Source organism: Streptomyces sp. NPDC047706 (assembly GCF_043204795.1).
Classification (GTDB): Bacteria; Actinomycetota; Actinomycetes; order Streptomycetales; family Streptomycetaceae; genus Streptomyces.
The window spans coordinates 109,650-163,802 of record NZ_JBIDCW010000011.1 but is presented as its reverse complement, the minus strand read 5'-3'; the positions used below and the strand labels follow the sequence as shown (position 1 = coordinate 163,802).

The 54,153-nt window shown below is 73.2% G+C and carries 51 protein-coding genes and 4 pseudogenes (1 of these 55 cut by a window edge); 29 read left to right on the top strand and 26 right to left on the bottom strand.

The features are described 5' to 3' along the window. Positions 1-136: 136 nt before the first annotated feature. Positions 137-443, top strand: a pseudogene (locus ACGF8A_RS15880) (gfo/Idh/MocA family oxidoreductase); the annotation flags it as partial. 35 nt (positions 444-478) lie between these two features. Here the strand turns inward: ACGF8A_RS15880 and ACGF8A_RS15875 are convergent. The 5 genes from ACGF8A_RS15875 to ACGF8A_RS15855 form a co-directional block, all read right to left on the bottom strand. Further along, positions 479-1,174: a L,D-transpeptidase family protein gene (locus tag ACGF8A_RS15875; protein ID WP_393108390.1), complete on the bottom strand. Its 696-nt coding sequence runs from the start codon at positions 1,172-1,174 to the stop codon at positions 479-481. 145 nt (positions 1,175-1,319) lie between these two features. Then, the gene (locus ACGF8A_RS15870; RefSeq protein WP_393108388.1) at positions 1,320-2,120 is read right to left on the bottom strand and encodes an SDR family NAD(P)-dependent oxidoreductase; all 801 of its coding nucleotides are present in this window, start codon (positions 2,118-2,120) and stop codon (positions 1,320-1,322) included. A 78-nt stretch (positions 2,121-2,198) separates the two neighbouring features. Next, the gene (locus tag ACGF8A_RS15865; RefSeq protein WP_393108386.1) at positions 2,199-3,113 is read right to left on the bottom strand and encodes an SDR family oxidoreductase; all 915 of its coding nucleotides are present in this window, start codon (positions 3,111-3,113) and stop codon (positions 2,199-2,201) included. A gap of 118 nt (positions 3,114-3,231) precedes the next feature. Next, positions 3,232-3,861 (bottom strand): MBL fold metallo-hydrolase, encoded by a 630-nt coding sequence (locus ACGF8A_RS15860; protein WP_393108384.1) that lies wholly within the window; start codon positions 3,859-3,861, stop codon positions 3,232-3,234. After that, the gene (locus tag ACGF8A_RS15855; protein ID WP_393108382.1) at positions 3,858-4,949 is read right to left on the bottom strand and encodes an S-(hydroxymethyl)mycothiol dehydrogenase; all 1,092 of its coding nucleotides are present in this window, start codon (positions 4,947-4,949) and stop codon (positions 3,858-3,860) included. The genes ACGF8A_RS15860 and ACGF8A_RS15855 overlap by 4 nt, the downstream gene beginning before the upstream one ends. Before the next feature lie 127 nt (positions 4,950-5,076). Here ACGF8A_RS15855 and ACGF8A_RS15850 point away from each other — a divergent pair. Then, positions 5,077-5,376: pseudogene (locus ACGF8A_RS15850) on the top strand (rhodanese-like domain-containing protein); the annotation flags it as partial. 28 nt (positions 5,377-5,404) lie between these two features. Beyond that, positions 5,405-7,159: an ABC transporter ATP-binding protein gene (locus ACGF8A_RS15845; protein ID WP_393108380.1), complete on the top strand. Its 1,755-nt coding sequence runs from the start codon at positions 5,405-5,407 to the stop codon at positions 7,157-7,159. Positions 7,160-7,177: 18 nt separating this feature from the next. Here the strand turns inward: ACGF8A_RS15845 and ACGF8A_RS15840 are convergent, their stop codons facing one another. Beyond that, positions 7,178-7,471 carry a hypothetical protein gene (locus ACGF8A_RS15840; protein WP_393108378.1) on the bottom strand — a complete coding sequence of 98 codons (294 nt, stop codon included), beginning with the start codon at positions 7,469-7,471 and terminating at the stop codon, positions 7,178-7,180. Between the two features lie 168 nt (positions 7,472-7,639). Between ACGF8A_RS15840 and ACGF8A_RS15835 the strand changes: the two genes are divergently transcribed. Both ACGF8A_RS15835 and ACGF8A_RS15830 read left to right on the top strand, forming a co-directional pair. After that, positions 7,640-8,005, top strand: a complete 366-nt coding sequence (locus ACGF8A_RS15835; protein ID WP_393108376.1) for a nuclear transport factor 2 family protein — start codon at positions 7,640-7,642, stop codon at positions 8,003-8,005. 495 nt (positions 8,006-8,500) lie between these two features. Next, on the top strand, positions 8,501-9,601 hold the full coding sequence (locus ACGF8A_RS15830; RefSeq protein ID WP_393108374.1) for an XdhC family protein: 1,101 nt from the start codon (positions 8,501-8,503) through the stop codon (positions 9,599-9,601). A 22-nt stretch (positions 9,602-9,623) separates the two neighbouring features. Here ACGF8A_RS15830 and ACGF8A_RS15825 read toward each other — a convergent pair whose 3' ends face one another. The 3 genes from ACGF8A_RS15825 to ACGF8A_RS15815 all read right to left on the bottom strand — a co-directional run bounded on the left by ACGF8A_RS15825 (position 9,624) and on the right by ACGF8A_RS15815 (position 10,827). Next, positions 9,624-10,124 (bottom strand): metallophosphoesterase family protein, encoded by a 501-nt coding sequence (locus ACGF8A_RS15825; RefSeq protein ID WP_393108372.1) that lies wholly within the window; start codon positions 10,122-10,124, stop codon positions 9,624-9,626. 78 nt (positions 10,125-10,202) lie between these two features. Then, positions 10,203-10,382 carry a hypothetical protein gene (locus ACGF8A_RS15820; RefSeq protein ID WP_365447675.1) on the bottom strand — a complete coding sequence of 60 codons (180 nt, stop codon included), beginning with the start codon at positions 10,380-10,382 and terminating at the stop codon, positions 10,203-10,205. A 91-nt stretch (positions 10,383-10,473) separates the two neighbouring features. Beyond that, positions 10,474-10,827 carry a DUF6479 family protein gene (locus tag ACGF8A_RS15815; RefSeq protein ID WP_393108370.1) on the bottom strand — a complete coding sequence of 118 codons (354 nt, stop codon included), beginning with the start codon at positions 10,825-10,827 and terminating at the stop codon, positions 10,474-10,476. A 128-nt stretch (positions 10,828-10,955) separates the two neighbouring features. Here ACGF8A_RS15815 and ctaD point away from each other — a divergent pair, with 128 nt between their 5' ends. Further along, on the top strand, positions 10,956-12,635 hold the full coding sequence (gene ctaD, locus ACGF8A_RS15810; protein WP_393108368.1) for a cytochrome c oxidase subunit I: 1,680 nt from the start codon (positions 10,956-10,958) through the stop codon (positions 12,633-12,635). Beyond that, positions 12,632-13,033 (top strand): cytochrome c oxidase subunit 4, encoded by a 402-nt coding sequence (locus ACGF8A_RS15805; RefSeq protein ID WP_393108366.1) that lies wholly within the window; start codon positions 12,632-12,634, stop codon positions 13,031-13,033. Before ctaD ends, ACGF8A_RS15805 begins: the two co-directional genes overlap by 4 nt. Here the strand turns inward: ACGF8A_RS15805 and ACGF8A_RS15800 are convergent. The 3 genes from ACGF8A_RS15800 to ACGF8A_RS15790 all read right to left on the bottom strand — a co-directional run bounded on the left by ACGF8A_RS15800 (position 12,951) and on the right by ACGF8A_RS15790 (position 17,544). Then, a complete protein-coding gene (locus ACGF8A_RS15800) occupies positions 12,951-14,489 on the bottom strand; it encodes a cytochrome bc complex cytochrome b subunit (RefSeq protein ID WP_393108364.1) in 1,539 nt (512 codons plus the stop codon). The two genes, ACGF8A_RS15805 and ACGF8A_RS15800, sit on opposite strands and share 83 nt — an antisense overlap. Before the next feature lie 112 nt (positions 14,490-14,601). After that, positions 14,602-15,021 carry a CBS domain-containing protein gene (locus ACGF8A_RS15795; protein ID WP_393108362.1) on the bottom strand — a complete coding sequence of 140 codons (420 nt, stop codon included), beginning with the start codon at positions 15,019-15,021 and terminating at the stop codon, positions 14,602-14,604. A gap of 78 nt (positions 15,022-15,099) precedes the next feature. Further along, on the bottom strand, positions 15,100-17,544 hold the full coding sequence (locus tag ACGF8A_RS15790) for a SpoIIE family protein phosphatase (protein ID WP_393108360.1): 2,445 nt from the start codon (positions 17,542-17,544) through the stop codon (positions 15,100-15,102). Positions 17,545-17,750: 206 nt separating this feature from the next. Here ACGF8A_RS15790 and lanKC point away from each other — a divergent pair, with 206 nt between their 5' ends. The 4 genes from lanKC (at position 17,751) to ACGF8A_RS15770 (ending at position 24,178) form a co-directional block, all read left to right on the top strand. Further along, positions 17,751-20,327, top strand: a complete 2,577-nt coding sequence (gene lanKC / locus ACGF8A_RS15785) for a class III lanthionine synthetase LanKC (RefSeq protein ID WP_393108358.1) — start codon at positions 17,751-17,753, stop codon at positions 20,325-20,327. A 65-nt stretch (positions 20,328-20,392) separates the two neighbouring features. Beyond that, positions 20,393-20,503: a SapB/AmfS family lanthipeptide gene (locus ACGF8A_RS15780; protein WP_393108356.1), complete on the top strand. Its 111-nt coding sequence runs from the start codon at positions 20,393-20,395 to the stop codon at positions 20,501-20,503. Between the two features lie 82 nt (positions 20,504-20,585). Continuing rightward, positions 20,586-22,295 carry an ABC transporter ATP-binding protein gene (locus ACGF8A_RS15775; protein ID WP_393108353.1) on the top strand — a complete coding sequence of 570 codons (1,710 nt, stop codon included), beginning with the start codon at positions 20,586-20,588 and terminating at the stop codon, positions 22,293-22,295. Further along, positions 22,292-24,178 carry an ATP-binding cassette domain-containing protein gene (locus ACGF8A_RS15770; RefSeq protein ID WP_393108351.1) on the top strand — a complete coding sequence of 629 codons (1,887 nt, stop codon included), beginning with the start codon at positions 22,292-22,294 and terminating at the stop codon, positions 24,176-24,178. The genes ACGF8A_RS15775 and ACGF8A_RS15770 overlap by 4 nt, the downstream gene beginning before the upstream one ends. Here the strand turns inward: ACGF8A_RS15770 and ACGF8A_RS15765 are convergent. After that, positions 24,101-25,009, bottom strand: a pseudogene (locus ACGF8A_RS15765) (LuxR C-terminal-related transcriptional regulator); the annotation flags it as partial. The gene ACGF8A_RS15770 and the pseudogene ACGF8A_RS15765 sit on opposite strands and share 78 nt — an antisense overlap. Between ACGF8A_RS15765 and ACGF8A_RS15760 the strand changes: the two are divergent. Further along, positions 24,924-27,080 (top strand): SpoIIE family protein phosphatase, encoded by a 2,157-nt coding sequence (locus tag ACGF8A_RS15760; protein WP_393108349.1) that lies wholly within the window; start codon positions 24,924-24,926, stop codon positions 27,078-27,080. The pseudogene ACGF8A_RS15765 and the gene ACGF8A_RS15760 sit on opposite strands and share 86 nt — an antisense overlap. Positions 27,081-27,192: 112 nt before the next feature. Here ACGF8A_RS15760 and ACGF8A_RS15755 read toward each other — a convergent pair whose 3' ends face one another. Further along, the gene (locus tag ACGF8A_RS15755) at positions 27,193-28,527 is read right to left on the bottom strand and encodes a S1 family peptidase (RefSeq protein ID WP_393108347.1); all 1,335 of its coding nucleotides are present in this window, start codon (positions 28,525-28,527) and stop codon (positions 27,193-27,195) included. Positions 28,528-28,713: 186 nt separating this feature from the next. On the opposite strand from ACGF8A_RS15755, the gene ACGF8A_RS15750 reads away from it, so the two are divergent. The 5 genes from ACGF8A_RS15750 to ACGF8A_RS15730 all read left to right on the top strand — a co-directional run bounded on the left by ACGF8A_RS15750 (position 28,714) and on the right by ACGF8A_RS15730 (position 35,733). Then, on the top strand, positions 28,714-29,127 hold the full coding sequence (locus ACGF8A_RS15750; protein ID WP_393108345.1) for a PaaI family thioesterase: 414 nt from the start codon (positions 28,714-28,716) through the stop codon (positions 29,125-29,127). Positions 29,128-29,581: 454 nt separating this feature from the next. After that, positions 29,582-29,797 (top strand): type A2 lantipeptide, encoded by a 216-nt coding sequence (locus ACGF8A_RS15745; RefSeq protein ID WP_393108343.1) that lies wholly within the window; start codon positions 29,582-29,584, stop codon positions 29,795-29,797. A gap of 92 nt (positions 29,798-29,889) precedes the next feature. Further along, positions 29,890-30,696, top strand: coding sequence for an HlyD family efflux transporter periplasmic adaptor subunit (locus ACGF8A_RS15740; RefSeq protein ID WP_393108341.1), 807 nt, complete (start codon positions 29,890-29,892; stop codon positions 30,694-30,696). Next, positions 30,693-32,915 (top strand): NHLP family bacteriocin export ABC transporter peptidase/permease/ATPase subunit, encoded by a 2,223-nt coding sequence (locus tag ACGF8A_RS15735; RefSeq protein ID WP_393108339.1) that lies wholly within the window; start codon positions 30,693-30,695, stop codon positions 32,913-32,915. Before ACGF8A_RS15740 ends, ACGF8A_RS15735 begins: the two co-directional genes overlap by 4 nt. Position 32,916: 1 nt before the next feature. Continuing rightward, the gene (locus ACGF8A_RS15730; protein WP_393108337.1) at positions 32,917-35,733 is read left to right on the top strand and encodes an NHLP bacteriocin export ABC transporter permease/ATPase subunit; all 2,817 of its coding nucleotides are present in this window, start codon (positions 32,917-32,919) and stop codon (positions 35,731-35,733) included. A 1-nt stretch (position 35,734) separates the two neighbouring features. Here ACGF8A_RS15730 and ACGF8A_RS15725 read toward each other — a convergent pair whose 3' ends face one another. Beyond that, a complete protein-coding gene (locus ACGF8A_RS15725; protein WP_393108335.1) occupies positions 35,735-36,262 on the bottom strand; it encodes an SRPBCC family protein in 528 nt (175 codons plus the stop codon). A gap of 6 nt (positions 36,263-36,268) precedes the next feature. After that, the gene (locus tag ACGF8A_RS15720; protein ID WP_393108333.1) at positions 36,269-36,610 is read right to left on the bottom strand and encodes an ArsR/SmtB family transcription factor; all 342 of its coding nucleotides are present in this window, start codon (positions 36,608-36,610) and stop codon (positions 36,269-36,271) included. Between the two features lie 177 nt (positions 36,611-36,787). Here ACGF8A_RS15720 and ACGF8A_RS15715 point away from each other — a divergent pair, with 177 nt between their 5' ends. The 4 genes from ACGF8A_RS15715 (at position 36,788) to ACGF8A_RS15700 (ending at position 40,281) form a co-directional block, all read left to right on the top strand. Continuing rightward, entirely contained in the window at positions 36,788-37,795 is a 1,008-nt protein-coding gene (locus ACGF8A_RS15715; protein WP_393108331.1) for a Ppx/GppA family phosphatase, read from the top strand. 586 nt (positions 37,796-38,381) lie between these two features. Further along, on the top strand, positions 38,382-39,413 hold the full coding sequence (locus ACGF8A_RS15710) for an iron-containing redox enzyme family protein (protein ID WP_393108329.1): 1,032 nt from the start codon (positions 38,382-38,384) through the stop codon (positions 39,411-39,413). Between the two features lie 21 nt (positions 39,414-39,434). After that, a complete protein-coding gene (locus ACGF8A_RS15705; RefSeq protein ID WP_393108327.1) occupies positions 39,435-40,088 on the top strand; it encodes a HemK2/MTQ2 family protein methyltransferase in 654 nt (217 codons plus the stop codon). Beyond that, positions 40,069-40,281: a CDGSH iron-sulfur domain-containing protein gene (locus ACGF8A_RS15700; RefSeq protein WP_393108325.1), complete on the top strand. Its 213-nt coding sequence runs from the start codon at positions 40,069-40,071 to the stop codon at positions 40,279-40,281. Before ACGF8A_RS15705 ends, ACGF8A_RS15700 begins: the two co-directional genes overlap by 20 nt. A gap of 137 nt (positions 40,282-40,418) precedes the next feature. Here ACGF8A_RS15700 and ACGF8A_RS15695 read toward each other — a convergent pair whose 3' ends face one another. Further along, a complete protein-coding gene (locus tag ACGF8A_RS15695; RefSeq protein WP_393108323.1) occupies positions 40,419-40,853 on the bottom strand; it encodes a protease inhibitor in 435 nt (144 codons plus the stop codon). A 326-nt stretch (positions 40,854-41,179) separates the two neighbouring features. Between ACGF8A_RS15695 and ACGF8A_RS15690 the strand changes: the two genes are divergently transcribed. The 3 genes from ACGF8A_RS15690 to ACGF8A_RS15680 all read left to right on the top strand — a co-directional run bounded on the left by ACGF8A_RS15690 (position 41,180) and on the right by ACGF8A_RS15680 (position 43,872). Continuing rightward, complete coding sequence (locus ACGF8A_RS15690; protein ID WP_393108322.1) at positions 41,180-41,734, top strand: hypothetical protein; 555 nt, start codon at positions 41,180-41,182, stop codon at positions 41,732-41,734. Between the two features lie 188 nt (positions 41,735-41,922). Continuing rightward, complete coding sequence (locus ACGF8A_RS15685) at positions 41,923-42,618, top strand: alpha/beta fold hydrolase (protein WP_393108320.1); 696 nt, start codon at positions 41,923-41,925, stop codon at positions 42,616-42,618. An 84-nt stretch (positions 42,619-42,702) separates the two neighbouring features. Beyond that, on the top strand, positions 42,703-43,872 hold the full coding sequence (locus ACGF8A_RS15680) for a lactate 2-monooxygenase (protein ID WP_393108318.1): 1,170 nt from the start codon (positions 42,703-42,705) through the stop codon (positions 43,870-43,872). Between the two features lie 87 nt (positions 43,873-43,959). Here ACGF8A_RS15680 and ACGF8A_RS15675 read toward each other — a convergent pair whose 3' ends face one another. The 3 genes from ACGF8A_RS15675 to ACGF8A_RS15665 form a co-directional block, all read right to left on the bottom strand. Next, positions 43,960-45,570, bottom strand: a complete 1,611-nt coding sequence (locus ACGF8A_RS15675) for an RICIN domain-containing protein (protein WP_393108316.1) — start codon at positions 45,568-45,570, stop codon at positions 43,960-43,962. A gap of 498 nt (positions 45,571-46,068) precedes the next feature. Beyond that, the gene (locus ACGF8A_RS15670) at positions 46,069-46,446 is read right to left on the bottom strand and encodes a toxin Doc (RefSeq protein ID WP_393108314.1); all 378 of its coding nucleotides are present in this window, start codon (positions 46,444-46,446) and stop codon (positions 46,069-46,071) included. 3 nt (positions 46,447-46,449) lie between these two features. Beyond that, positions 46,450-46,695, bottom strand: coding sequence for a hypothetical protein (locus ACGF8A_RS15665; protein WP_393108312.1), 246 nt, complete (start codon positions 46,693-46,695; stop codon positions 46,450-46,452). Between the two features lie 239 nt (positions 46,696-46,934). On the opposite strand from ACGF8A_RS15665, the pseudogene ACGF8A_RS15660 reads away from it, so the two are divergent. Together ACGF8A_RS15660 and ACGF8A_RS15655 are read left to right on the top strand one after the other, a co-directional pair. Continuing rightward, positions 46,935-47,214, top strand: a pseudogene (locus ACGF8A_RS15660) (arsenic transporter); the annotation flags it as partial. A 448-nt stretch (positions 47,215-47,662) separates the two neighbouring features. After that, positions 47,663-48,481: a phytanoyl-CoA dioxygenase family protein gene (locus tag ACGF8A_RS15655; protein WP_393108310.1), complete on the top strand. Its 819-nt coding sequence runs from the start codon at positions 47,663-47,665 to the stop codon at positions 48,479-48,481. A gap of 150 nt (positions 48,482-48,631) precedes the next feature. Here the strand turns inward: ACGF8A_RS15655 and ACGF8A_RS15650 are convergent, their stop codons facing one another. Together ACGF8A_RS15650 and ACGF8A_RS15645 are read right to left on the bottom strand one after the other, a co-directional pair. Continuing rightward, positions 48,632-49,105 carry a MarR family winged helix-turn-helix transcriptional regulator gene (locus ACGF8A_RS15650; RefSeq protein WP_393108308.1) on the bottom strand — a complete coding sequence of 158 codons (474 nt, stop codon included), beginning with the start codon at positions 49,103-49,105 and terminating at the stop codon, positions 48,632-48,634. Between the two features lie 179 nt (positions 49,106-49,284). Continuing rightward, a complete protein-coding gene (locus ACGF8A_RS15645) occupies positions 49,285-49,509 on the bottom strand; it encodes a hypothetical protein (protein WP_393108306.1) in 225 nt (74 codons plus the stop codon). A 146-nt stretch (positions 49,510-49,655) separates the two neighbouring features. Between ACGF8A_RS15645 and ACGF8A_RS15640 the strand changes: the two genes are divergently transcribed. Beyond that, a complete protein-coding gene (locus ACGF8A_RS15640) occupies positions 49,656-50,132 on the top strand; it encodes a MarR family winged helix-turn-helix transcriptional regulator (RefSeq protein ID WP_393108304.1) in 477 nt (158 codons plus the stop codon). A 42-nt stretch (positions 50,133-50,174) separates the two neighbouring features. Here the strand turns inward: ACGF8A_RS15640 and ACGF8A_RS15635 are convergent, their stop codons facing one another. From ACGF8A_RS15635 to ACGF8A_RS15625, 3 genes are read right to left on the bottom strand one after another with little or no spacing between them, the layout of a single operon-like run. Continuing rightward, on the bottom strand, positions 50,175-50,693 hold the full coding sequence (locus tag ACGF8A_RS15635) for a flavoprotein (protein WP_393108302.1): 519 nt from the start codon (positions 50,691-50,693) through the stop codon (positions 50,175-50,177). Beyond that, entirely contained in the window at positions 50,690-50,977 is a 288-nt protein-coding gene (locus ACGF8A_RS15630) for a DUF1348 family protein (RefSeq protein WP_393108520.1), read from the bottom strand. Before ACGF8A_RS15630 ends, ACGF8A_RS15635 begins: the two co-directional genes overlap by 4 nt. Then, entirely contained in the window at positions 50,974-51,417 is a 444-nt protein-coding gene (locus ACGF8A_RS15625) for a nuclear transport factor 2 family protein (RefSeq protein WP_393108300.1), read from the bottom strand. The genes ACGF8A_RS15630 and ACGF8A_RS15625 overlap by 4 nt, the downstream gene beginning before the upstream one ends. A gap of 195 nt (positions 51,418-51,612) precedes the next feature. Here ACGF8A_RS15625 and ACGF8A_RS15620 point away from each other — a divergent pair, with 195 nt between their 5' ends. Beyond that, positions 51,613-52,062: a nitroreductase family deazaflavin-dependent oxidoreductase gene (locus tag ACGF8A_RS15620; protein ID WP_393108299.1), complete on the top strand. Its 450-nt coding sequence runs from the start codon at positions 51,613-51,615 to the stop codon at positions 52,060-52,062. Between the two features lie 185 nt (positions 52,063-52,247). Here ACGF8A_RS15620 and ACGF8A_RS15615 read toward each other — a convergent pair whose 3' ends face one another. Further along, positions 52,248-53,171 (bottom strand): cation diffusion facilitator family transporter, encoded by a 924-nt coding sequence (locus ACGF8A_RS15615; protein WP_393108518.1) that lies wholly within the window; start codon positions 53,169-53,171, stop codon positions 52,248-52,250. Between the two features lie 235 nt (positions 53,172-53,406). Here ACGF8A_RS15615 and ACGF8A_RS15610 point away from each other — a divergent pair, with 235 nt between their 5' ends. Then, positions 53,407-54,153 carry the 5' portion of a glutathione S-transferase family protein gene (locus tag ACGF8A_RS15610; RefSeq protein WP_393108297.1) on the top strand. 285 nt of this gene lie beyond the right edge of the window, so the window shows 747 of its 1,032 coding nt (coding positions 1-747); the start codon lies at positions 53,407-53,409; the stop codon falls past the right edge of the window.

Sequence of the window (54,153 nt, the reverse complement as noted above, 5' to 3'; positions counted from 1 at the left end):
TCGGACATATCGGGCAGTGTCCCTGATCACGTCCATGTCCCAGAACCGGCCGGGCAGTTCAGGCGTCCGCCGCGCCCGGCACCAGGACCTGGACGGCCGGCACGGCGGCACCGCGTTCCTCGCCACGTCCCTCAGCCCGACCCCATCCCCGGCGAGCAGGATCTTCTGCGGCATCGCGAAGGTGCGGGCGGCCTTCACCTCGGGCTCGGCGCCGGTGCACGGCCGCACGCGGCTGCCGCGCACCTTCGACCACCTCCACAACGGGCACGGGGACAGCCACCACTTCCTGGCGGACGACTTCGTGACGGCGGTGAACACCCGCTCGCTGCCGTCCGTGAACGCCTGGGTGGCGGCCCGCTGCACCCTGCCGGGCGTCATCGCGCACGAGTCAGCGCGACAGGGTGGCGTACGGCCGGAGAACCCGGGACTTCGGCGACGCGCCGCAGGACCGACGCGACGGGGCGGGCCGGGTGCCCCGTCAGGTGCCCGGCTTGCGCCCGTACACGTACACGTCGTCACCGTTCTTCAGCAGCGACCAGTACTTCTTCGCGGTGGCCCTGGTCATGTTGACGCAGCCCCGCGAGCCGGGCGGGTTCCACATGCTGACGCCGGCGGAATGGAAGGCCTGGCCGCCGTCGAAGAACTGGGCGTAGGGCATCGGCACGTCGTAGATGGTGGACACGTGGTCGATGTTGCGCCAGTAGATCTTCTTCAGGCCGGTGCGCGTCTCGTAGCCGTTGCGACCGGTGCGGACCGGGACGGGGCCGTGGACGAGTTTCTTGCCGTCCTGGATCCAGCTCAGCTGGAGCGTGAGGTTCACACAGGCGATGCGACCCTTGTCGACCGGGCACTTCCCGGCCTTGTTCGGGTTCTTCCCGACGGCCTTCTGCTTGTTCATGAGGTCCATCACGCCCCAGGTGACGGGCCCCGCGTAGCCGATGTTCGGTGTGATGCCGTGCTTCGTCTGGAACGCCCGGGTCGCCTTGCAGTCGGCGGTGGACTGCCGGCCGTCCACCGGGCGGCCCAGGAATTTCTCCACCTGCTTCTGGTACGGCCCGGTCTGCGTGGTGCAGCTCGCCGCCTGCGCCGGGGCGGCGCCCAGCGCGAGTGTGAGCGGCGCCACCAGAGCGGTGGCCCCCAGGACGACGGTCGCCCGTCTGCGAATCTCCCCCATGGGCTGGCCTTGTCTCTCGCGTCGAATGCGCGTCTGCCGCGCGGTCTCTGCCTGCTAGACCGGTAAGGGGCGGATGCGGTTGTATGCGAGGGCCAACCGCGACGAAACGGTGACATTCGGCGCGGCCGAGGTGGTGCCCCCACGCTCAGGTGCGCCGTTCGCCGCGCCCCGGGCGCCGGGTGAAGCCGGTGCTCACCGCGGTGATCCCGCCGTCCACGACCACGGTCGTGCCGGTGATCCAGGACGCGTCGCGGGAGGCGAGGAAGGCCACGGCGGCGGCGACGTCCTCCGGCTCGCCGACCCGGCCCAGGGGGTAGAGGCGGCGGATCTCCTCGAGGTCGTCGTCCCGGCCCCGCCATGCCGGGGTGCGTACGGTGCCGGGGGCGACGAGGTTGACGCGGACACCCCGGCCCGCGGCATGGCCGGCCAGGGTGCGGGTCAGGGAGCCGAGGCCGGCCTTGGCGGCGCTGTAGGCGTGGTTGCCGAAGTCCTGAAGCCCGTTCACGGAGCCGACGCAGACGACGGCGCCGCGCCCGGAGGCGGCCAGGTGCGGCAGCGCGGCACGGCAGCAGCGGTACGCCCCGGTCAGGGTGACGTCCAGGTCACGTGCCCACACCTCGTCCGTCCCCTCCTCGAAGAGCGGCGTGTCGGGATGACAGCTGTAGGCGTTGCTGACCAGGACGTCAAGGGTGCCGAACGCGTCGACGGCCCGCGCGACGGCGGCCTCGACGGACTCCCGGTCGGCCACGTCGCACCGGCACGCCCGCGCCAGGAGACCGTCGTCGCGCAGCGCCCCCGCGGTCCTCTCGGCCGCTCCCGCGTCGATGTCGGTCACCAGGACGGCCGCGCCCTCCGCGGCCAGTCGCCGGGCCGTCGCGGCGCCGATGCCGCGGGCCGCTCCGGTGATCAGGACTCCGTACCCGTCGAAGCGCTTGATGGCGGTCATGCGCAGACCGTACCGCCGGAGTGATCAACGGGGCAGGGGCCGTGCGCGGTCCGGACCGTGCCGGGCAGCCGGCCGAGGTCACCGGTAGCCGGTCGTGTCCGCCGGCCTGCCCGGGTCCTGGACCTCCACGAGGTAGCGCCAGGCGTCGGGGCGGCTGCCGTCGAGGTCGGTGAAGCCGTACTCCTGCGCGAGTGCCCCGCTGGAGAGGGACCGGCCGTTGAAGCGGGACACCCCGGGATCGGCGGCCAGGGCCGTGACGGCGCGGCCGACGTATCGCGGGGTCTCCGAGATCGCGAAGTGCGGGGTCCGGTCGAGGGCGTCCCGCCAGTTGTCCTCGCGGACGCCGTAGTTGTCGAGCATCATCTCCGAGCGCAGCCAGCCCGGCGTGAGGGCCACGGCGGTGGCGCCGCGGGGGCCCACTTCGTGCCCCAGGGAGAAGGCCATGCGCAGGACGGCCGCCTTGGCGAGGTCGTAGAAGAAGTTGACCCGGTAGGTGTCGCGGTTGTACTCGGCCGTGCCGTCGGTCATCTCCACCACGAGGCCGCCGGGGCGGCGCAGGAGGAGGGGCAGGGCGTGGTGGCTGGTGATCGCGTGGGTCTCGACCGCGAGGCGGAGCAGGCGCAGGCCGTTGTCGAGGTCGTGCTCCCAGACGGTGGTGTCCCACTCGAAGAGCTTCTCGCCGCCCCAGATGTCGTTGACGAGCACGTCGAGGCGGTCCTGTTCGCCGGCGACGCGGTCCACGAGGGCGCGGACCTGCACCGGGTCGAGGTGGTCGGTGGGTACGGCGATGCCCCGGCCGCCGGCCTCGGTGACCAGGTCGGCGGTGTCCTCGACGGTCTCGGGGCGGTCGTACTCGGAGCGGCGGGCGCGGGTGCTGCGCCCGGTGACGTAGACGGTGGCGCCCGCCGCGCCGAGTTCCACGGCGATACCGCGGCCCGCTCCCCGCGTCGCTCCGGCGACCAGCGCGACCTTGCCCCGCAACGGTTGTGACATGTCCGACCTCCTGGATGGCTGTTCCCGGTGAGGAGCCTCCCGCGGAAGCCGGACATCTTCTGTCTCCTTTTGCGGCCGGTCACGCGGCCGCGCCGCCGCCCCGGCGGGGGACCGCCCGTCAGTGGCCCCGGGCGATCCACTCCTGCAGGTGCGGCGCCTCCGCGCCGATGGTCGTCGGGTCGCCGTGGCCGGTGAGGACCTTGGTCTGAGGAGGGAGGGTGAGGAGCCGGTCGCGGATCGAGGCGATGATCGTCGGGAAGTGGGAGTACGAGCGGCCGGTGGCGCCGGGGCCGCCCTGGAAGAGGGTGTCGCCGGTGAAGACGACACCGAGACCCGGGTCGTACAGGCAGACCGCGCCGGGCGCGTGCCCCGGCGTGTGCAGGACCCGCAGGTCCGCGCCCGCCGCCTCGATGACCTGGCCGTCGAGCAGCCCGGCGCCCGGCTCGCGCCCGGGGTGGGTCTGGTTCCACAGCGGCAGGTCGTCGTGGTGCAGCCAGATGACCGCTCCGGTGCGGTCGGCGAGCGCGGGCGCCGCGTTCACGTGGTCGTTGTGGGCGTGGGTGCACACGATGGCCTTCAGGTCGCGGTTCCCGACCGCGTCCACGATGGCGTCGACGTCGTGGGCGGCGTCGATGACGACGACCTCGTCGTCGTCGCCGACGAGCCACACGTTGTTGTCGACGTCCCAGGTGCCGCCGTCGAGCGTGAACTGCCCGGAGGTGACGAGACGTTCGACGCGGGCGGTCATCGCAGCACCACCACCGAGCGCAGCACGTCGCCGCGGTGCATCCGGTCGAAGGCATTCTCGACCTCGTCGAGCTGGATGGTCTCGGTCACGAAGGCCTCCAGGTCCAGGCGCCCCTGCAGATGCAGGTCGATCAGCATCGGGAAGTCACGGGACGGCAGGCAGTCCCCGTACCAGGACGACTTCAGCGCGCCGCCACGCCCGAACACGTCGAGGAACGGCAGTTCCAGCCTCATCTCCGGAGTGGGGACGCCCACCAGGACCACCGTGCCGGCCAGGTCCCGGGCGTAGAAGGCCTGCTTGTACGTCTCCGGGCGGCCGACCGCCTCGATGACGACATCGGCGCCGAACCCGCCGGTCAGCTCACGGATCGCCTCGACCGGGTCGGTGCCGGTCGAGTTGACGGTGTGGGTCGCGCCCATCGCGCGGGCGGTCTCCAGCTTGCGGTCGTCGATGTCGACGGCGATGATCCGCGCCGCTCCGGCCAACCGCGACCCGGCGATGGCCGCGTCGCCCACGCCGCCGCAGCCGATGACGGCGACGGTGTCGCCGCGCCCGACGTCGCCGGTGTTGATCGCGGCACCGAGGCCCGCCATCACCCCGCAGCCCAGCAGTCCGGCGACCGCCGGGGAGACGGCCGGGTCGACCTTGGTGCACTGACCGGCCGCGACCAGTGTCTTCTCGGCGAACGCGCCGATCCCGAGGGCCGGGGAGAGTTCCTGTCCGGTCGCGGCGAGGGTCATCTTCTGCCCGGCGTTGTGGGTGTCGAAGCAGTACCAGGGCCGGCCGCGCAGACAGGCCCGGCAACGTCCGCAGACCGCCCGCCAGTTGAGGATCACGAAGTCCCCGGGTGCCACGTCGGTGACGCCGTCGCCGACCGTCTCGACGATCCCGGCGGCCTCGTGGCCGAGCAGGAAGGGGAACTCGTCGGTGATGCCGCCCTGCTTGTAGTGCAGGTCGGTGTGGCAGACCCCGCAGGCCTGCACCCGCACCACGGCCTCCCCCGGCCCCGGGTCCGGCACGACGACCGTCTCGACCCGCACCGGCTCGTCCCGCCCCGGTGCGATCACGCCGCGTACTTCCTGCGCCATGTGCTGGCCCCTTCCGTCTCCGGGCGTCCGTCCCGCTTCCGACCCTACGCGTGACTGATCGGTAGGGGGACGGTTCACGAGGGCCGGACGGGGGGCTGGGCCGCTGCCTGCGGCGACCGGGCCGGTGGTCGCGGGCCCGGTGCACATCCCGCTGCACCGGCTGCGCGGCCGGCTCGCCGAGGTGCCGGACGGCACGGCGGGGGTGCACTGCGCCGGCGGGATGCGCGAGGCCGTCGCGGCCTCGCTGCTGGACGCGGCCGGCCGGCGCGCCGTGGCCGTCGACGACGGGGTCGGCGCCGCGCGGGAGGCGGGACTGCGCGCGCCAAGGCCCGCACCTGAGCTTGCTGTTCCCGGGGCGGCGCACGCCGGCCGCGCCGAACGCGACGCCCGCCGGGGCGGGTTGTCAGTGCTCCCACGTAGTCTCTGAGCACCCCTCGGACTCGTGAAGGAGCAGCGTGAGCATCGCAGAGACGCAGACCGCCCCGCCGCCGTGGCGCATGCTCCTGGGCTATGTCCGACCCCACTGGCGGTCCCTGGCCGCCGGCGCGCTGCTCTCCCTGGTCACCGGGGCCACGGGGCTGGCGCTGCCGCTGGTGGCGCGGGGACTGATCGAGGACCTCTCCCACGACCGGGCCGTCACCGGAGCGCTGCTGGCCATGTCGGCCCTCGTCGTGACCAACGCCGCGGTGGGCGCGCTCGGCGGGTACGTGCTGCAGCGCACCGCGGAGTCGGTGGTGCTCGGCGCCCGGCGGACGTTGTCGTCGTACCTGCTGCGGCTGCGGATATCCGCCGTGGACCGCAGCGAGCCCGGTGACCTCATGGCCCGCATGACCTCGGACACCACCCTGCTGCGCGAGGTCACCACCGACTCCCTGGTCGGCCTCGGCACCGGAGGGCTCACCCTCGTGGCGACCGTGGTGATGATGGGATTCGTCGACCCGGTGCTGCTCGGCGTCACACTCGCCGTGGTCCTCGCCGCGGGCACGGTCCTCGGCGTGATCGTGCCGCGCATCAACAAGGCCAGCCGGCGGGCGCAGGACGCCGTCGGTGTGATGGGCGCCTCGCTGGAGCGTGTCCTCGGCGCGCTGCGCACGGTGAAGGCGTCCGGCGCCGAGCACCGCGAGGAACAGACGCTGCACGCGGCGGCCGAGGAGTCGTGGCGGCAGAGCGTGCGGGCCGCCAAGTGGTCGGCGGCGGCGGGGAACACGGCGGGCCTCGCGATGCAGATCGCCTTCATCACGGTGCTCGCGGTCGGCGGCGCGCGGGTCGCGACCGGGGCCGTGGACATCGGCACACTGGTCGCCTTCCTCCTGTACGTCTTCTACCTCATGTCGCCGATCCAGCAGGTCGTCGGCGCGGTCACCCAGTACCAGACGGGTGCCGCCGCCCTGTCCCGCATCCAGGAGGCGCTGCGGCTGCCCGCCGAACCCCGGGCGTCCGCGGCCCCGTTGCCGTCGTCCGGCGCGCCCCCGGCGTCGCTCGCCTTCGAGGACGTCCGCTTCCGCTACGCGCAGGACCTGCCGTACGTGCACCACGGCGTGAGCTTCGAGGTGCCGGCGCAGGGGATGACGGCGTTCGTCGGCCCGTCGGGCGCGGGCAAGACGACCGTCTTCTCCCTCATCGAGCGGTTCTACGACCCGGAGTCGGGGGTGATCACCCTGGACGGCCGGGACCTCACGGAGTGGGAGCTGCCCCAGTTGCGCTCGGCGATCGGCTACGTCGAGCAGGACGCGCCGGTACTGTCAGGGTCGCTGCGCGAGAACCTGCTGCTGGGCAGCCCGGAGGCGGACGACGACGCCCTCGCTCGGGTGCTGAAGACGACGCGGCTGGACGGGCTGGTCCGGCGACTGCCGGACGGCGTCGAGACGCTGGTCGGACATCGCGGGACCAAGCTGTCCGGCGGGGAGCGTCAGCGGGTGGCGATCGCCCGCGCGCTGCTGCGCCGTCCGAGACTTCTGCTGCTCGACGAGGCCACCTCGCAGCTGGACGCGGTCAACGAGGCGGCGCTGCGCGACACCGTCGCCGACGTGGCTCGGACGACTACCGTGCTGGTCGTCGCGCACCGGCTGTCCACGGTGACGATGGCCGACCGGATAGTGGTGATGGACTCGGGCAAGGTCCGTGCGGTGGGCACGCACCGCGAACTCGTGACCGCCGACCCGCTGTACGCGGAGCTGGCGGCCACGCAGTTCCTCGCCACGGCCGGCTGACGGGCCGCGGCGGCGGGGTCAGCGGACGTCGGGGAGCAGTCCGGTGACGGGGGCGGCCATGTCGGTGATCTGGCGGAGCTGGTTGAGCTCGTTCAGCCGCTTCATCTGGGTCAGCTGCGCGGACGGCCGCGGGAAGTCCTCCTGGTACTCGGCGGGGATGTCGCCGACGGCCACGGAGTCGAGCAGGGCGATCGGGCTGAGCGGGGCCGCGGCCCGGGCGGGGGCCTCGGCGGCGTCGGCCGACGAGGCTGCGAGACCGGTGACCCCTGCGGCGAGACCAACGGCGGCGACGAGACGGCGTGTTGAGATCATGCCTTCAGCAACGCGGACCGTCCCCGGCCGGACACGGTCGGCCCAGTCCCCTCACCCGTCAGGCCCAGCCGCTGTTGCGCTTGCCGGGGCCGACGGGGCGGAGGAATCTCGTAGGAGAGGCCCCGGCGGCCCGCCGCCCGCGGGCCGCGGCTCTCGAAGGAGGTCACGATGGGTACTGCGGCCAGTCCCGCCTTCGACACCGAGACCCTGCGCCGGGCCGTGGAAGGCAATCCGAACACCCTGCTGTCCCTTTACGCCGACGACGCCGAAGTGCGGGTCGTCGACCACAACACCCAGCCCAGCCACCCACGGGTGCTGCACGGCCGCGACGAGATCAGCGCGATGCTCGACGACGTCTACAGCCGCGACATGACGCACCGGCTGGAGGAGTGCGTCGTCCAGGGTGACCGCGCGGCCTTCACCGAGTCCTGCGAGTACGCGGACGGGGTCCGGGTCTTCGCCGAGTCGATGATCAGACTCCGCGACGGCAAGATCACCGAGCAGACCATGATCCAGGCCTGGGACGAGCAGTAGCGGGACGACAGTTGCCGGCGGCGGTTGCCGGACGCGGGAGCCGGCGGCGGTTGCCGGACGCGGAGGCCGGCACGGGCCCGGTCGCCCTGCTCCGGCGCCGGCCCGGCGCGCCGTCGAGCGCACCGCGAAGCGCGCCGCCGCTGTCACTCCACTCCCGCCCCGGGACCTGTCGTCGGTCGTCCGGGAGGTGGACATCGTGCTCGCCGCCGTCGGCCCGCCCGCGGCCGCTGAACCCGGCACGCCGTGCCGGCTGACCGATTGCGGTCGGTGCGCGGCCGCTCGGGCACCGTGACACGGGACCCGGCGGGCGCGTAGTGGTCGAAGGCGCTGTCCCGCTCTCCCTGGCCCCGGGTCCGCCCCGGCAGCCGCTGCTCCAGGGCGTGCATCCGGGCCGAGGGCACCGTGCCCCGCTCGGTGACGACTGGTCGGGTGCAGTGCGGCAGAAGAGCTGCGGCGCGACAATGGATCAACGCTCAACCATGCGAGGGTCGAGGTATGCGTGACATTCTTCCGGCGCTGCACCAGTGGTACGGGGACTCGGCCCCGTTCGGCCTGGCCACGGTCGTGGGGGTGAGCCGCAGCGCACCGCGTGATCCAGGGGCGGCGATGGCCGTGGGACCGGGCGACGAAGTGGTCGGCAGTGTGTCGGGCGGCTGCGTCGAGGGCGCGGTCTTCGAGCTCGCCCAGGAGGTCGTGGCGAGCGGCGAGGCGCGCCTGGAGACGTTCGGGTACAGCGACGACGACGCGTTCGCGGTGGGGCTGACCTGCGGCGGCGAGATCACCCTGCTGGTCCGTCCGGTCACCCCGGAGCGGGACCCGGCGTTCGGGGCGGTCGCCGAGTCCGTCCTGGACGGCCGCCCCGTGACCGTGGCCACGGTGACCGACGGTCCGGCGCCGCGCGGGGCCACGCTCGCCGTGTGGCCGGACCGGGTGTCGGGCACGCTGGGCGCGCGCGGCCTGGACGCGGCGGTCACCGCCGACGCGCGCGGCGAACTCGCCCTCGGCGCCACCGGCGTACGGCACTACGGCCCGCACGGTGAGCGGCGCGAGGACGACGTCTCGGTGTTCCTGCACTCCTTCGCGCCGCCGCCGCGCATGCTGGTGTTCGGCGCGATCGACTACGCGGCGGCGGTGGCCCGCGTCGGCGACTTCCTCGGATACCGGGTCACCGTCTGCGACGCCCGCCCGGTCTTCGCCACGCCCAGGCGGTTCCCGCCCGGCGTGGAGGTCGTCGTCGACTGGCCGCACCGCTATCTGCGCGGCACCGTCACCGACGAGCGCACGGTGATCTGCGTGCTCACGCACGACCCGAAGTTCGACGTACCGCTGCTGGAGGTGGCCCTGCGCCGGCCTGCCGCGTTCATCGGGGCGATGGGCAGCCGCCGTACCCACGACGAACGCGCGAAGCGCCTGGCCGAGGCCGGGCTCACCGACGCCGACCTGGCCCGGCTGCGCTCCCCGATCGGGCTGGACCTGGGGGCCCGAACGCCGGAGGAGGTGGCCGTGTCGGTCGCCGCGGAGATCGTCGCGCTGCGGTGGGGCGGCAGCGGGACTCCGCTGACGGCGACCGCGGGGGCGATCCACCCGTCGCCATGACCCGTGGGCCGCGCGCCGGCCGTCAGCGCGGCGGCAGCCGGTGCAGGGTGACGTCCGTGAGCCGGCCGCCGGTGACGGTGGCGGTCATGTAGGTGCAGTGGGGCAGGCGGCGGCGGTCGGTCGGCGAGCCCGGATTGAGCAGACGCAGGCCGGTGGCGGCCGTCGTGTCCCAGGGGATGTGGCTGTGCCCGAAGACCAGCACGTCCAGCTCGGGGAAGCGGGCGGCGCAGCGGGCCTCGCGGCCCTGGGCGGCGCCGGTCTCGTGGACCGCGCCGAAGCGCAGACCGCCGAGTTCGGCGTAGGCCACCTCGGGGAGGCGGGCGCGCAGCTCGGGGCCGTCGTTGTTGCCGTACACGCCGATCAGCCTGCGGGAGCGGCTCTCCAGCAGGTCGAGGGTGGCCGTGTCGACCCAGTCGCCGGCGTGGAAGACGACATCGGCGTGCGCGACGCCGGCGAGCAGCGCTTCCGGCAGTGCCCTGGCGCGCTTCGGCAGATGGGTGTCGGACGTCAGAAGCAGGCGCACGGCCTCAGCCCCAGGGACGCGGCCGGTGCGGCCCTGAGCGCCGAGGGGGTCCGGGAACGACCCGGCGGCGCGCGTGCTTCAGTCCTCACCCCGCACGATGTTCCATTCCGGTGCCGTGTGCGAGGTCCGCGGACCGTCCGGACTCTCCACGGCGGGGAGCCAGGTGCGCAATTCGCTCTTCGCGCGCAGTCGGCGGGCCTTCGACCAGCCGGTTTCCAGCCGGCGGACGACGGGTTTGTCACTGGTGGACGTGGTCACGACGCAACCTCTTCCCTCTGCGTCCCCTCGTACGAGTGTACGGAACAGATGACCGGGTCTCCATGGTCGCCGCCGGTAAACGCCGCGCCGCTCAGGCGCCGGGCCCGCCGCTGCCGAAGGACCCGCTGGAACCGCGGTTCCAGCGCGGCCGGCGCTGGTCGCCGCTGGGCATACCGCCGGAGGGCCTGAGGTCGTGGGGGGTGAGGCGTTCGTCCTGGCCCACCTCGTGGGGTGCGCGCTGTTCGCGAATCTCGTGGACCGCGCCGTCCGCCGGGAGCCTGGGCTGCTCGTGGGGCCTGGGCGTCCTCGGCTCGCGCTTGCGCACCTTGATGCCCAGCAGAACGGCCCAGATCAGTGCACCGGTGACGATCACGCCACCGACGAGGACCGCGACGAACCCGGCGACGGAACCAGCTGCGGCTACTTCGTAAGCGGTGAGGTTCATGCGCCCCGAGTACCCGGGCACGCGCGGTGAATGACTCCAGCCGGTCCCCAGGTGGCCGAGCACAGGGCGTGGCGTGACCGGTACCCCCGGCCACGGCGATAGCGTCGCCGCGGCCGGAGAGGAGGACGATGACGGAGCTGTCGCAGGACGCCCGGCCGGCCCGGCGGCGCACGGCGCACGGACGTCCGGGTGCCACGATGCTGCGCTGGGCCACCACGACCGATCACAAGGTGATCGGGCGGCTGTACATGGTCACCGCCTTCTGCTTCTTCCTCTTCGCCGGGCTGCTCGCCATGGCGATGCGCGCCGAACTCGCCGCGCCGGGCATGCAGTTCATGACCGAGCTCGGCTACAACCAGCTCTTCACGATCCACGGCACGATCATGATGCTGCTGTTCGCGACGCCGATGTTCGCCGGGTTCGCCAACGCCGTGATGCCGTTGCAGATCGGCGCCCCGGACGTGGCCTTTCCCCGGCTGAACGCGCTGTCGTACTGGATGTTCCTCTTCGGCGGGCTGATGGTGGTCGCCGGATTCTTCGTGCCGGAGGGCGCGGCGGCCTTCGGCTGGTTCGCCTACGCACCGCTGAACACCGCGGTCTTCTCACCCGGCGCCGGCTACGACCTGTGGGTGATGGGCCTGGTGGTGACGGGCGTGTCGACGACTCTGGGCGCGGTGAACTTCATCGCCACGATCCTGTGCCTGCGCGCGCCGGGCATGACCATGTTCCGGATGCCGATGTTCACCTGGAACATCCTGTTCACCTCGATCCTCGTCCTGCCCGCCTTCCCGGTCCTGACGGCGGCGCTCCTCGCGCTGGAGTCGGACCGCAAGTTCGGCTCGCACATCTACGACGCGGCGAACGGCGGTGCGCTGCTGTGGCAGCACCTGTTCTGGTTCTTCGGTCATCCCGAGGTGTACATCGTCGCGCTGCCGTTCTTCGGGATCATCACGGAGATCATCCCGGTCTTCTCCCGCAAGCCGCTGTTCGGCTACCTGCCCATGATCGGCGCGACCATCGCCATCACCATGCTGTCCGCCGTCGTATGGGCCCACCACATGTTCGCCACCGGCGGGGTACTGCTGCCGTTCTTCTCGCTGATGTCGTTCCTGATCGCCGTGCCCACCGGGATCAAGTTCTTCGCCTGGATCGGCACCATGCACCGCGGCTCGCTGTCCTTCGAGACGCCGATGCTGTGGGCGTTCGGCTTCCTGGTGTCGTTCCTGCTGGGCGGGTTGAGCGGGGTGCTGATCGCCTCGCCGCCGCTCGACTTCCACCTCACCGACTCGTACTTCATCGTGGCGCATCTGCACTACGTGCTGTTCGGCACCGTCGTGTTCGCGATGTTCGCCGGGTTCTACTTCTGGTGGCCCAAGTTCACCGGCAGGATGCTCGACGAACGGCTGGGCAAGCTGCATTTCTGGCTGCTGTTCCCGGGATTCCAGCTCACCTTCCTCGTCCAGCACTGGCTCGGCGAGCAGGGCATGCCGCGCCGCTACGCCGACTATCTGCCCGGTGACGGCTTCACGCTCCTCAACGCCCTGTCGTCCGCCGGAGCCTTCCTGCTCGGCGTCTCCACCCTGCCGTTCCTGTACAACGTGTGGCGCACCGCCCGGTACGGCAGTCAGGTGACCGTGGACGATCCCTGGGGCTTCGGACGCGGTCTGGAGTGGGCCACCGCCTGTCCGCCGCCACGGCACAACTTCGCCGCGCTGCCCCGCGTGCGGTCCGAGTCCCCGGCGTTCGACCTGCACCATCCGCAGATCGCCCGGCGGCGTCAGCTCAGGAGGGGGGAGCAGACGCGATGAAGACGGAGTCGTTGCTGTTCGGGGTCGTCACGCTGTTCTTCGCGGGCATCGCCGGACTCTACGGCGCCTGGTCCGAGGAGCCGGCCGGCACGGCGCTGCTGGTGATCGCGTTCCTGATGGGGGGCGTGGTGTCCTTCTTCAACGCGGTGCAGTACCGGCGCAAGGGGCGCCGCCCGCAGGACCGGCTCGAAGCGGAGGTCGCCGACGCGGCCGGGCCGCTGGAGTTCTTCCCCGACGAGAGCCCGTGGCCGATCGTCACGGCGCTGGGCCTGGCTGTGGCGGCGACCGGCGTGGTGTACGGGCTGTGGCTGTTCCTCATCGGTCTCGCCGTTCTGTCCCGGGGGGTTCTTGGTCTGGTGTTCCAGTACGCGCGTCGGGATGCCGGTCAGCAGCAGTGAGCTCCGGGCGGGGCGCTCCGGGCCGGAACTCGCCGACCGGCCGGTGCCCGCTCTCGTAGGCCCCCTCGACGGTCTGCCGTACGTCACCGGTCGGCACCCCCTCCCGCAGCCGCTCCTCCTCCGCCCGGAGCAGGGCGTGGCAGAGCCGCCGCGTGATCACGAACGCGAGGATCGGACCCAGTACCAGGGCGATGCGCAGGATCCAGGTCAGCGCGTTGACCGAGAGCCGGAAGACGAGCGCCACCACGTCGTTGCCGCCGGCCAGCAGCAGGACGCCGTAGAAGGTGACGCCGGCGACGCCGAGGGCGGTGCGGACCGGGCGTTCCCGCGGCCGGTCGCACAGGTGCTGCTCCTGCTGGCCCTCCCCGGTCAGCCGCTGCTCCACGAACGGGTACAGGTACAGGACGAGGAACAGCAGCGCGGGCAGGACGACCGCCGGGAGCAGCACGTTCCACATCAGGGTGTGGCCGAGGACGACCGTCTCCCACGGCGGTACGAGCCGCAGCGCGCCCTCCAGAAAGCCGACGTACCAGTCCGGCTGGGCACCGGTCGAGACCAGATCGGGCCGGTAGGGCCCGTACGCCCAGATCGGGTTGATCTGGGCGAGGCCGCCGAGCACCGTGAGCAGGCCGAACGCGATCAGGGACAGGCCGCCCGAGGTGGCGGTGAACTGGGGGTAGAACGGTTTGCCGACGGCGTTCAGGCGGGTGCGGCCCGGTCCGCGCCACTGGGTGTGCTTGAGGTGGAAGACCAGGATCAGATGCAGGGTGACCAGGGCGATCAGCGCCCCGGGCAGCAGCAGGACGTGCATGACGTACAGGCGGGTGACGATGTCGTCGCCGGGGAACTCCCCGCCGAACGCGAACATGCTCAGGTAGGTGCCGACGACCGGGATCGACAGCATGATGCCCTGGGCGATGCGCAGCCCGGTTCCGGACAGCAGGTCGTCGGGGAGCGAGTAGCCCGCGAAGCCCTCGGCGAGGGCGAGCACGAACAGGGTGACGCCGATGACCCAGTTGAGTTCGCGCGGGCGCCGGAAGGCGCCGGTGAAGAAGATCCGCAACAGGTGCACGCCGATGGCGGCGACGAAGACGAGGGCCGCCCAGTGGTGGGTCTGGCGCAGCAGCAGGCCGCCGCGGACGTCGAAGCTGATGTCGAGGGTGGAGTCGAAGGCCGCCGACATCCGCACACCGCGCAACGGCGCGTAGGAGCCGTCGTAGACGACCTCGGTCATCTCCGGTTTGAAGAACAGCGTCAGCCACACGCCCGTGAGCAGCAGCACGAGCAGGCTGTAGAGCGCCAGCTCTCCGAGCAGGAACGACCAGTGGTCGGGGAACGCCTTGCGCAGCAGGCCGCCACCCTCGTGCACCGGCAGCCGGGCGTCCGCCGCGTCGGCGAGCCGGGACCCCCGGGAAGGAGGGCGCCGCCGGGCCGCCGCCTGGTCGCCTCCTGCCATCGCACGCCACCTCCGGCCACCGCCCGCACCGTCCCGTGCTGTCCATCCCCCGCCGGGACGGAGCCGAGCGCCCGCAGGGCGTGAAACACCCCTTTCGGGGGTGTGCGGCGGGCTACTCGGTGGGCCTGGCCACGCTGATGTCCCCGAGCGCCGACTCCGGGTCGCGCTCCATCGCCAGGTCGCCCAGCGAGACGATGCCCACGGCGTGGTCCTCGTCGACGACCGGGATGCGTCGAACGGCGTGCTCGCGCATGAGTTCCACCGCGTGATCCAGTTCCTCGTCGGGCCGTACGGTCACGAGGTCGTCGGTGCACGCGGCGGCCACGGTGATCTCGTCGGCGTCGCCGCCGTCGGCGATCGACCTCACCACCAGGTCGCGGTCGGTGACCAGGCCGCGCAGGTGGTCGCCGTCCGTGACCAGGACGGCGCCGAGGTCCTCGTCGCGCATGATCCGGGCCACCGCCGCGACGGACGTCTGCGGTTCGACGGTCACCGGGTCCGAGGTCATGATGTCGCGGACGTACTGGGTCATGAGGTGCCTCCTCGTTCGGCGTCCACGTCTGGTGTCCTCGGCTCCGAGTACCCGGGGCGGCCACGACGGCACGTGCGCTCAGCGGTCCAGGGCGATCTCGCTCCACACCTGCTTGCCGCCGCTGGCCGGCACCGTGCCCCAGGCCGCCGACAGGGCCTCGACGAGGAGGAGGCCGCGGCCTCCGGTGGCCTCCCAGCCGATGCTGGTGGGTTTGACGGGGGTGCGCGGCGAGGTGTCGGCGACGGCGAGCCGCAGCCGGCTGTCGACGAGGGTGAGGTCGAGGCGGACCGGGCCGTCGGTGTGCACCAGGGCGTTGGTGACGAGTTCGGAGACGATGAGCAGGATGGCGTCGAGGTGCGCGGTCACGCCCCAGGCGCGCAGGGTGCGCCGGGTGAAGCGGCGGGCGTGCCGGACGGCCTCCGGGACCCGCCAGACGGTCCACGTCTCGCGCAGCGGGTGTACGTCCATCCCGTCGTAGCGCATGAGGAGCAGGGCCACGTCGTCGCCGCGGTGCGCCTCGCCGAGCAGGCCGTCGGCGACCGTGCCGAGATGGGCGGGGTCGCAGGCGGCGAGCCGCCGGGCCAGGTCGGCCATGCCCTCGTCGATGTCCGACTCGGCGCTCTCGACCAGGCCGTCGGTGGTCAGGGCGATCAGCGTGCCGGGCCGGAGCCCCAGCGGGGTCATCGGGAAGTCGGCCTGGGCCAGCACGCCGAGCGGGGGGCCGCCCTCGGCCTCCGCGATCCGGGTGCTGCCGTCGGGGTGGCGCAGTACCGGTGGTGGATGTCCGGCGCGGACGCACCAGGCGGAGCCCTCCTCCATGTCGACGTCGACATAGGCGCAGGTGGCGAAGAGATCGGTCTCCATGCCGACGAGCAGCCGGTTGGCGTGCGAGACGACCACGTCCGGCGGGTGGCCCTCGACGGCATAGGCGCGCAGCGCGGTGCGCATCTGGCCCATCAGGGTGGCGGCGGCCGCGCTGTGGCCCTGGACGTCGCCGATGACGAGGGCGACGTGGTTGTCGGCCAGCGGGATCACGTCGTACCAGTCGCCGCCCACCTCCAGGCCGGCCGTCGCGGGCAGATAGCGGGCGACGGCGACCGCGCCGGGCAGTGTGGGCAGGCGGCGCGGGAGGAGCTGGCGCTGGAGCATGCCGACCAGCTCGTGCTCGGCGTCGAAGGCGCGGGCCCGCATCAGGGCCTGCCCGGCGAGGCCGGCGGACGCGGTGAGCAGGGCGCGTTCGTCGGGTCCGAAGTCGTGCGGGCGGTCCCAGCCGATCAGGCACGCGCCGGTCATCCGCCCCGCGGCGGGCAGTGGGAGGACGGCGAGGCCGCCGGGGCCGACGTCGGCGAGCGCGGGTTCGAGGGCGGTGCCCGCGGGCCAGATCTGGGCGCGGCCCTCGCGCAGCGCGGCGGCGAGGGTGGGCATGGCGCGCACCGGCGCGTCGGGCCATTCGGTGCGCCACTCCAGGCGCCACAGCTCGGGCCAGGCCTCCGGTTCGGGCGGGTCGAGAACGGTGACGACGAGCCGGTCGTGCTCCAGTTCCGCGAGGGCGATCCGGTCGGCCCCCAACGGCCGGCGCAGGGCGGCGACCACGGCCTGGCTGACGTCACGGACGGTGCCCGCGGTGGACAGGGCGGCGGCCAGGCGCTGGACCCGGGCCACGTCCGTCACCTCGGTGCGCAGCGTGGAGGTGTCGTCGACCGTGCCCGACAGCCGGGCCGGGACGCCCTCGCCGCCGGGCATCAGGCGGCCGCGCAGCCGGAGCCACTTGGGCGGTCCGCCGGGCTGGAGCACCCGGAACTCCAGTTCGCGGTCGCCGATGGTCATGTGGTCGGCCTCCACGACGGACATCAGCGACGGCAGGTCCTCCGGCACGGTGCGGCCGAGCAGCGTCTCGACATGGCCGTCGAACTCGTCCCGGCCGATGCCGAACAGCTCCAGGATGTCGTCGCCGACCTGGAGCCGGCCGGTGTCCATGGCGAGGCTGAACGCGCCCGGCGGGAGCTCACCGCCGTCGGGGGCCGGGGCCGGGGCCGGGCCGGCGACCGCGCCGGCGATCAGCTCCAGGCACTTGCGGTCCTCGGTGTCGAAGCCGTCCCGGCCCTCGCTCACGGCGAGCAGGCAGCCCGCACCGCCGTCGCGGCGGGCGGGCAGCGCGGCCAGGGAGAAGTCGCGCGCGGGGGTGCGGCGGGACTCCGCGCGGTCGGCGAGTTCGCCCGCCCCTAGCCAGACGGGGCGCCCGGTGCGGTGGGCGTCGGCCACCGGGGAGCTGCCCGTGAGCGGATAGCCGTCGCGCAGGCCGTACACGGTCCTGGGCACGCCGGCCGAGTCGGCCACGCACAGCACCTCGCCGTCGTCGCTGGGCGTGTAGAAGCCGGCGAAGGCCGCCCGCGCGAAGACCAGCGCCTGTTCGAGCGCGCGATGTGTGCGTTCGGGGGTGTCCGGGTCGGCGAGGAGCGCCGCGAGGGCGTCCTCGGCACGCAGCACCCTCGCCCTGCGCCCGGCAACGCCCTCACTGACCACGTCCGTATTACAGCGCTAATGAACGCTGCGCGCAGCCCCTGTGAACGCGGCACGGCCGCCGGACGGCCCGCTGGGCGGGCGAATGCTCGAAACAGACCGAACAGGTATTGACGCATGCGTACCGCACGGCCGTCTCGTGACAGGCGTGACTGTCCGGGGCCGCCCGCCGGCTGGAAGGCTCGTGGCCGGTCACCGAGGGGGAGTGCATGGACAAGCGGTACGAGGTGTACGCGCTGGCGGACAGCCACTTCTACGACACGCCCGACCGGCTCGCAGGGGACGGCGGGCCGCTGTACGAGACGGCCCGCCGCCCGGCACCGGACGGCTGGACGGCGGTCCGCACCGGCGACTGGCTGGCGCTGACGCCGCTCGGACCGGACGGCGGACCGGCGGCCGGACCCAGCCAGGGCTGGAAGATCCACGCCTCGGCGACCAGGGCGGACGCGGACCGGATCGCGGCGATCGTGTGGGACTACTGCGTGCCCCGGCGCATCCCGTTCAAGTTCGTCCCGGCCGCCCACCTGCTGCACCTGCGCAACGCCAAGTACGCCCCGCGCGACGGCAGCGGCAAGTTCGTCACCCTCTACCCGGCCGACGAGGAGCAGCTGCACGAGGTGCTGCGCGAGCTGGGCGAGCTGCTGAAGGGCTTCGAGGGGCCGTACATCCTCACGGACCTGCGCTGGGACGACGGCCCGCTGTACGTCCGCTACGGCGCCTTCGCGCGTACCTACGTCGTCGACGAGCGCGGCTCGCTGGTGCCGGCGGTACGGGACGGCGAGGGCACGCTGGTGCCGGACCGGCGGGCGCCGTCCTTCCAGGTGCCCGGCTGGGTGACGCTCCCCGCCTTCCTGGAACCGCAGCTCGCGGCGCGCAACACCACGACCGTCGGCGACCTGCCGTACCGGATCGACAAGGCGCTGCACTTCTCCAACGGCGGCGGGGTGTACGTCGGCACCGACACGCGCGACGGGCGCCGGGTGGTGCTCAAGGAGGGGCGGCCGCACGCCGGGCTGGCCGCCGACGGGGCCGACGCGATCGCCCGGCTGGAACGCGAGAAGGACGCCCTGGAGCGGGTGGCGGGCACCGGGGTGGTACCCGAGGTGCGGGACTGGTTCACCCTCGGCGACCACCGGTTTCTGGTGATGGACTTCGTCGAGGGGCGGCCCCTCAACTCCTTCTTCGCCGAACGGCACCCGCTGCTCGGCCCCGATCCGGACCCGGAAGCAGTCGCCGCGTACACGGCGTGGGCGCTGCGCATCCACGGGGCGGTCGAGCGGGCGGTCGAGGCGGTGCACGAGCGCGGGATCGCATTCAACGACCTGCACGTCTTCAACATCATGGTGGCCCCGGACGAGGAGACGGTCCGGCTGATCGACTTCGAGGCCGCCGCGCCCGTCACCGACAACGGCCGCCAGATCGTCGCCCACCCCGGCTTCTTCGCCCCCACGGACCGCCGTGGCACCGACGTCGACCGCTATGCGCTGGCCTGTCTGCGCCTCGCCCTGTTCCTGCCGGTCACCACCCTGTTCGTGGTCGACCGGGGCAAGGCGGCCCATCTGGCGGACGTGATCGCGCAGCAGTTCCCCGACGTGCCCAGGAGCTACCTGGACGAGGCGGTCGCGGAGATCACCCGGGGCGCCGCCCGCCCGCCCGTGTCCACGCCGCTGGTCAGCCCCGGGGACTGGCCGCACAGCCGCGACTCGATGGTCAAGGCGATCCTCGCCTCGGCCACCCCGGAACGCACCGACCGGCTCTTCCCCGGCGACATCACCCAGTTCTCCGACGGCGGCGGCCTCTCTCTCGCGCACGGCGCCGCCGGTGTCCTGTACGCGCTGGAGCGGACCGGCGCCGAACGGTACGAGGAGGGTGAGCGCTGGCTGCTGGCCCGCACCGACCCGCCTGCCGCGGGCACGCCGCTCGGCCTGTACGACGGTCTGGCGGGCGTCGCCCTGGTGCTGGACCTGCTCGGCCACCGCACGCGGGCCCTCGACCTGATCGACGTCGTCCTGCGCGAGCGCTGGCAGCGGCTCGCCTCCGACCTGCACGGCGGACTGGCCGGACTGGGCCTGGTCCTCGGCCACCTGGCGCACACCACAGGGGAGCGGCGGCTGGCCGAGGGGGCCGAGGAGGCCGCCCGGATCCTCGTGGGACGGCTCGCCGAACCGCTGCCCGACACCCCGCGCCGGCGGGCCGGGCTGCTGCGCGGCATGAGCGGACCCGCGCTGTTCCTGCTGCGCCGCCACGAGGAGACCGGCGAGCGGGAACTGCTGGACGCGGCGGGGACGGCCCTGCGCAGGGACCTGGACTGCTGCGTCGTGCAGAAGGGTGGCTCGCTGGAGGTCGACGAGGGCTGGCGGACCATGCCGTACCTCGGCGACGGCAGTGCGGGCCTGGGCATGGTCCTCGACGACTACCTCGTCCACGCCGCCGACGACGACGGCGCGTTGGAGCGGGCCCGCGCCGGCATCCTCACGGCCGCCACCTCGCGCTTCTACGCGCAGCCCGGGCTGTTCCAGGGCCGCGCCGGAATGATCCTGCACCTCAGCCGCACCACCGCCCCGGGCGCCGGCCGGGCCCGGCTGGACGCACAGGTCGCCGGGCTCGGCTGGTACGCGATGGCGTACCAGGGCCAACTGGCCTTCCCCGGGCACCAGATGATGCGGCTGTCCATGGACCTCGCCACCGGAACGGCGGGCTGTCTGCTCGCGCTCGGCGCCGCCCTCGGCGATCCGGCCGCCGTGCACCTGCCGTTCCTGCCGCCGCCCGGACGGCGGCCCTCATAGACGCGGCCGCGCAATCCCGCGCAGTCGTGACACCACCCCGTCCCCTTGGATGAAAGGACACGAAGATGGCACTGCTCGACCTGCAGGCGATGGACACCGAGGACTACACCGGCGGCCAGAGCACCCTGAGCCTGCTCTCCTGCGTCAGCGCGGCGAGCATCACGCTCTGCCTCTGACCACCTGCACCCCGCACCGCCCCGGGCGGCCACTCCTCACGAGGAGGGGCCGCCCGGGGTCCGTCCAGGAGGCGGTACTCCCATGGCAGTTGTCACGTCACGGCCGGGCGCCGGCGCCCGGGGGCTGTTGCGTCCGGCCGGGCGGCACAGCGCCGCGCGGTGCGTTGCGCTGTGCCTGGCGGGAACGGCCGCCACCGGGGCCGGACTGCTGCTGCCCGCCGCACTGGGCAGGGCCCTGGACACGCTGCTGGCGGGCGGATCGGCGACCGGCTGGGTGCTGTGCTGCACCGGGCTGGTGCTGCTTGCCGCCGTGCTGGACGCGGCGGAGACCGTGCTCGCGGGGACCGTCGACGCCAGGACCACGGCGTGGCTGCGCCACCGGGTGAGCGGGCATCTGCTGGCGCTGGGGCCGCGGGCCGTCACCCGGTTCGGCTCCGGTGACCTGGTCGCTCGGGTCGTCGGCAACGCCGCACAGGCCGGGACGGCGCCGGGCGCCCGCGCCACGCTGCTGGCCGCGTGCGCCGGGCCGGCCGGGGGCGTGGTGGCGCTGGTGCTGATCGACCCGTGGCTGGCGGCGGTGCTCGTCACCGGGGCTCCCGTGCTGGCTCTCCTGCTGCTTGCCCTGGCCCGCGACACCGCGCAGTGTGCCGCCGGCTACCAGCGGGCGCAGGGGCGGATCGCGTCCGCGCTGGCCGAGGCGGTCGCCGGTCACCGCACGATCCGGGCGGCCGGCACGGCGGACCGGGAGACGGCGCGCATCCTGCGGCCGCTGCCCGAACTGGCCCGGGAGGGCCACCGCATGTGGCGGGTGCAGGGGCGGGCCGCCGGGCAGGCCGTGGCCGTGGCGCCGTTGCTCCAGCTGGGCGTGGTCGCCGTCGCGGGCGTGCTCCTCGCCCGGCACCGGCTGTCCGTGGGCGAGGTCCTCGCCGCCGCCCGGTACGCGGTCCTGGCGACCGGCGTCGGTGTGCTGGTCGGGCAGTTGTCCGGCCTGGCCCGCGCCCGCGCGGCCGCCACCCGGCTCGCGGACGTACTCGCGCGGCAGGCCCCCACGCACGGTTCCCGGCCGCTGCCGCCCGGCCCCGGCCGCCTCCAACTGCGCGGCGTCACCGCCCGCCTGGGCAGCCGCACCGTCCTCGACGGCGTCGACCTCGACGTCCCCGGCGGCACCACCCTCGCCGTGGTGGGCCGCTCCGGCACCGGCAAGTCCCTGCTCGCCGCGCTCGCCGGACGCCTGGCCGACCCGGACGCGGGCGACGTCCTGCTCGACGGCGTCCCCTTGCGCGACCTCACCCACCGGGACCTGCGCCGCGCCGTCGCATACGCCTTCGCTCGGCCCGCGCTGCTCGGCACGACGGTGGAGGACACCCTCGCCCTCGGTCTCCCCTCCCCCGCTCCCGACCGCGTCCGTGAGGCCGCCCGCACCGCCCACGCCGACGACTTCGTCCGCCGGCTGCCCCACGGCTACGCCACTCCCTGCGCCGATGCCCCCCTCTCCGGCGGCGAGGCCCAGCGCCTGGGTCTGGCCCGCGCGTTCGCGCACGGCGGCCGTCTGCTGATCCTCGACGACGCCCTGTCCAGCCTCGACACGGTGACCGAGCACCGCGTCACGCGGGCCCTGTCGGCCCGGCTCCGCGGCACGCGCCTCGTCGTCGCCCACCGGCCCGCCACCGCGGCCCGCGCGGACGCGGTGGCGTGGCTCGACGGTGGCCGGGTGCGGGCCGTGGGCAGCCACGCGCAGTTGTGGGGGGACGCGGAGTACCGGGCGGTCTTCGGGGACGGGGGGCGGGCGTGAGCGGCGACGGGGTGCTCCGGCGGGGGCTGGGTTTCCTGGCGCCCCGGTGGCGGGTGCTCGTGCGGCTCGGTGGGTGGTCGGTGCTGGAGACGGCGCAGACCTTCCTCGTCGGGTACGCGCCGGCGCGGGCGCTCGACGCCGGGTTCCTGGCGGGGCGCACGGGGGCCGGGCTGGCATGGCTCGGCGTGGCCGCCCTGGGGGTCGTGGCCGGGGCGTTCGGCACCGGCCGGGTGTACTGGGCGGTCGCCGATCTGGTCGAACCGCTGCGGGACCGGCTCGTCACCCGGGTGGTGGCGCGCGGGGTGCGGGAGGCGGACGGCGGGGCGCTGTCCCGGCTGACCCAGCAGGTGGAGATCGCCCGGGACACCTTCGCGGGCCTGGTGCTGGTCTCCCGCTCGTTCGTTTTCACCAGCGCAGGCGCGCTGATCGGCCTGTTCTCGCTGGCCCCGGCGCTGCTGCTGGTGGTCGTGCCGCCCCTGGTGGCCGGGCTCGTGCTGTTCCTGGCCTCGCTGCGGCCGCTGGCGCGCAGGCAGGAGACCTTCCTGGCCGCCGACGAGGCGCTCGCCGGGCATCTGGGGGAGGTCTGTCCGGGGCTGCGGGACATCACCGCGGCCGGGGCGGAGGCGCGGATCGCCGCCGGCATCGAGGAGCGCGTCGACGCGGAGCTGCGGGCCGCCCGTTCGCTGGCCCGCTGGTCAGTGCTGCGCGTGGCGTCCCTCGCGGTCGGCGGCCAGCTGCCGGTCGTGCTGCTGCTCGCCGCCGCGCCGCTGCTCCTCGCGCACGGCGTCACCGCCGGCGCCCTGGTCGGCGCCCTCGCCTACGTCACCCATTCCCTGCTCCCCGCCCTGCGCAACCTGGTCCACGGACTGGGCACCAGCGGCTCCCGGCTCGCGGTCGTGCTGCGCCGCCTGGTGCCGCCGGACGCGCCCGCGAGCGGCGCGGGCACGGCGGTACCGCCCCCGGCCCGGACGGACGGCTCCCCGTCCTCCGCCCCCACCGTCTCGGCCCTCACCGTCTCCTCCCTCACCGTCTCCTCCCTCACCTTCGCCTACGGCCCCGCCAGCACCCCCGTGATCGAGGATCTCGACCTCACGCTCGCCCCGGGTGCCCACCTGGCCGTCGTCGGCCCGAGCGGCATCGGCAAGTCGACGTTCACCGCCCTGGTAGCCGGTCTGCTCACCCCCCGGCACGGCACCGTCCACGTCGACGGGCATCCCGTCCCCTCGGCGGCGGCCGCCGCGCGCCGCGTCCTGATCCCGCAGGAGGCCTACGTCCACACCGGCACCCTCGCCGAGAACCTGGGCCATCTCCGCCCCGACGCGATCCCCGAGCGGGAACTGCTCGCCGCGGCCGAGGCGGTCGGGCTCACGCCGCTGCTCGACGCGCTCGGCGGGCCGCGGGCGCCGGTCGATCCGGCGGCGCTGTCGGCGGGCGAGCGCCAGCTGATCGCGCTCACCCGGGCCTATCTGTCGTACGCGCCGCTCGCCCTGCTGGACGAGGCGACCTGCCATCTGGACCCCGAGGCGGAGGAACGGGCGGAGCGGGCGTTCGCCGCGCGGCCGGGCGGCACCCTGGTCGTGGTCGCCCACCGCATCGGCTCGGCCCGCCGCGCCGGCCGCGTGCTGCTCATGGACGGCCCGCGCACGGCGTACGGCACCCATGACGAGCTGGTACGGAGGTCTCCCGCTTACCGGGCCCTCGCCGGGGAGGCGGCGCCGCGGTCACAGCCAGCCCTCACCGCGCGAGATGCGGATCGCGTCGACGCGGTTACGGGCCCCGGTCTTGCGGGTGATGGCCGCCATGTAGTTGCGCACCGTCCCGTGGGACAGGTGCAGGCTCCCCGCGATCTCCGCGACGGAGGCCCCCTCGGCGGCCAGGGCTAAGACGCTCAGCTCTCGCCGCGTCAGCGGCATCTCGGCGGCCTTGAGGAAGCCGAAGCCCAGCGAGTCGTCGACGAAACGTTCCCCCTCGGCGACGCGGCGGATCGCCCGGATCAGCCGCTCCGGCGAGCCCGCCTTGTCGACGTAGCCGAGCGCGCCCGCCTCGATCGCCCGTCTCAGCAGGCCGGGCCGGTTGCCGTTGGCGAGCACCAGCAGTCTGGGCGGTGTCCGGCCCGGACCGCCCGCGGTCAGTTCGCCGAGCGGCGGTATGCCGTCGCGGTCCACGCGGTCCAGGTCCGCGGCGCAGACGTCCGGCCGCACGGACCGGAGCCGGCCCGCGGCGCCCGACCAGGGGGTGTCGTGGACCCCCAGATCGGGTTCGCGGCGCAGCCAGTCCGCGAGGATGGATCGCACCAGACATGCGTCGTGCACCAGAAGTACCCGGATCACCGATGTCCCTTCCCGCTTGCCGTCGCCGTTTCCCGGCCTTGAGCGCGTGCCCCAATTCTTGGCCGCCGCCGCCCCGCCAGGGCACGCAAATCCGGCCAACGGGGTGCGCGGGGGCGCGCGTGCCGCGCCCGTGCTCCACCCCACGCTTCGACTTCGGTGGGTGGCCCCGGACCGCGGGGGTACGCGGTGCTGTTGCGCAGTCACCGCCGGCGCCCCGAGGGTGGGCCGCTCGCCGTGCGCGGCGAGCCGTCCCGAGGGAGATTTATCCCTGGGACCCGTCCCGCGGCGCTGCGAGGAGGTGGTCGGCGTGCCCGACGAACAGGCGCCCGCGCCGCGCACGGCCCCAGCCGGTGGTCCGCTGCTGTCGCTGGCCCTGGCCACCATGATGGACGGCGTCAACGCCCACTCCGGCGCGGTGTACCTGCTGGGCGCCGACGAGACGGTCCTGGAGATGGCGGTGGCGGCCGGGCTGCCCCGGGCGTTCGCGGCGCCCTGGGAACGGGTCGGGGTGAGCGCCCCCGTCCCCGTCGCCGAGGCACTGCGTGAGCGGCGGCTGATCTGGGTGGGCGACGAGGAGGAGATGGCCCGCCGCTTCCCCCGCGTCTCCGTGGTGCTGCCCTACCCCTTCGCGCTGGCCGCGCTGCCGGTGGCGACCGCCACCCGGGCCTACGGCGCGGTGTTCCTGACGTGGCCCGGCTCCCACCAGCACGAGCTGACCGACCGGGAGCAGGAACATCTGACCGCCGCGAGCGAGCGGCTCGCCGTGCGGCTGGAGCGGGCCGTGCGGGAGAGCCGCCCCGTACTTCCCGAGGCCGACCTGCTCGCCGCGCCGGCCGTCGGCAGCACGGCCGGCACCCTGGGCTCGGTCGAGGCGGCGCGGATGGTCGCGCGGCTGCCGTACGGTCTGTGCTCGCTGGACGTGCACGGGCGGATCACCTACGCGAACGCCGCGGCGGCCGAGCTGATCGGCGTGCCGGCGGGCCGGCTGCAGGGCACCCAGCTGTGGGCGGCGGTGCCGTGGCTGAACGACCCGGTGTACGAGGACCGCTACCGGGCCGCGCTGCTCAGCCAGCACGCCACGTCGTTCGTCGCGGTGCGCCCCCCGGGGGACTGGCTGTCGTTCCGGCTGTATCCGAGCGCGACGGGGCTGAGCGTCCGGGTGAGCAGGGCGCGGGCGGTGTCGGAGATGGGCCGTGCCGTGCCGCCGTCCGGCGAGGGGCCGTCCCGGCTGGTGACCATCTCGCAGGTGCTGAGCCTCGCCGGTGCGCTGACGGAGGCGGTGACCGTGCAGGACGTGGTGGAGCTGGTCGCCCAGGAGGTCGCACCGGCACTGGGCAGTCAGGCGCTGGTGCTTCTCGGCTCCCGGGCGGGCCGGCTGCACGTGCTGGGGCACCGCGGCTATCCGGACCCGCATGTCGTGGAGCGGTTCGACGGTTCGCCGCTGAACGCGCCCACGCCGGGCGCGCACGCTCTGAACAGCGGGGTTCCGGCGTTCTTCGAGTCCCGCACCGAGCTGGAACGGCTGTATCCGATCCGGCACGCGACCCCGGACGGCTTCGCGTCCTGGGCCTACCTGCCGCTGATCGCCTCCGGGCGCCCGGTGGGCACGTGCGTGCTGGCCTACGCCGAGCCGCACGCCTTCCCCACCGACGAGCGGGCCGTGCTGACCAGCCTGTGCGGGCTGATCGCCCTCGCCCTGGAGCGCGCCCTGCTCTACGACGCCAAGCACCAGCTGGCGCACGGGCTGCAGGCCGCGCTCCTGCCGCCCTCGCTGCCGCCGCTGCCGGGCGTCGACACGGCCGCGCGCTATCTGCCGAGCTCCCGGGGCATGGACATCGGCGGTGACTTCTACGACGTGATGCCGCTTCAGGGGACGGCGGCGGCGGTGATCGGGGACGTGCAGGGGCACAACGTCACGGCGGCCGGGCTGATGGGGCAGATCCGCACCGCGGTGCGCGCGTACACGACCGTGGGTCAGACGCCCGCGGAGGTCATGCGCAGCACCAACCGGCTGCTCATCGACCTCGGGGCCGAGCTGTTCGCCAGTTGTCTGTATCTGCGGCTCGACCCGGCGCGCGGGCGGGCCGTGATGGCCCGGGCCGGGCATCCGCCGCCGCTGCTCAGGCGCCCGGACGGCAGGGTACGGGTGCTGGACCTCGCGGGTGGTCCGCTGCTCGGGATCGACGCCTCGGCGACGTATCCGACGACCGAGGTGGACCTGACGCCGGGTTCGGTGCTCGTCCTCTACACCGACGGGCTCGTGGAGTCCCCCGGGGTCGACATCGAGGACGCGCTCGCGGAGCTGGGACGGCGGCTGGGCGGCTCCGGGCACCTGCCGCTGGACGAGCTGGCCGACGTGATGATGGGCCGGGGATGCTCGCAGGAGCGGGCCGACGACGTGGCCCTGATGCTGCTGCGGGTGCGGGAGGACGGCAAGGAGGGTGGGGAGGTCTGAGGGGGCTGGGCGCCGGGCGGTGCGGCTGGGCGCCGGGCGGTGCGGCTGGGCACCGTAGGAACGGGACGGTCCGGTCCTCCCGCCGGAGGGCCGGACCGTCGTCAGCCCCGGGTCACCTGGTTCCGGTGAGCCCGGAGCCGTCCTCCACGCCCGCGTGGTCGCCGCCGGCACCGGCTTCCTCACCGGCCTGCTCGCCGCCGGCTTCCTCGCCCGCGCCGGCCCCGGCCTGTTCACCGGCGCCCGCGCCCGCTTCGTCCCCCGCACCGGCGCCTTCACCGGCGCCCGCTTCGTCACCGGCACCCGCGCCGGAGTCGTCGCCGGCACCGGCACCGGCGCCGCCCAGCGTCGCGCCGACCGCCGCCAGTGCCGTCGTGACCGGCTGGAAGAAGGTCTCGCCGCCGGCCGTGCAGTCGCCGCTGCCGCCCGAGGTCAGGCCGAGGGCCAGCCCGTCCTGGGTGAACATCGAGCCGCCGCTGTCGCCGGGTTCGGCGCACACGTCGGTCTGGATGAGGCCGGTGACCGTGCCCTCCGGGTAGTTGACGGTGGCGTCGAGGCCGGTGACCGTGCCGTCGGCGAGGCCGGTCGTGCTGCCCATCCGGAACACCTCCTGGCCGACGGTGGCCTCCGCCGCCTGGGAGATCTGGACGGTCTGCCCGCCGCCGACGTCGACGTCGCTCGGCGCCTCGGTCGCCGGGTCGTCGTACTTCACGAGCGCGAAGTCGCCCTCACCGGGGAAGACGGCCTGGTCGACGGTGGCGATCGGGGCGCCGCCCTGCGCGTCCGACCACTCGGCCACGGCGACGCCGCAGTGACCGGCGGTCAGGAAGGCCGGGGAGCCGTCGCCCGCGGTGACGTTGAAGCCGAGCGAGCAGCGGGAGCCGCCGCCGAATATCGCGTCGCCGCCGGAGGCGAACGTCCTGAAGGTGCCGGCCGACTTCTGGATGGTGGCCATGCCGGAGCCGAGGCTGCGCACGGTCGACTCCAGCGTGTCCCACTTCTCGCCGGTGACCGTGCTGTCGGCGGTGACGCGGATCTTGTTGGTCCTGGGGTCGACGGCCCACGAGGTGCCGGGGATGGTGGCCTCGGTCTTCAGGGTCTGCGCTGCGGACCTCAGTTCGGCGGTGCTGTTCTCGACCTGGCGGACGGCGGCGCCGGCCTTCTTGGCCTGGACGACCAGTTGGTTGTTGTCGCCGACCACGTTGACGACGAGCTGCTGGCCGCCCTCGTCGTAGTAGGAACCGGCGAAGGCGTCACCGAGCAGACCCGCGAGCTGCGAGGCGAGGTCCGAGGCGTCGCCCGCCTTCAGGGTCCTGGGCGCCGCGGCCGTGTCCTCGGCGCCGTCCTGGGACGCGTTGGCGTTCGGCAGGAGAAGTGCCGCCGCTCCGAGCGCCGCCACGCCGCCCACCGCGATGACGGCCTTGCGCTTCGGAATTCGCTTGTGACTCAAGGGTTCTCGACCTCCTGGAGGACGGGGTCCGTGCCGCCGTCTCACGGCGGCTGCTGGGGCGCCTGGATGGCCACTGGTACGCAGGGGGCGTGCGGGACGTTCAATTCCGCTTCGTCGCGCGCCCGTCCGCAGGCGGAGTCGGCCATGCTCCGCGCGCGCCCTGCGCGTGCGGGGAACAATCCCCTCATGACGATGACCACCGCCGAGGCCGACAAGATCCTCTCCGCCAACTTCGCTCCCTGGGTACTGGAACTCGGCCTGTCCGTGGAGGACTTGCGCGAGGACCGGGCCACCCTGCGGCTGCCCTGGTCGGCAGCGCTGGCCAGGGAGGGCGGCGCACTGTCCGGGCAGGCCCTGATGGCCGCCGCCGACACCGCCACCGTGATCGCCGTCTCGGCGGCGCGCGGTGCCTTCGTGCCGATGACGACCGTTCAGCAGTCGACGGCGTTCCAGCGCGCGGTGACGGACTCGGATGTCCTGATCGAGGCGGTGCTGACCAAGCTGGGCCGCCGGATGGCGTTCGCCGACATCACCATGACGGCCGAGCGGTCGGGGGAACTGGCGGCCCACGCCACCACCGTCTACGCACTTCTGGGCTGATACGGCCGGTAATCGATCAGCGACGGTCCGTCTCGGAGTGGTAGCGGAATCCTCGCTTCAGGGAATCTGCACATTCAATACTCAACCAAGTCACCGGGCCCCGGGGTTCTGCACATTCGCGCGCCGCGGGGCACGCCTTTGGGGCGGGAGTGCCGGATTCGCCGGCCGGGCGGCAAGAGCCGGTACGGGGCGATGCCGGGCACCATGTGAAGAAGTCGCCGACAAGCCGTGCCCACGCCTGCACGCTTGGGGACCACTGGGACTCAAGTGCCCTGCTGAGGCCTGTGTTTGATTGGAAGGCCCCCGTCGCCGCGTGCTTTGATCCATCGCACCGCGGGGTCCGCGAGGGCTCACCGGCCAGGGGTGCCCGGCGCCCGCGGTCGCGGCCGTCCATCTGTCCCCAGAGGGGGCCGCTCCCCCCTTGTGAAATTGCCATACGAAGGGAAGTTCCATCATGAACTCCACCCCCCGGGTCGAGACCGTCGAGATCTCCGACGCCGAGCTCGACAACGTCTCCGGCGGCCTGTCCGTGAACGCCGTGAACACCGTCGTCGGCGCCGTGGACGGCATCGCCCCGGTTTCCGGTCTGGTCGACACGGCCGTCGGCACCGTCGAGGGTGTCACGGGCCTGAACACCGCCCCGGTCACCAACCTGGTCGCCGGTCTCTGATCGCACGCCGGTGCCGCTGAGTCCCGGAGCCGTTTCCCGGTTCCGGGACTCTTCGGATGCCGTCACACAGTCCACCCGGTGAGGGAAGATCCGTGCAGTTCCGCCAACAGGCCCTCGCCAAGCTCCAGTCGCCGGAGGAACTCGACCTTCCGGTGCGCCTCGCCCGCCCGCAGGGCTGGCTGGTGCTGTCGGTGACCGTGGTCGCGATGGCCGCCGCGTCCGTGTGGGCCGTGACCGGCTCGGTGACCTCCACCGTGAGCGCCCCCGCCGTCCTCACACACGGCGAGGGCAGCTACATCCTGCAGAGCCCGGTCGCGGGCCAGGTCAGCGCGATCCTCGCCGAGGAAGGCGAACGGCTGCCCGCGAACTCCCCCGTTCTGAAGGTCCGTACCGCCGAGGGCGAGACCGTGGTCCGCACGATCGCCGCCGGCCGCCTCACGGCGCTCGCCGCCACCATCGGCCAGATCATCCGGACCGGCGCCGACGTCGCCGCGGTGGAGAAGGTCGCCGACGCCGGTGACCCGCTGTACGCCACGGTGTACGTGCCGGCCGGGAACGCCGGGTCCATCCCCGCGGACGCGGCCGTGGACCTGACCGTGCAGACGGTCCCCACCCAGGAGTACGGCGTCCTGCGCGGCCATGTGAAGTCCGTGGACCGCGCCCCGCAGTCGCCGCAGGAGATCGCCGCGTTCCTCGGCGACACCCAGCTCGGCCAGCAGTTCACCAAGGACGGCCGCCCGGTCGCCGTCCTGGTCCGCCTCGACAGGTCCTCCGGCACCAGGAGCGGCTACAAGTGGTCGTCGGCCGACGGACCGCCGTTCACCCTCACCTCCATGACGATGGCCACGGGCTCGATCCGGCTGGCCGACCAGCGTCCCGTCGATTGGCTGCTCCCGTGACCACCGCCGCACCGGAATCGAGAGGCAGGCGCCGGGCCGCCCCGCCCAGGCGTACCGTCCCCAAGGGCCGCCGCAGGACGGTACGCACCCCCACGGTCCTGCAGATGGAGGCCGTCGAGTGCGGCGCCGCCTCCCTGGCGATGGTGCTCGGCCACCACGGCAAGCACGTCCCGCTGGAGGAGCTGCGCATCGCCTGCGGCGTCTCCCGCGACGGCTCGCGCGCCAGCAATCTGCTCAAGGCGGCGCGCAGCTACGGCCTGACCGCCAAGGGCATGCAGATGGACCTGGCCGCCCTCGCCGAGGTGAAGGCTCCGGCCATCCTGTTCTGGGAGTTCAACCACTACGTCGTGTACGACGGCATCGGCCGCCGCTTCGGGCGCCGGGGCGTGTTCGTCAACGACCCCGGCAAGGGCCGTCGTTTCGTGCCGATCGAGGAGTTCGACGGCAGCTTCACCGGCGTCGTCCTCACCATGGAACCGGGCGAGGACTTCGCCCGTGGCGGGCGCAGGCCGGGTGTCTGGGGAGCGATGCCGGCGCGGCTGCGCGGCACCGCCGGCACGCTGCCCGCCGCCGTGCTGGCGAGCCTGCTGCTGGTGGTGGTCGGGGCGGCGGTGCCCGCGCTCAGCCGGACCTACATCGACATGTTCCTGATCGGCGGGCAGACCTCGCTGCTGGACGTGCTGTTCGCGTCCATGGGTGCCTGCGTGCTGCTCACACTGGTGCTGACCTGGCTGCAGCAGGCCAACCTGCACCACGGCCGCATCATCTCCTCGACGCTGTCCAGCGCGCGCTTCCTGCGGCACCTGCTGCGGCTGCCGGTCACCTTCTTCTCCCAGCGCAGCCCCGCCGACCTGGTGCAGCGCCTGCAGTCCAACGACGCGGTGGCCGAGACGCTGGCCCGCGACCTGGCCGCGGCGGGCGTGGACGCGGTGGTCGTGGTGCTGTACGCGCTGCTCCTCTACACCTACGACCCGCAGCTCACCTTCGTCGGCGTCGGCGTGGCGCTGCTGAACGTCGTCGCCATCCGGGTCGTCATCAGGCTGCGCGCGACCCGCACGGCCAAGCTGCGCGCGGACAACGCCCGGCTCACCAACACGGCGTACACCGGCCTCCAGCTGATCGAGACGATGAAGGCGACCGGCGGCGAGGACGGCTACTTCCGCAAGTGGGCCGGTCAGCACGCCACGACCCTGGAGGAGCAGCAGCGGCTCGGCGTGCCGAGCGCCTGGCTCGGTGTGGTCGCGCCGACGCTCGCCACGCTCAACAGCGCGCTGATCCTGTGGATCGGCGGCATGCGGGCGATCGAGGGCGCCATCTCCGTCGGTCTGCTGGTCGCCTTCCAGGCGCTGGTCACGCGCTTCACCGCCCCGCTGACGCGGCTCAACGGCGTGGCGAGCCGCATCCAGGACTTCGCGGCCGACGTGGCCCGCCTGAAGGACGTGGAGAACTTCCGCACCGACCCCCTCTACGACCGCGCGGGCGGCGACTCCACGCGCAGGCTGCACGGCCATGTCGAGCTGGAGAACGTCACCTTCGGCTACAGCCCCCTCGACAAGCCGCTCCTGGCCGGCTTCGACCTGACGGTGGGACCGGGGCAGCAGGTCGCGCTCGTGGGCGGCTCGGGCAGCGGCAAGTCGACCGTCTCGCGGCTGATCTCGGGCCTGTACACGCCGTGGGAGGGCGTGATCCGCATCGACGGGCAGCGCCTGGAGGACATCCCGCGCGGCGCGCTCGCGGCCTCCGTCTCCTTCGTCGACCAGGACGTGTTCCTGTTCGAGGGCTCGGTCCGCGACAACGTCGCACTGTGGGACCCGTCCATCCCGGACGAGGCGGTGCTGGAGGCACTGAAGGACGCCGCGCTGCACGACGTCGTGCAGCGCCGCCCCGGCGGCATCCACAGCCGGGTGGAGCAGGACGGCCGCAACTTCTCCGGCGGGCAGCGCCAGCGTCTGGAGATCGCCCGGGCACTGGTGCGCCGGCCCAGCATCCTGGTGCTGGACGAGGTGACCAGCGCCCTCGACGCGGAGACCGAGCAGGCCGTCATGGACAATCTGCGCCGGCGTGGCTGCGCCTGCGTGGTGATCGCGCACCGGCTCAGCACCGTGCGGGACAGCGACGAGATCGTCGTCCTCCAGCACGGCGCGATCGTGGAGCGCGGCCGGCACGAGGAGCTCGTGGCGCGCGGCGGCGCGTACGCGACGCTGGTCAGGGAGCGGTGAGATGACGACCGTGCACGGCGACGACTACGTCCTCGGTGCGCTCGGCCAGGTGGGCACGCCCATCGACTGCGCCGGGTTCAGCCGGCTGGACCTTCAGGGGCCGCAGGCGCTGTGGCTGGTCGCGGCGGGCGCCCTGGACCTGTTCGCGGTGGACGCGGCGCAGCAGGGCCACTGGCACCACCTCGGCAGGCTGGAGGCGGGCTCGCTCCTGCTCGGCCCGGTCGCCGGCCCGCAGCACACGCTGATCGCCCGTCCGGTGCGGGACTGCGTGGTGCACCGCATCGGGCTGCGCGAGCTGTACCAGCCCGCGGCGACACAGACCTGGTCGTACGACGAGTACGGCAACCCGCAGTACGTCCCGCCGACGACGAGCCCGCTGGAGTACGCCCTCGCGCTCGGCGTCGGCCGGGGTCTGTCGATCCTCTTCCAGGCGCCGACGGCCGGTGAACGGGCCGCCGAGGTCACGGACGACGACGTGTTCTGGATGCAGGTGCCGCCCGGCAGCGTCCAGTACGGCTCGCTGTACGGCGCACAGGCGGCGGGCGACCTGCTGATGGACCCTGCCCTGTGGCAGAGCATGGTCGACCAGCAGTACCGCCTGCTGACCACGCTGGACCGCTGGATCGAGCAGCTGGAGCGCGCCCACGAGACACGAACGGCCGCCGGGATCAAGGCAGGTGAGCAGGTACGCGCGCAGGCCGACCGGACGCTGCTCGCGTCGATCGGCAAGCCGTCGGCGCAGCCAACCACGGCCGCCGACGCCGACGCCACGTACGCCGTGTGCAGGCTGGTCGCCGCGGCGGCCGGGATCGCGCTGGCCGACCCCGGGCACGGCGGCACCGAGAGCGACCGGCTCGACCCGGTCGAGCGCATCGCCCTCGCCTCGCGGGTGCGTACCCGCGCGGTACGGCTCGACGGCAGCTGGTGGCGCGACGACGTGGGGCCGCTGGTGGGCCACCGGGCGCTGTCGGGGGCGCCGGTCGCGCTGCTGTGGCGGCGGGGCGGCTATGTCGCGGTGCATCCGGCGACCGGACGCGAGACGCCGATCGAGAAGGCCAACGCGCCCGAGTTCGAACCGCGCGCGGTGATGTTCTACCGGCCGCTGCCCGAACGCCCGCTGGGGCCGCTGGGGCTGCTGCGCTTCTGCATGCGGGGCACGCGCCGGGACGTGACCGGGCTGCTGCTCAGCGGGCTGGTGACGGTAGCCATCGGCGCGCTGGTGCCGATCGCGACCGGCAAGGTGCTCGGTGAGTTCGTGCCGAAGGCGCAGGCGGGGCTGATCGCGCAGGTCTGCCTGGCGGTGATGGTCAGCGGTGTCGTCGCGGCCGCCTTCATGCTGCTGCAGAACATGACCATCCTGCGGCTGGAGGGCCGTATCGAGGCGACGCTGCAGCCGGCCGTGTGGGACCGGCTGCTGCGGCTGCCGACGAAGTTCTTCACCGGCCGCTCCACGGGCGAGCTGGCCAGCGCGGCCATGGGCATCAGCGCGATCCGCCGCCTGCTCGCGGGAGTCGGGCCGACGGTCGCCCAGTCGGTCACCGTCGGAGCGATGAGCCTCGGGCTGCTGCTCTGGTACAGCGTTTCGATGACGCTGGCAGCCCTCGGCATGCTCGTCGTGATCGCCGGAGTCTTCCTCGCGCTGGGTCTGTGGCAGGTGCGCTGGCAGCGCCGCCTGACGGTGCTCACCAACAAGCTGAACAACCAGGCGTTCCAGACCCTGCGCGGGCTGCCCAAGCTGCGGGTCGCGGCGGCCGAGAACTACGCCTACGCCGCGTGGGCGGGCGAGTTCGCGCGCAGCCGTGAGCTCCAGCAGCGCCTGGGCCGGATCAAGAACCTCACCACCGTGCTCGGCGCGATCTACCTGCCGCTGTGCTCCCTGCTGATGTTCATGCTGCTCGCGGGCCCGGCACGGGGCTCGATGTCGGCGGCCGCCTTCCTCGCCTTCAACACCTCGGTGACGATGCTGCTCACCTCGGTCACCCAGATCACCGGGGCGTTCGTGTCGCTGGTGGCGGCGCTGCCGCTGTACGAGCAGATCAAGCCGGTGCTGCGGGCGGCACCGGAGGTGCGCACGGCCAGCACCCGGCCCGGCCCGCTCTCCGGGGCCGTGGAGGCGCGGCGGCTGTCGTTCCGGTACTCCGACGACGGGCCGCTGGTCCTCGACGACGTGTCGTTCGAGGTGCGGCCGGGAGAGTTCGTGGCGGTCGTCGGGCCGTCCGGCTGCGGCAAGTCGACGCTGCTGCGGCTGCTCATCGGCTTCGACAGGCCGGTCTCCGGCAGTGTCCTGTACGACGGTCAGGACCTGGCCGCGCTCGACCAGTCCGCCGTGCGGCGCCAGTGCGGGGTGGTGCTCCAGCACGCGCAGCCGTTCACCGGCTCGATCCTGGACGTCATCTGCGGCACTGAGCCGTACACGCAGGAGGAGGCGATGGCGGCGGCCGAGCTGGCCGGGCTCGCCGAGGACATCAGGCGGATGCCGATGGGACTGCACACGATCGTCGCGGGCAACGGGGCGATCTCCGGCGGCCAGCGGCAGCGGCTGATGATCGCCCAGGCGCTGATCCGCCGGCCGCGCATCCTCTTCTTCGACGAGGCGACCAGCGCCCTCGACAACGAGACGCAGCGCACGGTCATCGAGAGCACCAAGGCCCTCAACGCCACCCGCGTCGTCATCGCCCACCGGCTCTCGACGGTGCTGGACGCCGACCGCGTCGTCGTGATGGAGGACGGCAGGATCGCCCAGCAGGGGCCGCCCGCGCGACTCCTCGCGGACACCGGCGGCCGGCTGCACGAGCTGGTACGACGGCAGCTGGCGTAGTTCAGTCCATGCCGGGGACGGGTGCGCCGGAGGGGACGCCCGCCTCGACGTACCCCTGGTAGATCTCCCGCCAGGGTGCCGCGGCACCGGCGTGCGGGCCCTCGAAACGCTCGCCGCGCGCCTTGGCGTCGAGCGCGGACAGGCACACCTCCCACCCGGCGCCGTTGCGGGCGGCGGTGTCGGCGGCGACGAGGACGTTGGTGAGGGTGAAGCGGGTGCGCTTGTCCTCCAAGGCCTCCAGGTCGAAGTGGACCTCGTCGCCACCCCACTCGAAGGACAGGTGCCGGGGCGGGTCGACGGCGATCACCTCACCGGTGGAGTCCTCCATGTGGGGGTCGCCGCTGAAGGTGATCCGGCCGCCGGGGCGCAGCTCGATCTCGGCTCGGGACGGGAACCACTCGGCGAGTTCGTCCGGGTCGGTGACGAAGTGCCAGACGCGGTCGACGGGGTGGTCGTAGGTGCGGCTGAAGCGGACCGCGGGGCGGCCGTCGTCCAGGGTCAGGTAGGTGCCGGTGAGGTCGGCGGGCATGGCGGATCAGTCCTTCGGTGGGGGTTGCGCGGTGGCGTCCGGCGTCGCGTCGAGCCGTCGGCCCAGGGCATCCAGGCTGCGGTTCCACAGCGCGCGGTACGGGGTCAGCCAGGCGTCGAGTTCGGCGATCGGGGCGGGGTCGAGGGCGTAGACGCGGCGCTGCGCGTCCTGCCGTACCCGCACCAGGCCCGTCTCCCTCAGCACCTTCAGGTGCTTGGAGGTGCTCGGCTGACTCAGTCCGCACGCCTCCACGATCTCCCCGACGGGCCGCGGCCGCTCCAGGAGCAGCGCGACGATGGCCCGCCGGTGCGGATCGGCGAGCGCCGTCCAGATCGAGGCGTCGGGCATGGGTTGAATATGCCTCTGCAGTTATATGTCTGTCAAGGAATGTACGGGGCGGGCTTCCGTACAGGCGGCCCGGAGCCGCGCCGAGGGCCGGGCTGCCCCGGCGTACTGGTGCACTTCGGGCGGCGCACGGGTGGCGGGGGCAGTTGGAGCGGGTCGCGGCCGGGTACCCGCCCCTCCATGCGAATCAGCGTGGTGGACGTGGGGTCGAGAACGGTCCGGCTGGTGGTGGTGGACGCGCAGGACGGGGTCCCGCTGCCGGTTCACACCGCCAAGTGGCGGCTGCGGCTGTCGGAGCACGTCAGGACGGGGGAGGCGATCCCGGACGAGGCCGTGGAACGGCTGGTGGAGGCGGTCTTCGAGGCAGGCCGCACATCGGCGCGGTGGGGTGCGGCGGGCCCGCTGGCCTTCGCCACCACGATCGTGCGCAGCGCCTCGAACAGGCTCGAGGTGCTGCGCACCGTCCGGGCCCGGACCGGGGTGGAGGTGTGCACGCTGCCCGGCGAGGTGGAGGCGGAGCTGACGTTCCTCGCCGCGCGGCGCTGGATGGGGTGGCGGTCGGGGCCGCTGGCGCTGCTGGACATCGGCGGCGGGTCGCTCGAAGTCGCTTTCGGCCGGGGGCGGCTGCCCGACTTCGTGGCCTCGCTGCCGCTGGGCGCGGGACGGCTGACCCATGAGTTCTTCGCGACGCAGGACCCGCCGTCGCCGGACCAGGTGAAGGCGTTGCGCCGCAAGGTGCGGCACCAGCTGCGGGACGTCGGTGCGCGGATCCGCTGGGAGGGACCGCGGTCGGCGGTCGTCACCTCACGGACCTTCCAGCAGCTGGGCCGGCTGTGCGGTGCCCTGCCCGGGCGGGAAGGGCCCTTCGTCGAACGGCAGTTGAGACGCGCCGACCTGAAAGCGGCGACCACCCGGCTGGCCGCGCTGCCCGCAACCGAACGGGCACTGCTGCCGGGCATCTCGGCGCCCCGCGCCGCGCAGAGCCTGGCCGGAGCGGTGATCGGGCACACGGCCATGAAGGTGACCGGACTGAAGAGGGTCACCGTGTGCCCGTGGGCGATCCGCGACGGCGTGCTGCTGCGGCACATCGAGGAGGGCCCGGCCTGGTGGGCGGAGGCCTGCCGGGTCAGCGAGGGGACACCGCCGCCGGACCCGGTACCGCTGCGGATCGCGTCCGCCTCGTGCTGACGCTTCGGAGGATGCTGCGGACAGGGACCACCGTGCCCTAGCACCCCGAGGAGCCCGGAGAGAGAGCCGCCGAGGAGGTCCTGCGCGAGATCCGCGACGCCGAGCGCCGGACCGAGGAAGGACGCGCCGAACGCCGGCAGGGCGGGGAGGCCGGCGAGGCGCTCACATCCGACGCACGGGCCCGGCAGGAGTCGCAGGGGGACCGAGGGGCGGGCCGGGTGAGACGCCCGGGGGCCCGTCGGATCGGTGACGACGCGCCGGCCCCGCCCCACCCGGGACACACCGCCGGGTGGAGCGGAACCCATGGGCGTCCGGCCCGCCGGACACGGACCGGACTCGCGGGGCGAACACCCGTCCGCCCCGACGGTGACGCCGGCCCGCGCTGGGCGCACGGGCCTGCGCCCCGGGACGGACGGGGCGACGCGCCCGGGCAGCCGGACGAAGGAGGCGTCCGGCCCGCGGCGGACAGGTCCCCGGTACGGACATCGCCGCGCCGGACCCGAGAGGGACGACGCACAGGCGTACCCCTGCCGCCGGGTGCCACTCGGATGGGAGACCCGGCGCCACCTGGGGTACTCGGGCCCGCATGACGCACGACCACCACGAACCACGGCTGCCGTCCGCACGCGGCCCCCTGTCCGCCTCGGTCATCGAGTACCTCCGGGGCGCGGGCCCGCTGCCCGGCACAGAGGAGACCGCGGGCGCGGCCCCGTACGGCGACGACCTCCAGCTCGCCCTCTACCTCTGCTACGAGCTCCACTACCGCGGCTTCGCGGGCGCGGCGGAGGACCTCGAGTGGGACCCGGGCCTGCTGGGCGCCCGTGCCGCGCTGGAGGACCGCTTCCTGTCCGCCCTGCGCGCCGGCACGCCGGTCCACGACAGCGTCGACGACGCTCTCGCGGAGATCCTCGTCGAACCGGTCGACGGCACCGGAGTCACCCACTTCCTGCGCGACAGGGGTGAGCTGTGGCAGGTGCGCGAGTACGCGGCCCAGCGTTCGCTCTACCACCTCAAGGAGGCGGACCCGCACGCCTGGGTGCTGCCCCGGCTGTGGGGCAGGGCGAAGGCGGGAATGGCGGCCGTGGCGTTCGACGAGTTCGGCGGCGGCCGCCCGGACCGCGTCCACGCCCTGCTGTACGCGAACCTGATGACGGACCTGGGCCTGGACACGGCCTACGGGCACTATCTCGACGCGGCCTGCGCCGAACTGCTCGCCACGGTGAACCTCATGTCCCTGTTCGGTCTGCACAGGTCGTTCAGGGGCGCCCTGGTGGGCCACTTCGCCGCCGTGGAGATCACCTCGTCGCCGGGTTCCAGGCGGCTCGCCGACGCCATGCGGCGGACCGGGGCCGGCGCGGCCGCCGAGCACTTCTACGACGAGCACGTGGAGGCCGACGCCGTGCACGAGCAGGTGGTACGGCATGACGTCATCGGTGGTCTGCTGGCCGCGGAGCCCCACCTGGCCCAGGATGTCGCCTTCGGGATCGACGCGACCGGGTATGCCGAGGACCGCCTCGCGAAGCGGCTGCTCACCGACTGGCGGGCCGGCAGGTCGTCACTGCGTGTGCCCCTCGGAGGCGAGACCGCGCACCAATCCGAAATCTCCCATATTTCTTGATTGCCGGGGTACCTGGTCGACGTGAATCCACTGGTGCCACCCGGCGTCTACACGCCTCAGGAAGACACAGACCTGCTGGCCGAGGCCCTGTCCGAGGAACCGCTGCCACCGGGAGCGGAGCTGCTCGACGTGGGCACCGGCAGCGGGGCGCTGGCGCTCACGGCGGCGCGGCGCGGCCTGCGGGTCACGGCCGTCGACGTCTCACGGCGCGCGGTCTGGGCCGCCCGGATCAACGCCCGGCTGTCCGGACTGCGGGTCCGCATCCTGCGCGGGAATTTGTTCGAACCGGTGCGGGACCAGACGTTCGACGTCATTCTGGCCAACCCGCCGTATGTGCCCGCCCCGGACGGAAATCCCGAGCCGCGCGGCACGGCCCGGGCATGGGACGCGGGCCACGACGGGCGGCTGGTCCTGGACCGGATCTGCCGGGAGGCACCCGCCCTGCTGCGCCCGGGCGGGGTCCTGCTGATCGTCCACTCGGCCCTCAGCGGACCCGAGCGGACCCTGACCCTGCTGCGCGCCGCCGGCCTGAAGGCGAGCATGACCCGCCGTCGCCGGATCGCCTTCGGCCCCGTGCTGCGGGAGAGACAAGGGTGGCTGCGCGAGCGGGGGCTGCTGTCCGCCACCGAGGACAAGGAAGAGCTGGTGGTCGTCCGTGCCGAACTCCCCGTCTGACACCCCGCGCCGGATCGCCGTCCAGCGCCGCGGGCCGCTGCTGGTGGAGGGGCCCGTGGAGGTGGAGCTCGAAGACGGTACGACCGTCTCCTCCGACCGCTTCCGGGTGGCTCTGTGCACCTGCCGGCGCAGCCGTCGCTATCCGTGGTGCGATACCAGCCACCGGGACCGCGCCCGGCAGCCGGACGAATGATCCCAGGGGTCGGCGGGCGGCCCCACTCCGCCCGTCCGACCCCTGGGGCGAGACCCCAGGGCCCCCGCGACGACGGCCCGCACTCCCCAACTGCGGGTCGTTCGCGGCATTCACGGGGGCCCGGCGATCCCGGTCCCTCAGAACGCGAAGACGCTCGTCCCGTACGAGTTCTTCACGCACTCGTTGGCGAAGGTGCGCTCATAGGAGACGTACTGGCCCCGCCAGACGCCGTCCACGCGGACGACCACGGGGTCGTACTCGCGGGTGCACCAGACTCCGGTCCTGGTCTCCAGGGCGTCGAAGTTCCCGTCGGCTCCGCGCAGTTCGGCGCAGGCCGCGACGGTGTTCGGGTGCGTCCCGGACGCCTTCGGGGCGCAGCTCAGCGTCACCGCACGCTCCGGGGTGACGGTGGCCGAGCTCTCTCCGTGGCCCGTGGTGAGCACCAGGGCGGACGGGGCGTAGAGCGAGGCCGGTTCGGCGGCGGGGCTGGCGTGCGCGGCTCCGGTCAGGGGTCCGCAGACGGCGGCGGCCGTGAGGCCGAGGGTCGCTGCCCAGCGCGCGGGGTTCCGCATTGTGTGCATCCTTCCGCTTGATTGCGTGTCGTGCCGGAGTGGGCGGTTGGTTGATGCCCGACCGGCGACCGCGAGTCTGCCGAGTCCGCCGCCGAAATACACGTCGACCCCATGCGTTTCGGTAACCTTGCGTATTGAAGCAGTGGCGTGAAGTCACGGAGTTCGAAGGTTCCACCCCCCGGAAGTCGCCGTTCTTGATCACCCCGCGTGACCCAATGGCTGGATCTCTGCGGTTTGTTAATCGGCCTGAAACATTCCGGATCCGTTCGGGGCGTAGTCCGTTTTGACCCCTTGTGTTCATGAGCGCGTCGAGTAATCGTCATTACATGATTACGGCAGAGCAGCAACAGCAGCTACGCGGCTGGTTCGCAGGCCGGCTGCCGGACGACCTCTTCGAGGAACTGACCGAGGTCACGGCCGACCGCGAGGAGATCACCGTGATCGGCCGCATCCCCACCCCGCGGCTGGCCGAGGACGCCTCGGCGGGCGAGCGGGAAGCGGCCGCGCGGAGCCGGATCGACGAGTTCCGGGAACGCACGCGGGAGGATCGGATCGCGGTGGCCCGCGAGGCCGAGCACCGGTTCCGCCGGAAGGTGTCCTGGGGTGTGGAGTGCGGTGGACAGCGGGCGCTGTTCACACACGTGGCGGCGCCGGTCATGACCAGGTTGCGGCAACCGGAACGCCAGGTCCTGGACACCCTGATCGCCGGCGGCGTCGCCCGCAGCCGCAGCGACGCGCTCGCCTGGTGCGTACGCCTGGTCCAGCGCCACACCGACGACTGGCTGACGGAACTGCGCGACTCCCTCGAACACGTCCAGCGCGTACGCGCGCAGGGACCCGACGCCGAGCCCACGCAGGACACCACCCGCGAAGGCGAGTGACCGACGGCGGCGCCGGAACCGTCCAGGCCCGGCGTGAAGTCGGAGGAACCGGCATGCCCGCCGGCAACCCCGGACAGCCGTGGGGCCGCCGGGGCCGACCTGGCTACCGGCGTGGGCATCGTCCTGCCCCGGCGCGCACGGCTCAGCCGCCCTGCCCGATCACCGGCCCGGCGCGCTACGTTGCCGCCATGACCGAATTCGTGCTTGTGGCAGGTGCGTGGCTGGGCGCGTGGGCGTGGGACGAGGTGGCGGCGGAGCTGGACGGGGCCGGGCACGGGGTGCGTCCGCTGACCCTGTCCGGCCTCGCGGAGCGGAAGGACGTACCGGCCGTGCAGCAGACGCATGTGCGGGACATCGTCGACGAGGTCGAGCGCCTGGACCTGCGGGACGTCGTGCTCGTCGGGCACAGCTACGCCGGGATCCCGGTCGGACAGGCCGCCGGGCGGATCGGCGACCGGCTGGCCCGGATGGTCTTCGTGGACGCCGCCGTCCCCGTCGACGGGGAGTCGTTCCTGTCGGCGTGGCCGAGCGACCATGTGCGCGCGGCGATCGAGAAGAACGGCGGCTTCTGGCCTCCCTTCACCGCCGAGGACTACGCGGGCCAGGACCTGACGGACGACCAGATCGCCCGGATCATGCGGGAGTCGACCCCGCACCCCGGTGCGACGCTCACCGAACCGGCGGTTCTGTCCCGCTCACCGGGCGACCTGCCGGCGACGTACGTCAAGTGCCTGCTCGACGGGGAGGAGCCGATGGGTGCGGCGCGGGACCTGCTCGCCGGTGAGCGGTGGGAGCTGGTGCGGATGGACACCGGGCACTGGCCGATGTTCTCCCGGCCGCGCGAACTCGCCGCGGTTCTGGGCCGGTCGGTCGCCGGGGAGTGAGGCGTACCGCTGGACGGACCTGCGCCTACTCGCCAGTATCGTCCAGACGACGCGGCTCGACGGCGAGAGGGCGGGGACCTGGCGATGGCGAAACACTGGGCCGACTTCCAGTACGAGATCTATCTGAACGGAATGACGGGAGCCGTGCCCCGGCTGCCGGCCGACCTGACCCGTCTCGAGGAACTCACCGAGCGGCGGCTCGGTCCCGGACCCGTCGGCTATGTCGCGGGCAGCGCCGGGGACGGCAGCACCGCCCGCGCCAACCGGGCGGCGCTCGCGCGGCGCCGGATCGTGCCGCGGATGCTGCGGGACGTGCACGAGCGGGATCTGTCGGTCGGATTGCTGGGCCGCACGCTGCCCGCGCCGGTGGCCCTGGCGCCGGTCGGGGTGCTGTCGATCATGCATCCGGACGCGGAGTGCGCCGCCGCACGGGCGGCAGCCGCCCAGGGCGTGCCGTACGTGCTCTCCTCGGCGTCCAGCACGCCCATCGAGCAGGTCGCGGAGGCGATGGGAGACGCCGAGCGGTGGTTCCAGCTGTACTGGGCCAAGGACCGCGAGGTGACCAGGAGTTTCCTGAACCGGGCGAAGGCGGCCGGCTTCGGCGTCCTGGTCGTCACGCTGGACACCCCGCTGCTCGCCTGGCGGCCGCGCGACCTGGACCAGGCGTATCTGCCGTTCCTGCACGGTGTAGGCACCGCCAACTACTTCTCCGACCCGGCGTTCCGGGCGGGGCTCGCCAAGCCCGTGCACGAGGACCCCAACGCGGCGGTGATGCACTTCGTCGGCATGTTCGCCGACCCCGCCAAGACGTGGCCGGACCTGACGTTCCTGCGGGAGAACTGGGACGGCCCCATCGTCCTCAAGGGTGTTCTGCACCCGGACGACGCCCGCCAGGCCGCGGACGCCGGGATGGACGGTGTGGTGGTGTCCAACCACGGCGGCCGCCAGGTGGCCGGTTCCGTGGCGGCGGCCGACGCGCTGCCCGGCGTGGTGGCGGCGGCCGGCGACCGGCTGACGGTGCTGTTCGACAGCGGGGTGCGCACCGGGGACGACGTCTTCAAGGCCCTGGCGCTCGGCGCCCGGGCAGTGCTGGTCGGACGACCGTACGTCTACGGTCTGGCCCTCGACGGCCAGGCGGGCGTGGAGCACGTGATCCGCTGTCTGCTCGCCGAACTCGACCTGACACTCGCCCTGTCAGGACACGCCACCCCCGCGACCGTCGGCCCGGCCGACCTCGTGGAGGGGCCCACCTGACCGCCGCTCGCAGGACGCCCCCGGCGCCGGCACCGAGCGCCGGGGGCGCCGGGCCGCGCCCCCCGCCCGCGTTGCCGCCGGACGGGCCTAGGACCCGCTCCCCAGCCCTGCCTGCCGCGCCGACGGGTCGGCCGTCTCCGCGACCGACAGCGAGCCCGCACCGGCCGGCTGCGGGTCGGTCAGCCACCGCTGGTCCTCGGAACCGTCACGCACCTTGACCACGATGTCGGCGCCCGGGTCCCCGGTGGTGACGGAGAGCGCGAGCTGCTCGTCCCAGCGGGGCAGCAGCTCGCCCCGCACGGTGAGGTCGTAGCGCACGTCGTCGGCCCGCTCGTCCTGCTCCGCGGCGCACGCGCCGAGGATGACGACACCGGCGTCCGCGTGCGAGTCCAGGCACACGGCGGGGTCGGCCACACTGCGCAACTGCCCGTCCGCCTCGTACGTCCATTGCTGGGTCGGCTCCGACGAGCACGCCTCCAGTACTGCCCCGGCGGCCTCCTCGGCCTCGCCGCGGATGTCGAGGCAGAGCTCGCTGGCCGCGTTGCGCAGCCGGGTCTGCCGGGGCGCGTTCGGGAGCTGGGCGGTGCCGGGGGCCGTGGGCTGGGCCTGGGTGCCGGTGCCGGGAGCGGATCCGGTGCCTTCGGTGGCGCCGGCGGAGGCCGTGGGGTCGGTCTCACCGTCGTAGGACGACAGGGTGGTGGCCAGGAGGGTGCCGAGCAGGGCCGCGGAGGCGATGCCCGCGCCGGTGCGCAGCGCCCGGGACGAACGCCCGCTCATGTCCGGGAAGTGGGCCAGGATGCCGCGCCGTTCCCCGCGGCGGGCGCGGGCCCGGCGGGCCGCGGCACGGGTACGCGGAAGGTGCTGGCCGCGGCCGGGCCGGGAGTCGAAATATCGGCGGCTGCCCCAGCCGAGCACGGCCTCGGCGAGCAGGACGCCCAGCCCGCCTTCGAAATGGCTGAGCTGCTCGGCGGCGTCACGGCAGTGCCGGCACTCCACGAGATGCTGCTGGACATCCGGCAGCAGGGCGCCGCCACGGCGGATCGGGACATCGAGCAGGCGGTTGTAGTAGCGGCAGTCCTGGGACGGCGCGAGTTCCTGATGGGCCCGTACACAGCCCTCACGGAATTTGTCCCGGGCCTGTTCGAGGATGGCCGACGCGGTGTCGGTATCCATGCCGAGCAGAACGGCGGGGAAGGTGATCGGCTCCGCCTCGACCTCGGAGTGCCACAGCAGAGTGCGGGCCGCTCCGGGAAGGCCCTGGAATGCGCGTTCGGCCAGCTTGCGGTTTTCCGGCGTCATGGACTTCGCGGCCCGCATACCACGTCCCCCGGCCGGTTTCTGCAACTCCGGCAGCGCGCCCGCTATTCGCTCCTCCGACGACCACATCCGGACGATGTCGCGCACGGTCACCAGCAGTCGCGGCCGCAGCGCCTCTCCCGGCTCCCCCAGGGTGAGGCGGTCGAAGACCTGGTGGCAGGCGGCCGAGGTGACCATGGACGCGATGCTCGCCGAGGAGGCGAGGCAGATCACCGCGTAGTCGTGCGCCGACTGCCAGTGGCGGGCGATCAGCAGCGCCGTGGAGTGGGCGACTTCGACGTCCGGTACGCCGGTCAGCCGGGCGGCGAGGGCGGCGTCGGATTCGGCCGGATCACCGCCGGCCGGCGGGTGAGGCGGACGAGGCGGGTGGGGGGTGGGCACTGAGCGGATTCCTTCCCACGCAAGGTGACACAGGAGTTCTGTCCGTCAAAAAGGGAGGCCCAGTTGGTGCGTACCTTTTCACCGGACGCGAGGGGCGTGAATTGTGCGCGTGCGCCCGGCCATTACCCCCCGCCGGAGGGTTCACCTTTGCACAGCTCGCTCTCGACCAACAAGGCGGTTGGGCAACATCCGCACCACTGACAGAAAGTTAAATTCGGTGGCATCTCTTGAACCTGGCTCGCCATTAGCCATTTCGAGCGCCCCGTGTGAAACTCCTGCACGCGGAGCCTCCCGTACGCACGCTCCCACGGGGCACGGTCACCGAGTCCAATGGAAGCCGGCCTCTCCCACCGGGCCCCGCGCAGGACGGCGGCACTCCAGCGCGAGGCGGCCGCCGGCCCTGTTCCTCCCACCCCGGCAGGCGGCCCCGGGACGGGAGGGACGGCCGGTTCCGGAAACCGGGGGCCGTGCAGGTGGGTGCCGTGAGCCGGGCGCGTGTCAGATCTGCCAGGAACGCAGCCGGTCCGCCGCCCCGTACACGTCCGTCCTGCCGTCGGTCAGGTCCCGGGTGAGGTCCACGAGGGCGCCGTGGGGCGGGTCGATGCCGACGCCGCTGACGAACATGTAGGCGACGGCGGTCGCACAGGCGAAGCGGGCGTTGGCCGACGGCAGGGGCCTCAGCAGGGCGAGGGTGTGCAGCAGGGCCGCGGCCCGCCAGGCGGGATCGGAGTTCACACCGAGGCGGGGCGGATCCACACGGTGCCGGGCGACGGCGGCGACGAGGGCGGAGAAGTCGTTGATCGCCGGCTGCTCCGGCAGGACCTCCTCGTGCCGCTGGAGCAGCCACGGCACGTCGACGTGCAGGACAGGTGCCATCGGTCAGGCGACCCGTCCCTCGCCGGCCGCGGGCGGCTCGTCGTCGGGGAAGGCTGCCGCGAACTCGTCCGCGTGGGTGGCGAAGAACCGGCGGAAGGCCTCGGCGCCTTCCTGCAGTGCCCGGTGCCGGGCTATGTCGGCTGCCGCCGCCTCACGCACGAGGGCCTTCATCGACGTACCGCGCTCCTTGGCGATCCGCCGCAGGTCCTCCAGCTCGCGATCACTGAACTCCACGTTGAGGGCTGGCATGCGTTCACGGTACCGCCCAGGTACTTACTCGTAAATACGGCCAGTTCAGAGGGGTCAAGAGACGGTACCGGACGAACAGGGGGTGCTCAGGATGCGGGAGAAGTGGGTCACATTGCGCATCCCCGTGGCGGCGCGGGAACGGCTCGCCGTCACACCGCTGCGGGGCACCTGGTGCCGCCCGCCGGAGCGGGCCGGTACCAAAGGGCCGGTCTCACCGGACTCCTGCCCTCAGCGTCCTGCTCGCCGCCGTGCTGGGGTGGGCCGTACTTCGCCCGCTCCGGCTGCCGGAGGCGGTTCTCATCCTGGTGCCGCCGGCCGCCCCGTCCGGGGCCGGGGCGGTGCCGGCGGTGCTGCTCGGCGTGAACACCGGCCCGAACCTGACATACGCGGGGACTCTGGCGACCCTGCTGTGGCGGCGCATCGTGCAGCGGCACGGGCACCGCAGTCGACGTACGGGAGTTCACCCGGCACGGGCTGCTCACCGTGCCGCCGGCGCTGCTCGCGGCGGTGGCGGCGCTGTCGCGGCAACCGGCGGTGTCGGACACGGGAGCGCCAGGGCGCCGGCCACAGCGGGAGCCGGGATGCCGGCCAGCCGGGGCACTTCTCGTGGCCGGTCGCCTGCCCCGGGACGCCCTCCCACTCGACCGGGGTGTGCGCCGCCAGGCCGGAGCACCGCCCGGTGTCACCCAAGTGGCCCAGCCGCGCGTCACCGGCGCGCGGCATGGTACCCGCCGCAAATGCTTCCACGGGCAGTCCGGTTCGGACGGACGCAACCCGCGTCGCCTGGCCGATCGGCGGTGCGGCCCGGAGACTGGTCGAAGTGGCCGATCACCACCAGGCCGGGCGGCGGGGACGACGCACCGGGCGCGGCAGCCTCGGGCAAGTCGTCCGCGGGCAGGGGATCCGTTCCGCCCACGTTCCGGCCTGGCGTGGTGTACCGGGGACACCTTCACCGAGGAGTGGACGCATGACAGCCACGGACATCGGCGCCGCCGGCCGTCCCATCCTGACCCAGGAGGGGCTCGCACGGTTCCAGGAGGACGGCTTCACGGTGCTGCGCGGGCTGTTCGGGCCCGACGAGATCGACGGCCTGTGCGCGCAGTTCACGGCGCTGCACGCGGGCGGTCCGGTGCCGGGCCACTTCCAGCCGCGGGACGGCGACGACCCGCTCGCCGCCTACCCGAGGGTCATGCATCCGCACGAGATCAACGGCCTGGCACTGCGGTTCCTGCTGGACGCGCGGCTGCGCGCGGTGCTGGAGGTGCTGCTCGGCGAGGAAGCGCTGGCCGCGCAGAGCATGTTCTACTTCAAGCCGCCGGGCGCCCGGGGGCAGGCGCTGCACCAGGACAACTTCTATCTGCGGGTCGAGCCCGGCACATGCGTGGCGGCGTGGGTGGCCTGCGACGTGATCGACCGGGAGAACGGCGGGCTGGAGGTCGTGCCGGGCACCCACCTCATGGACATCTTCTGCCCGGAGGAGGCGGACGAGGCGGTGTCGTTCGCGCGGGAGTACGTGCCGCCGCCGCCCGGGCTCACGCCCGTGCCGGTCGACATGCGGCCGGGTGACGTGCTGTTCTTCAACGGCAGCCTGGTGCACGGCTCCGGGCCGAACCGCGCCGCCGACCGTTTCCGCCGCTCGTTCATCGGCCACTACGTGGGCCGCTCCACCGAACGCATCGGCGGCCACTACCGGACCCTGACGATGAACGGCGACCGGGTGCCGCTGCCCGAGAGCGAGGGCGCGGGCCCGTGCGGCACGGAGTTCGCACCGCCGGGCCCGCACTGAGCCTCAGTGCCCCGAGACGGGGTGCGGGGTGCTCCTGCCGTCGGAAGGGGGCTCCGGGGCGAGCGTACGTCTTCGCGCGCACTCCGACGGGAGCGTGGTCACCGCCGGCCGGCGACCAGGATCCGGGCGGCGGGCAGCCTCCCGCTCCGGTCAGGTGGCGATGCTGCGCATCGCCACCGCGAGCTTGCCGAGGTCCAGGTCCGCCAAGTGGTCAAGGAAGTGGCGACGCACCGAGGCCAGGTTGGTCGGGTAGGCCTCCTCCAGCCGCGCGAGGCCCGCGTCGGTGAGGATGGCGTTCCAGCCGCGGGCGTCCTGCTCCGACCTGACCCGCCGGATGAGCCCCTGGCTCTCCAGGCGGCCCGCGAGCCGCGTCATGCCGCTGAGCGACATCTCGCCGACCTCGGCGAGGTCGCCCATGCGCAACTGACGGCCGGGGGCCTCGGAGAGGTTCACCAGGGTCAGGTACTCGGTGAGGGAGAGCCGCTGCTCCCTGATCATGTCGGCGTCGATGGCGCGTGGCAGGGAGTAGACGACGCGGCTGAGTGACCGTACGACGGCCTCCTCGTCCGGGGTGAGAGGTCGCAGCCCCCGCTCAGCGGGTTCAGGCTGCCGTGCTCGTGACATGGCTTCATATTACTTGCTCGGCGAAGGACCTGACCGGGGTTCCGGACAGCGGTGGGCGGCACCCCGGTGCACACCGCGGTGGCGCCGCTCCGTGGGGGATGCGCCGGGTGCCCGTCCCGCACGAGGCGGGGCATGCCCGTCGCGGGACGACCCTCAGGCGGCGGGGTACTGCGGCCGCGTCACGCGGCGCGCAGCGGGGCGAGGGCCTGGCTCCAGGCCGGCACCTGGTCCAGCATGGTGTTCAGCGCCTCCACCTGGAAGTCGCCGGGCCTGAACTCGCTGAAGTCCTCGAAGTCGTTGAACAGCGACAGCGCCACCTGTGAACGCACGTCGGCCATCTTGGCCACGGCTTCGCCGTTGCGCCCGGGACGGGTGCCGCCGAGGATGATTCCGATCCTGATCATTCCAAAGCCCTCCATCAAGGCACTCCCGGCCCGGTCCGGGATATATTTGCTTCGACAAGCAACTTAGGATGGTATTATTGCTTCGTCAAGTAACTGCTTTCGAGGGGTCCGGCCGGCCCGCGTCTCCGGCCGCGAGGGGTGGGGCGATGTCCTCCGCGGCGCCGGAACCGGCACCAGCCGCCGTGCCGGCGCGGCCGCTCACCGCGCAGGAGGAGGCCGTCGTCCGGGCCCTGCCGCATCTCGTCCACGCGTTGCCGCGCGCCGTCGACGGCGACATGGTCCGAGAGCGGCGGCTGACCCTCACGGAGTACCTGACGCTGATGCACCTCTCCGAGGCGCCGGACCGCCGGCTGCGCATGGGCGACCTCGCCGGCGTCTGCGGCATCTCCCTCAGCGGCGCGACCCGGGTGGTGCACCGGCTGGAGAGCGAGGGGTGCGTCCGGCGGGTGCGGTGCGGCGAGGACGGCCGCGGCCGGCACGCCGCCCTCACCGACGCCGGGCTCGCCCGGCTCGAATCGGCCTGGCAGGCCCATCTTGCCGCCGTCCGCCGCCACTTGCTCGACCATCTGGCCGGCCTGGACCTCAGAACGCTGGCCACCGCGTTCCAGGACATCGCGACCTGAGCACCGCGCGACGGCCACGCCGGCCGCGGGAGACGTGGGGCCCTAACGATCGAGCAGGTCCAGCGCGCGCTCCCAGCCGAACGCGCGGCGGCCTTCCTCGCCGGAGGGGAGGTCACCGAAGCGGACGCCCATCCCGCGCAGCCGTATCAGACTGTCGTTGTAGGCGGGATGGGCGGCCAGCGCGTCGGCGACGCAGGGCAGGGCCACGACGGGCACGCCCAGGCCGTACGCCTCGCAGAGGGTGGCGACGGCGAGGGTGTCGCCCAGCCCGGCCGCCCACTTGTTGACGGTGTTGAAGGTGGCCGGCGCCACCACCACGGCGTCCGGCGGCGGGAAGGGGCGCGCATCACCCGGCGTGCGCCAGGCGGAGCGGACCGGACGGCGGGTCTGCGCCTCGACGGCGGCGACGTCGAAGAAGCCGCCCATCGCGACCGGCGTCGCGATGACTCCCACCTCCCAGCCCCGTCGCTGCGCGGCCGCGATCAGCTCGCCCACGTCCGCGGCGACCGCGGCGGCGCAGACGACGACGTGGAGAAAAGGCTTCTCGTCCGGTTCGGTCATCCGGGAACCCTACTCAACCGGGAACGGCGACCCGCCCTCGGCCGCGGGCCGCACTCGACGATCCCGGCGCGGCCGGTGACGAAGGTGCCGCGGTTGCGCCGGACCGAGTCCTCGGAGCAGGCGAGCGCGACCTTCTGCGGGTCGCGGGCGTTCCGGGCGCCCTCGGCGGCCGCGCCTTCTGTGCGGCGGTCCCCCGGGTGAAGGGCGGCACGGGCGGGCGCCGAGGTCGTCGCGGACCCGGCGCGGCCGCGGCGGCTGCGACCGGCCCTGCCCGGCGGCCTCAGCTCGCGCCGAAGGCCCGGGCCACCGACAGGCTGTCCTCGTACACGTGATGACGGACGATCAGGCTGTCCTCCACCGTGAGGTGCAGCGCGAACCGCGCGCGGTAGGCGCGTCCCGTGGCGAGGGCCGTCTGACGGATCTCGCCGAGCACGACGGCGTCGGCGCCGTCCACCAGTACGCGTTCGATCCTGGTGTCCGCGGCGCCGGGGACATGGTGGGCGGCCAGCCGCCGGTAGTGGGCGGCGGCGTCCTTCGCTCCGCGCTGTGTGATCCACGGCGTGGCGGCGCGGCCGTGCTCGTCGTCCGGCCAGCTCAGCTTCCAGTCGGCGTGCGCGGCGTACAGCGCGGCGATGTGCTCCGGGTCGCCCTGGCCGATCCTGCGCAGCAGTTCGTCGATCACTGCGCGGGTGGTCGTGGCGCTCCCGCCCGGGGTGACGGTCATGGGGTGTGCTCTCCTTCGCCGGCGGCCGGTGGGCTCGCTCCCGACTCTGCCGTGGGCGCGGGACCGGCGCGATTACCCGCGAGGTCATGACGGGGGCCGGGAGCCGGGAGTGTCGCAGGGGTGGATGAATCCCTTGTTTGTCAGTGTGGGGAGACGGTTCTGACCGCTTCGGTACGTGACGATGGGACGGTTTCCATGCCTCTTGAGGGCGAGTACGAGCCCAGCCCCGAGCAGTGGGTGCGGGAGCAGGTGGAGTTGTACGAGAGCTCCGGCGGGACGAAGGGGACGACCCTGCTGGACACCGGGTTGCCCGTCGTCGTGCTGACGACCCTGGGCGCGCAGAGCGGCAGGATCCGCAAGACGCCCGTGATGCGGGTCGAGCACGAGGGGCGCTATGCCGTCGTGGCCTCGCTGGGCGGGGCGCCCAGGCATCCGGTCTGGTACCACAACGTCAAGGCGCATCCGCGGGTGGAGCTCCAGGACGGGCCGGTGAAGCGGGACATGACGGCCCGTGAGGTCACCGGGTCCGAGAAGGAGCGGTGGTGGGAGCGTGCCGTGGCCGCGTACCCGCCGTACGCCGACTACCAGCGGAAGACCGACCGGGTCATCCCGGTGTTCGTGCTGGAACCGGCCGACGGGGACTGAGCGGCGGCTTCGCGGGCGGATCCGGCGAGCGGGATCCCGCGACGGCGGGCGCTCGTGCCGGGCCCTGGGGGTCTTCCGGGCCACAGACCTCGCCGGGGCCGGCGATCCTTCCGGCCCAGGGGTTCTTCCGGGCGCGTTTTCCGGGACCGGCGTGCATGAAGGTGAAGGTGCCGGGCACCCGCACCTCAGGCCCCGCCGCGCTCCCCCGTCGCGGCGGGGCTTTCGCGTGCCTCCTGGGCGGGCCGGTCGGTCACGTCGAGGAAGATCTGGCCGGCCTCCGGGACCGTCGACGCGATCGACCGCTTGATGCGTACGGCGACCTCCTCGACCCGTTCGCTGTCCAGGCCGGGGACCAGGTCGACGCGGGCCGCCACCAGCACCGAGTCGATGCCGGTCTTCATCGTGAACAGCGCCTCCACACTGTCGATCTCGGGCTGGGCCCGCAGCAGCGAACAGATCCTGCCGCTCGACTCCGGGTCCGCCGCCTCGCCGATCAGCTGGGTGCGGGCTTCCTTGCCGAGCCGGAAGGCGACGTACACCAGCAGCGCGCCGATGGCGAGCGAGGCGGAGGCCTCCCACACCACCTCGCCGGTGGCCATGTGCAGCGCCATGCCGGTCAGGGCGAGCGTCACGCCGAGCACCGCGGTGCCGTCCTCGGCGACGACGGTGCGCAGCGCCGGGTCGCGCAGACCGTCGGCGAAGCCCTGCCCGCGCAGTTGGTGCAGGGCGCGGAGCAGGGAGGCGCCTTCGGCGAGGAGGGCGACGCCGAGGACGATCATGCCGGCCACATAGCCGCCGAAGGACTCCCCGCCGCCGCTCGCGAGTGCCTCGAAGCCCTGGAAGAAGGAGAAGCACCCGCCCATGACGAAGATCCCGACGGCCGCGAGCAGCGACCAGAAGAACCGTTCCTTGCCGTAGCCGAAGGGGTGCCGCCGGTCGGCGGGGCGGCGGCTGCGACGCAGGGCGGCCAGCAGGAAGACCTCGTTCAGGCTGTCGGCGACGGAGTGCGCGGCCTCCGACAGCAGGGCGGGCGAGCCGGCGAGCACCCCGCCGATCGCCTTGGCGACCGCGATCACGAGGTTGGCCGCGAGGGCGACCAGCACGGTGATGCGGGTCTTCCGGTCGGCCGCGCGGTCGGTCCGCGGGTCGGTCGTGGATGCGGAACCGGTGTCCGCCGTCCTCCCCCGGGCCTGTGCCCGCTCCTCGTCTCCGTCCTTGGCTGCCTGTGTGGATGTCCTATTCACCTCCGCCGATTGCCCCCGTCGGAGCGGATCACACCGTGCCGTGGGCGGAAACGGGGGAACCCGGGTCGACAGCACGCCCACGGCAGGGAGGAGAGAGGTCATGAGCGGCCAGGGTGACGGGAGCGGCGACGGCAACAGCGCGTTCGGCCGGAAACCGTTCAAGCGGTCGAAGAGCCATTTCGCCGACCGGATCACAGCGGACGGGCGGGACGGCTGGCCGGTCTCGGCGGAGCGTTACCGTCTGGTCGTCAGCCGTGCCTGTCCGTGGGCGAGCCGGGCGGTGATCTCACGCCGGCTGCTCGGTCTGGAGGGGGCCGTGTCGATGGCCGTCACCGATCCGGTCCAGGACGACCGCAGCTGGCGCTTCACCCTCGATGCGGACGGACGTGACCCCGTCCTCGGCATCCGGTTCCTCAGCGAGGCGTACGACAGGCGGGAGACCGGCTACCCGGGCGGCGTCAGCGTGCCGGCGGTCGTCGACGTACCCACCGGGCAGCTCGTCACCAACGACTACCAGCGCATCACGCTCGACTTCGCCACCGAGTGGACCGCCCACCACCGCAAGGACGCGCCGGACCTGTACCCGCAGGAGCGGCGCGACGAGATCGACGAGGTGATGGCGGATGTCTACGAGGACGTCAACAACGGGGTCTACCGGGCCGGTTTCGCCACCGAGCAGGGTGAGTACGAGGCCGCCTGTTCGGGTGTCTTCCGGCGGCTGGAGCTGCTGACCCCGAGGCTGGCCCGGCAGCGCTATCTGGTCGGCGACACGATCACCGAGGCGGACATCCGGCTGTTCACCACGCTGGTCCGTTTCGACGCGGTCTATCACGGCCACTTCAAGTGC

What these genes read in the sequence shown, in the direction of transcription:
- ACGF8A_RS15875 (WP_393108390.1), bottom strand. Translation starts at nt 1,174, where the DNA reads ATGGGGGAGATTCGCAGACGGGCGACCGTCGTCCTGGGGGCCACCGCT.
- ACGF8A_RS15870 (WP_393108388.1), bottom strand. Translation starts at nt 2,120, where the DNA reads ATGACCGCCATCAAGCGCTTCGACGGGTACGGAGTCCTGATCACCGGA.
- ACGF8A_RS15865 (WP_393108386.1), bottom strand. Translation starts at nt 3,113, where the DNA reads ATGTCACAACCGTTGCGGGGCAAGGTCGCGCTGGTCGCCGGAGCGACG.
- ACGF8A_RS15860 (WP_393108384.1), bottom strand. Translation starts at nt 3,861, where the DNA reads ATGACCGCCCGCGTCGAACGTCTCGTCACCTCCGGGCAGTTCACGCTC.
- ACGF8A_RS15855 (WP_393108382.1), bottom strand. Translation starts at nt 4,949, where the DNA reads ATGGCGCAGGAAGTACGCGGCGTGATCGCACCGGGGCGGGACGAGCCG.
- ACGF8A_RS15840 (WP_393108378.1), bottom strand. Translation starts at nt 7,471, where the DNA reads ATGATCTCAACACGCCGTCTCGTCGCCGCCGTTGGTCTCGCCGCAGGG.
- ACGF8A_RS15835 (WP_393108376.1), top strand. Translation starts at nt 7,640, where the DNA reads ATGGGTACTGCGGCCAGTCCCGCCTTCGACACCGAGACCCTGCGCCGG.
- ACGF8A_RS15830 (WP_393108374.1), top strand. Translation starts at nt 8,501, where the DNA reads ATGCGTGACATTCTTCCGGCGCTGCACCAGTGGTACGGGGACTCGGCC.
- ACGF8A_RS15815 (WP_393108370.1), bottom strand. Translation starts at nt 10,827, where the DNA reads ATGAACCTCACCGCTTACGAAGTAGCCGCAGCTGGTTCCGTCGCCGGG.
- ctaD (WP_393108368.1), top strand. Translation starts at nt 10,956, where the DNA reads ATGACGGAGCTGTCGCAGGACGCCCGGCCGGCCCGGCGGCGCACGGCG.
- ACGF8A_RS15805 (WP_393108366.1), top strand. Translation starts at nt 12,632, where the DNA reads ATGAAGACGGAGTCGTTGCTGTTCGGGGTCGTCACGCTGTTCTTCGCG.
- ACGF8A_RS15800 (WP_393108364.1), bottom strand. Translation starts at nt 14,489, where the DNA reads ATGGCAGGAGGCGACCAGGCGGCGGCCCGGCGGCGCCCTCCTTCCCGG.
- ACGF8A_RS15795 (WP_393108362.1), bottom strand. Translation starts at nt 15,021, where the DNA reads ATGACCCAGTACGTCCGCGACATCATGACCTCGGACCCGGTGACCGTC.
- lanKC (WP_393108358.1), top strand. Translation starts at nt 17,751, where the DNA reads ATGGACAAGCGGTACGAGGTGTACGCGCTGGCGGACAGCCACTTCTAC.
- ACGF8A_RS15780 (WP_393108356.1), top strand. Translation starts at nt 20,393, where the DNA reads ATGGCACTGCTCGACCTGCAGGCGATGGACACCGAGGACTACACCGGC.
- ACGF8A_RS15775 (WP_393108353.1), top strand. Translation starts at nt 20,586, where the DNA reads ATGGCAGTTGTCACGTCACGGCCGGGCGCCGGCGCCCGGGGGCTGTTG.
- ACGF8A_RS15750 (WP_393108345.1), top strand. Translation starts at nt 28,714, where the DNA reads ATGACGATGACCACCGCCGAGGCCGACAAGATCCTCTCCGCCAACTTC.
- ACGF8A_RS15745 (WP_393108343.1), top strand. Translation starts at nt 29,582, where the DNA reads ATGAACTCCACCCCCCGGGTCGAGACCGTCGAGATCTCCGACGCCGAG.
- ACGF8A_RS15730 (WP_393108337.1), top strand. Translation starts at nt 32,917, where the DNA reads ATGACGACCGTGCACGGCGACGACTACGTCCTCGGTGCGCTCGGCCAG.
- ACGF8A_RS15725 (WP_393108335.1), bottom strand. Translation starts at nt 36,262, where the DNA reads ATGCCCGCCGACCTCACCGGCACCTACCTGACCCTGGACGACGGCCGC.
- ACGF8A_RS15720 (WP_393108333.1), bottom strand. Translation starts at nt 36,610, where the DNA reads ATGCCCGACGCCTCGATCTGGACGGCGCTCGCCGATCCGCACCGGCGG.
- ACGF8A_RS15715 (WP_393108331.1), top strand. Translation starts at nt 36,788, where the DNA reads ATGCGAATCAGCGTGGTGGACGTGGGGTCGAGAACGGTCCGGCTGGTG.
- ACGF8A_RS15710 (WP_393108329.1), top strand. Translation starts at nt 38,382, where the DNA reads ATGACGCACGACCACCACGAACCACGGCTGCCGTCCGCACGCGGCCCC.
- ACGF8A_RS15695 (WP_393108323.1), bottom strand. Translation starts at nt 40,853, where the DNA reads ATGCGGAACCCCGCGCGCTGGGCAGCGACCCTCGGCCTCACGGCCGCC.
- ACGF8A_RS15690 (WP_393108322.1), top strand. Translation starts at nt 41,180, where the DNA reads ATGATTACGGCAGAGCAGCAACAGCAGCTACGCGGCTGGTTCGCAGGC.
- ACGF8A_RS15685 (WP_393108320.1), top strand. Translation starts at nt 41,923, where the DNA reads ATGACCGAATTCGTGCTTGTGGCAGGTGCGTGGCTGGGCGCGTGGGCG.
- ACGF8A_RS15680 (WP_393108318.1), top strand. Translation starts at nt 42,703, where the DNA reads ATGGCGAAACACTGGGCCGACTTCCAGTACGAGATCTATCTGAACGGA.
- ACGF8A_RS15670 (WP_393108314.1), bottom strand. Translation starts at nt 46,446, where the DNA reads ATGGCACCTGTCCTGCACGTCGACGTGCCGTGGCTGCTCCAGCGGCAC.
- ACGF8A_RS15665 (WP_393108312.1), bottom strand. Translation starts at nt 46,695, where the DNA reads ATGCCAGCCCTCAACGTGGAGTTCAGTGATCGCGAGCTGGAGGACCTG.
- ACGF8A_RS15655 (WP_393108310.1), top strand. Translation starts at nt 47,663, where the DNA reads ATGACAGCCACGGACATCGGCGCCGCCGGCCGTCCCATCCTGACCCAG.
- ACGF8A_RS15650 (WP_393108308.1), bottom strand. Translation starts at nt 49,105, where the DNA reads ATGTCACGAGCACGGCAGCCTGAACCCGCTGAGCGGGGGCTGCGACCT.
- ACGF8A_RS15645 (WP_393108306.1), bottom strand. Translation starts at nt 49,509, where the DNA reads ATGATCAGGATCGGAATCATCCTCGGCGGCACCCGTCCCGGGCGCAAC.
- ACGF8A_RS15640 (WP_393108304.1), top strand. Translation starts at nt 49,656, where the DNA reads ATGTCCTCCGCGGCGCCGGAACCGGCACCAGCCGCCGTGCCGGCGCGG.
- ACGF8A_RS15635 (WP_393108302.1), bottom strand. Translation starts at nt 50,693, where the DNA reads ATGACCGAACCGGACGAGAAGCCTTTTCTCCACGTCGTCGTCTGCGCC.
- ACGF8A_RS15625 (WP_393108300.1), bottom strand. Translation starts at nt 51,417, where the DNA reads ATGACCGTCACCCCGGGCGGGAGCGCCACGACCACCCGCGCAGTGATC.
- ACGF8A_RS15620 (WP_393108299.1), top strand. Translation starts at nt 51,613, where the DNA reads ATGCCTCTTGAGGGCGAGTACGAGCCCAGCCCCGAGCAGTGGGTGCGG.